The organism is Bradyrhizobium sp. CCGUVB23 (genome assembly GCF_024199885.1).
Lineage (GTDB): Bacteria > Pseudomonadota > Alphaproteobacteria > Rhizobiales > Xanthobacteraceae > Bradyrhizobium.
In genome coordinates, this window is record NZ_JANADQ010000001.1 from 5362374 (window position 1) to 5420044 (window position 57671).

39 protein-coding genes, 1 tRNA gene and 5 pseudogenes (1 of these 45 only partly in view) are annotated in these 57671 nt (G+C 59.2%); 34 read left to right on the forward strand and 11 right to left on the reverse strand.

The window, feature by feature from the left end:
- The first annotated feature begins 920 nt into the window (after nt 1-920).
- Complete coding sequence (locus NLN62_RS24880) at nt 921-2252, forward strand: integrase family protein (RefSeq protein ID WP_254110563.1); 1332 nt, start codon at nt 921-923, stop codon at nt 2250-2252.
- Here the strand turns inward: NLN62_RS24880 and NLN62_RS24885 are convergent.
- Nucleotides 2197-2559, reverse strand: coding sequence for a hypothetical protein (locus tag NLN62_RS24885; RefSeq protein ID WP_254110564.1), 363 nt, complete (start codon nt 2557-2559; stop codon nt 2197-2199). The genes NLN62_RS24880 and NLN62_RS24885 overlap by 56 nt on opposite strands.
- 872 nt (nt 2560-3431) lie before the next feature.
- Nucleotides 3432-3674: a hypothetical protein gene (locus tag NLN62_RS24890; protein ID WP_254110565.1), complete on the reverse strand. Its 243-nt coding sequence runs from the start codon at nt 3672-3674 to the stop codon at nt 3432-3434.
- Nucleotides 3675-4141: 467 nt separating this feature from the next.
- Here NLN62_RS24890 and NLN62_RS24895 point away from each other — a divergent pair, with 467 nt between their 5' ends.
- Nucleotides 4142-4648, forward strand: a complete 507-nt coding sequence (locus NLN62_RS24895; RefSeq protein ID WP_254110566.1) for a hypothetical protein — start codon at nt 4142-4144, stop codon at nt 4646-4648.
- A 50-nt stretch (nt 4649-4698) separates the two neighbouring features.
- On the opposite strand, the gene NLN62_RS24900 is transcribed toward NLN62_RS24895, so the two are convergent.
- The 5 genes and pseudogenes from NLN62_RS24900 to NLN62_RS24920 all read right to left on the reverse strand — a co-directional run.
- Nucleotides 4699-5967 carry a DUF2130 domain-containing protein gene (locus NLN62_RS24900; RefSeq protein WP_254110567.1) on the reverse strand — a complete coding sequence of 423 codons (1269 nt, stop codon included), beginning with the start codon at nt 5965-5967 and terminating at the stop codon, nt 4699-4701.
- On the reverse strand, nt 5964-6173 hold the full coding sequence (locus tag NLN62_RS24905) for a KTSC domain-containing protein (protein WP_254110568.1): 210 nt from the start codon (nt 6171-6173) through the stop codon (nt 5964-5966). Before NLN62_RS24905 ends, NLN62_RS24900 begins: the two co-directional genes overlap by 4 nt.
- 2 nt (nt 6174-6175) lie before the next feature.
- The gene (locus NLN62_RS24910; RefSeq protein ID WP_254110569.1) at nt 6176-7972 is read right to left on the reverse strand and encodes an ATP-binding protein; all 1797 of its coding nucleotides are present in this window, start codon (nt 7970-7972) and stop codon (nt 6176-6178) included.
- Entirely contained in the window at nt 7969-9150 is a 1182-nt protein-coding gene (locus tag NLN62_RS24915) for an SIR2 family protein (RefSeq protein ID WP_254110570.1), read from the reverse strand. The genes NLN62_RS24910 and NLN62_RS24915 overlap by 4 nt, the downstream gene beginning before the upstream one ends.
- 673 nt (nt 9151-9823) lie before the next feature.
- Nucleotides 9824-10000: pseudogene (locus tag NLN62_RS24920) on the reverse strand (IS5/IS1182 family transposase); the annotation flags it as partial.
- 478 nt (nt 10001-10478) lie between these two features.
- Between NLN62_RS24920 and NLN62_RS24925 the strand changes: the two are divergent.
- Nucleotides 10479-10799, forward strand: a pseudogene (locus tag NLN62_RS24925) (DUF4172 domain-containing protein); the annotation flags it as partial.
- Between the two features lie 119 nt (nt 10800-10918).
- Here the strand turns inward: NLN62_RS24925 and NLN62_RS24930 are convergent.
- Nucleotides 10919-11047, reverse strand: a pseudogene (locus NLN62_RS24930) (CopD family protein); the annotation flags it as partial.
- Between the two features lie 88 nt (nt 11048-11135).
- Between NLN62_RS24930 and NLN62_RS24935 the strand changes: the two are divergent.
- The 19 genes and pseudogenes from NLN62_RS24935 to NLN62_RS25025 all read left to right on the forward strand — a co-directional run bounded on the left by NLN62_RS24935 (nt 11136) and on the right by NLN62_RS25025 (nt 36576).
- A complete protein-coding gene (locus NLN62_RS24935; RefSeq protein ID WP_254110571.1) occupies nt 11136-12026 on the forward strand; it encodes a hypothetical protein in 891 nt (296 codons plus the stop codon).
- A 428-nt stretch (nt 12027-12454) separates the two neighbouring features.
- Nucleotides 12455-12856 (forward strand): annotated as a pseudogene (locus NLN62_RS24940) (hypothetical protein); the annotation flags it as partial.
- A 224-nt stretch (nt 12857-13080) separates the two neighbouring features.
- Entirely contained in the window at nt 13081-14283 is a 1203-nt protein-coding gene (locus NLN62_RS24945; protein WP_254110573.1) for a helix-turn-helix domain-containing protein, read from the forward strand.
- Nucleotides 14276-14884, forward strand: a complete 609-nt coding sequence (locus NLN62_RS24950) for a DUF4186 family protein (protein WP_254110574.1) — start codon at nt 14276-14278, stop codon at nt 14882-14884. Before NLN62_RS24945 ends, NLN62_RS24950 begins: the two co-directional genes overlap by 8 nt.
- Nucleotides 14885-15123: 239 nt before the next feature.
- Nucleotides 15124-15891: a radical SAM protein gene (locus NLN62_RS24955; RefSeq protein WP_254110575.1), complete on the forward strand. Its 768-nt coding sequence runs from the start codon at nt 15124-15126 to the stop codon at nt 15889-15891.
- Nucleotides 15892-16219: 328 nt separating this feature from the next.
- Nucleotides 16220-16633: a hypothetical protein gene (locus tag NLN62_RS24960; protein WP_254110576.1), complete on the forward strand. Its 414-nt coding sequence runs from the start codon at nt 16220-16222 to the stop codon at nt 16631-16633.
- Between the two features lie 321 nt (nt 16634-16954).
- Complete coding sequence (locus NLN62_RS24965) at nt 16955-17428, forward strand: hypothetical protein (RefSeq protein WP_254110577.1); 474 nt, start codon at nt 16955-16957, stop codon at nt 17426-17428.
- Nucleotides 17395-17561 (forward strand): annotated as a pseudogene (locus NLN62_RS24970) (ISNCY family transposase); the annotation flags it as partial. The gene NLN62_RS24965 and the pseudogene NLN62_RS24970, both read left to right, overlap by 34 nt.
- Nucleotides 17562-18289: 728 nt before the next feature.
- Entirely contained in the window at nt 18290-19624 is a 1335-nt protein-coding gene (locus NLN62_RS24975; protein WP_254110578.1) for a hypothetical protein, read from the forward strand.
- Nucleotides 19625-19634: 10 nt separating this feature from the next.
- Nucleotides 19635-21095 (forward strand): hypothetical protein, encoded by a 1461-nt coding sequence (locus NLN62_RS24980; RefSeq protein WP_254110579.1) that lies wholly within the window; start codon nt 19635-19637, stop codon nt 21093-21095.
- Nucleotides 21096-21117: 22 nt separating this feature from the next.
- Nucleotides 21118-22476, forward strand: coding sequence for a CHAT domain-containing protein (locus tag NLN62_RS24985; protein ID WP_254110580.1), 1359 nt, complete (start codon nt 21118-21120; stop codon nt 22474-22476).
- The gene (locus NLN62_RS24990) at nt 22473-23879 is read left to right on the forward strand and encodes an Rpn family recombination-promoting nuclease/putative transposase (protein WP_254110581.1); all 1407 of its coding nucleotides are present in this window, start codon (nt 22473-22475) and stop codon (nt 23877-23879) included. The genes NLN62_RS24985 and NLN62_RS24990 overlap by 4 nt, the downstream gene beginning before the upstream one ends.
- 552 nt (nt 23880-24431) lie before the next feature.
- A complete protein-coding gene (locus NLN62_RS24995; protein ID WP_254110582.1) occupies nt 24432-25829 on the forward strand; it encodes an NADH:flavin oxidoreductase in 1398 nt (465 codons plus the stop codon).
- Nucleotides 25830-25854: 25 nt separating this feature from the next.
- On the forward strand, nt 25855-27429 hold the full coding sequence (locus tag NLN62_RS25000; protein ID WP_254110583.1) for a c-type cytochrome: 1575 nt from the start codon (nt 25855-25857) through the stop codon (nt 27427-27429).
- Complete coding sequence (locus NLN62_RS25005; protein WP_254110584.1) at nt 27426-27866, forward strand: hypothetical protein; 441 nt, start codon at nt 27426-27428, stop codon at nt 27864-27866. Before NLN62_RS25000 ends, NLN62_RS25005 begins: the two co-directional genes overlap by 4 nt.
- Nucleotides 27863-29401: a cytochrome c gene (locus NLN62_RS25010; protein WP_254110585.1), complete on the forward strand. Its 1539-nt coding sequence runs from the start codon at nt 27863-27865 to the stop codon at nt 29399-29401. The genes NLN62_RS25005 and NLN62_RS25010 overlap by 4 nt, the downstream gene beginning before the upstream one ends.
- A 25-nt stretch (nt 29402-29426) precedes the next feature.
- Complete coding sequence (locus NLN62_RS25015; RefSeq protein ID WP_254110586.1) at nt 29427-32231, forward strand: cytochrome c; 2805 nt, start codon at nt 29427-29429, stop codon at nt 32229-32231.
- A gap of 11 nt (nt 32232-32242) precedes the next feature.
- A complete protein-coding gene (locus NLN62_RS25020) occupies nt 32243-34120 on the forward strand; it encodes a GMC family oxidoreductase (RefSeq protein WP_254113668.1) in 1878 nt (625 codons plus the stop codon).
- A gap of 41 nt (nt 34121-34161) precedes the next feature.
- The gene (locus tag NLN62_RS25025; protein WP_254110587.1) at nt 34162-36576 is read left to right on the forward strand and encodes a hypothetical protein; all 2415 of its coding nucleotides are present in this window, start codon (nt 34162-34164) and stop codon (nt 36574-36576) included.
- A 522-nt stretch (nt 36577-37098) separates the two neighbouring features.
- On the opposite strand, the gene NLN62_RS25030 is transcribed toward NLN62_RS25025, so the two are convergent.
- A complete protein-coding gene (locus tag NLN62_RS25030; RefSeq protein WP_254110588.1) occupies nt 37099-37404 on the reverse strand; it encodes a hypothetical protein in 306 nt (101 codons plus the stop codon).
- A gap of 875 nt (nt 37405-38279) precedes the next feature.
- Here NLN62_RS25030 and NLN62_RS25035 point away from each other — a divergent pair.
- The 6 genes from NLN62_RS25035 to NLN62_RS25060 all read left to right on the forward strand — a co-directional run bounded on the left by NLN62_RS25035 (nt 38280) and on the right by NLN62_RS25060 (nt 48664).
- On the forward strand, nt 38280-41603 hold the full coding sequence (locus tag NLN62_RS25035; RefSeq protein WP_254110589.1) for a tetratricopeptide repeat protein: 3324 nt from the start codon (nt 38280-38282) through the stop codon (nt 41601-41603).
- A 34-nt stretch (nt 41604-41637) separates the two neighbouring features.
- Complete coding sequence (locus NLN62_RS25040) at nt 41638-43104, forward strand: CHAT domain-containing protein (RefSeq protein WP_254110590.1); 1467 nt, start codon at nt 41638-41640, stop codon at nt 43102-43104.
- Entirely contained in the window at nt 43101-43436 is a 336-nt protein-coding gene (locus NLN62_RS25045; RefSeq protein ID WP_254110591.1) for a hypothetical protein, read from the forward strand. The genes NLN62_RS25040 and NLN62_RS25045 overlap by 4 nt, the downstream gene beginning before the upstream one ends.
- 201 nt (nt 43437-43637) lie before the next feature.
- A complete protein-coding gene (locus NLN62_RS25050) occupies nt 43638-47615 on the forward strand; it encodes a hypothetical protein (RefSeq protein WP_254110592.1) in 3978 nt (1325 codons plus the stop codon).
- Between the two features lie 656 nt (nt 47616-48271).
- A complete protein-coding gene (locus NLN62_RS25055; RefSeq protein WP_254110593.1) occupies nt 48272-48511 on the forward strand; it encodes a hypothetical protein in 240 nt (79 codons plus the stop codon).
- A gap of 48 nt (nt 48512-48559) precedes the next feature.
- A tRNA-Ser gene (locus tag NLN62_RS25060) sits at nt 48560-48664 on the forward strand.
- 376 nt (nt 48665-49040) lie between these two features.
- Here NLN62_RS25060 and NLN62_RS25065 read toward each other — a convergent pair.
- Together NLN62_RS25065 and NLN62_RS25070 are read right to left on the reverse strand one after the other, a co-directional pair.
- A complete protein-coding gene (locus NLN62_RS25065; protein ID WP_254110594.1) occupies nt 49041-50672 on the reverse strand; it encodes a methyl-accepting chemotaxis protein in 1632 nt (543 codons plus the stop codon).
- Between the two features lie 431 nt (nt 50673-51103).
- A complete protein-coding gene (locus NLN62_RS25070) occupies nt 51104-51901 on the reverse strand; it encodes an IclR family transcriptional regulator (RefSeq protein WP_254110595.1) in 798 nt (265 codons plus the stop codon).
- A 188-nt stretch (nt 51902-52089) separates the two neighbouring features.
- Here NLN62_RS25070 and NLN62_RS25075 point away from each other — a divergent pair, with 188 nt between their 5' ends.
- The 6 genes from NLN62_RS25075 to NLN62_RS25100 form a co-directional block, all read left to right on the forward strand.
- Nucleotides 52090-53250 carry an aminotransferase class V-fold PLP-dependent enzyme gene (locus tag NLN62_RS25075; protein ID WP_254110596.1) on the forward strand — a complete coding sequence of 387 codons (1161 nt, stop codon included), beginning with the start codon at nt 52090-52092 and terminating at the stop codon, nt 53248-53250.
- A 204-nt stretch (nt 53251-53454) separates the two neighbouring features.
- Nucleotides 53455-54246 carry an amino acid ABC transporter permease gene (locus NLN62_RS25080; protein ID WP_254110597.1) on the forward strand — a complete coding sequence of 264 codons (792 nt, stop codon included), beginning with the start codon at nt 53455-53457 and terminating at the stop codon, nt 54244-54246.
- Nucleotides 54243-54938 (forward strand): amino acid ABC transporter permease, encoded by a 696-nt coding sequence (locus NLN62_RS25085; RefSeq protein WP_254110598.1) that lies wholly within the window; start codon nt 54243-54245, stop codon nt 54936-54938. The genes NLN62_RS25080 and NLN62_RS25085 overlap by 4 nt, the downstream gene beginning before the upstream one ends.
- Nucleotides 54939-54996: 58 nt before the next feature.
- On the forward strand, nt 54997-55764 hold the full coding sequence (locus NLN62_RS25090) for an amino acid ABC transporter ATP-binding protein (protein WP_305881680.1): 768 nt from the start codon (nt 54997-54999) through the stop codon (nt 55762-55764).
- A gap of 54 nt (nt 55765-55818) precedes the next feature.
- The gene (locus tag NLN62_RS25095) at nt 55819-57243 is read left to right on the forward strand and encodes an aspartate ammonia-lyase (RefSeq protein WP_254110599.1); all 1425 of its coding nucleotides are present in this window, start codon (nt 55819-55821) and stop codon (nt 57241-57243) included.
- 84 nt (nt 57244-57327) lie between these two features.
- Nucleotides 57328-57671: the 5' end (the start) of an S-(hydroxymethyl)glutathione dehydrogenase/class III alcohol dehydrogenase gene (locus NLN62_RS25100; protein WP_254113674.1), read on the forward strand. The gene runs 769 nt beyond the window's last position; the window shows 344 of its 1113 coding nt (coding positions 1-344); its start codon is at nt 57328-57330; the stop codon falls past the right edge of the window.

Sequence of the window (57671 nt, forward strand, 5' to 3'; positions counted from 1 at the left end):
GAACGTCTCCGCCGACTGCCGCTTCAATTCGACACGCTCCAAGGTAGCGCAAGCCATACAGAGCACCCTGTGAACTGGTTCACGGTTCGTGCGACAAGCTGGCGATTGCGCGGAGATCAGCTCAAACAATAACCCAAAGCGCGATGACGATTCATCCTGATCTCATGCGCCTTAAGAGCGCTTTTGACCTGGAGTGGGCACTACCAGAGCGCGCGAGGTGGATCAGCCTCAGTAAGTCCATCTCTCCCGTGAGCGAACGCCTTGCGCAAGGCGCACTCAATTTGAATCCGCATGTAATCCGCTCGGTGTTCCTCGGGGGCGGCAAGTCCCATGCGGATAATTCGGCCAGCTTCAAACGTTATCCACTCTGAGAAATCCTTACCTTCTACCTCGACAGACCGACCTCAAGCTTCATCGGTGTGCTCGCGTTGTGTGCGGTTCGTTCGGTGGCTTTTCGGCCCTCGCAGACTGTGTCGGTCGGCTGCCTGGTTTCCGCTTGCGAGGGCAAATCGGACGTTTGCATCCCTCAGCAGGAGGGAGCCCTCAGCGATCCTCGACATCTAGGATAAATGGTGGGCGCACAAGGGATCGAACCTTGGACCTCTCCCGTGTGAACCACAATCCGTAGATCCAAGCAGGCCCCACGTAGCCATAGTTCTGTCGAAATAATTCGTTTTATTACAGTGTCTTATGGCGGTTTGAGCCTCAGTGAGCCATAAGCGGCCATACTGCATTTTGTGTGCCCCTGTTGTGCCCCCTCAGATTTTTCCCTTGGGGCACAAAAATGCGGGAGGGTCCGAGCTACGGTCTCTCGGTCCTTCCTTTTTGGGGCACACAGTGAAGCTCGGTGGGCCGGTTCTGATAGGGCGCGATTTTCCCCTCGCGGGGCACACCGGGGCACAAAAGGCGGGGAAAGAGTCATGCCAGAGCCGACCAACCAGCTAACACTCACCGATGCGGTGATCCGCAACGCCACGCTGCCGCTCGGCAAGACGCAACATTATCTGCACGACGACAAGCTGCCCGGCCTCGCCCTGCGCATGCGCGCCACCGGCGGCCGGACCTGGGTCTACCTCTTCACCAAGTCGGGGGTGAGGGGGACCCAGCGCAAGACCCTCGGCTCGTGGCCCAAGTATAATGAGAAGGCCGCGCGCAAGGCTGCCACCATCGCCGCCGGCGAGGTGGTCAAGGGCACGGACCCCAACGATGCGAAACGCGAGGCGAGACGGCAACAGGCAGCCGAGAAGCAACGCACCACACTGGCGGACCTCATCGTCGAAGATGGTCCCTACCAGACGTCCTTGACCGGACGTCAGGTCGTCAACTGGAAGCCAGCCATGTCGGCATTGCGGCGTGGGCACAGGCAGCACGCCGAGAGCGGCGTGGGCGACCTGACGCGGCGGCAAATTATGGCTTCAGTCGACCGCGTCGCCAAGACCGGCAAGCGCGGCGCGGCCAAGGACCTGCGCAAGCACACTCACACGTTCCTCGAGTGGTGCGTCGGCGAGGGTTATGTCGACCACAATGTGCTCGCTGGCTATCGCGAGCCCAAGGAAACTCGTGCGCAGAGGGTAGGACGCCGAACGAAGGGCCGCGCACTGAGCGATGAAGAAATCATCAAGGTTTGGCATGCGTCCGGCAAGCTCGGCACCTTTGGGCTCCTGACAAGGATGTGCTTGCTCGGCGGCGCGCGCCGGAGCGAGCCGACCATCATCGAGTGGCAGAAGCACATCATGGACGACCGGATCACCCTCGATGCGGCATGGACAAAAATGGGTCTGCACCACGATGTACCGCGCACGCGCCTCGTTGACGAGGTGCTTGCGGCTGCGAAGCATTTCCAACGCGCAACGTCCGACTATGTCTTCCCATCACCAAAGACCGGCGGCCAGATGTCGGGCTTCACCAAGATGGTCAACCGGTTGGTCAAGGAGTCGGGTGTCGCCAAGTTCACCATGCATGACTTGAGGCGCAGTCTCCGCACTGTCATGTCACGCTGCGGCTACGACAACGAGATCCAGCGGCTATGTGTCGGGCAAAAGCCGCTGGGAATCGATCAGGTCTATAATCACGACGAACAGTGGATCATCCGCAAGATGGCGTTTGAAGCAGCTCATGACTACATCGCGGAAATGGTTGGCGCGATCAGAGTCGGCGGGGCCGTGCGCCTGCAGCGAACGAATCCGCTCGATCCAATCAAGGCCGAACTGCTCGGCCGGCTTCGCGAACACTATGCAGTCGAAGCGGCTTAGTGGTTTGTCCGGCCAAATAGTCACGCACCGCATCGACACGATAGAGGGGGCGGCCGTCGACGTAGCGCCATTTCAGCGGATGGCTCGGATGGCGTCGCCATTGCTCCAGTGCTCCTGGCGTGCGTCGGATGACGGCGGCCGTCTCTAATGCCGTCAAGTTTGAGCTACCCGGCAGCGTATCGATATCGAACGTCGCGGGCGGCGGCACGCCACGGTTCTTGCGGCGGCGCTTCGTGACGCGCGGCATTTTCCGACTACTTGGCGAGCCTAACGCCTCCATCGACGTCTTTTCGTCCTTGCCGCTCATGCCCTGGTCCCGAACCACGATCAGTCTGAGGTGATAAGATCGTTGGCTGCTCTAGCAAGAAAGAAATCAAGTGCGCAGGTATGGCTGCAGGGTTGCTCTGGCGTACAAAAAGGACGAGCCGCTATCGATTGATCTGGGCGCGCCCGGGGGCTTTTCGCATTACGATCGAGCTGAGGAGGAGCATTGGGATCGTCCTGCCACTGGAGTTGGATGGAGTACCGCTAGCAAGTACTGTGATTGGTTAAATGCGAAGTTGGGCTTGCTGCAGGGAACGTATCGCACTCGATCACGCATTTGCCTGCGACATCGCTATCACTAATGCGCGCGGCGGGTGTCTTCTTAACCGGTCTCGTCGTGCAGTCGGTCCCGCATCCCGCTGCGCGACGCTATGCTGATGCCCTTGCGGCTGCACTATTGTCGGCCTCTGCTCTTGCGCCGGCCTTCTTGGAAGGTGTGCGAATCAGACAAACTGTGGTGCCTACCGTGTCCAAAGATGTTCACGCGGATGGACAGAAAGGTTCATCAAAACGGCATTGAAAATAGCTTCTTCGCAATCGAATATGCGAGCTTGCATATTTCAATCTGCACAAAAGTAGATTTCGATCCGTTTTGTGGTCCAGCACATTTTTCCTGACAGCGCCCCCTTGCCAACCATTCCAAAAAAGGTCCACATATCTAATTCGCCCCGCAAGACAGCTCTAAACCCTTCTTCAAGGAGAGCTGTGTCATGGATAAGCTGGAAGTCTACCTGGGGCCCGTCAGCTTAAACGCCCAAGGAACGACAGCGGTCATTGCGGCGTATTTGATTGTTGTATTGTTAGTAGGGTTGCGTTTCCGAAAGTGAGTAGGCGTCTCCGGACGATCAAGTTGCCTCAAGCAAGCGCGGACATATCGGCGCTAGTCAGTCGCAACCCCATATCGGTGGCCCTACCGGCTTTCAGCGCCTTGGCCACATCGTCCAAGATGCTGCCGCGGAACTTCTCGAAGATCTTGAGGTAGTCCGCGTTCGGCCGCTTCTCGCGAAACCGGCCGAGATCGTCGGTGGCTTCCTGCGACAAGTAGACTGTGACCGCATTGCCTTGCCGTTCGACTGCGAAGGGCAGGCCATCCCACATCGTCATCACCGTCGGAGGCCGAATGACCTGCGGCCGCCCGGCAACGAGCCGGATGCCCGGACCGGCCTCGGGTGAACATCAATGAAGAGCATGCCGGCATTTTCGATGGTGCGGTGGATCTCGTCGGCCGCCGATGTGTCGAGCGGCCGCCGCTGGCTTTCGACGTCGCGCACCGTGGTCAGGCTAACGCAACTCAGAGACCAAATTCATCATCTCCGATCACCCTGTCACCGTGTACAACCGTCGCTGCGGGCCGCGTTCGCAATGGTGCCGCGGCTTCGAGGACCCTGACATGCGGTACAACGGGACGCACACCATATTTCCGCTGTCTTTAGACAAGGTTCTCATCCTCACCAACTTGTCGTGGGTGCGCGAACTCACCGAAGTATTTGATGGCTCGGCGAAGGCAGCCATGCCGGCGGCTCGGAGGCTACCGCCAAAATGAGCGCGCGCTCCTTCGCGACAAGGTGCTGTACATCTCCGTTCTTTGGCGGGATCGTGCGACAAAGGCGACGGGCTGCGAGATCCTGAAAATGCAGCTCGGCAAACCTCTCGATGCGCTTCTGAAGCCGGCGCAATACAAAGCATCGCGGGGGCTGGGCACGATGCGCCGCGAAGGTCCTGATCATCTTGCAGACACATACACCGCGTCGTCGCGGGAGGCAGCGTGCGAGGCTGCCAGGACTATTCAGTTTATTGAAGCGGCCCAACTGATCCGGTCAAAGGCGAAACGATCTTTCCCTCGAGGACAGTTCCAGCATCGGATGCCGGGCTCCGATCACGATGCAGCGTGGTTCGATCCCGCAGCGAAGACCTTCATCCGCACCAATGAGCCGTATGCCCACAGCGTTACTCGCGAGCAGAACGAATGGGCCGACCGACATGGTTGGGCGGTCGCGGCTTCGCCTTGGAAGGGAATGTATGCCCCGCCAAAATACGACGCGATGTTGCGAATTTCTGGTTCAGGATACTAGATGCTCGCGGGCGGCGTCTTTGACCGCTGTAGCTCGCACTGTTCAGGAGCCTACTCTCCATTCTCTTCGATTAGGGGCGTCTCCAACGCAGGTATTTCCTGCATGGCGCGCCCAGCAATCCCCTGAAGGTCGCCATACATCCCGACGGCTGAATCAATCACACCTTGGATTTGTGCCTCGCGCTTCGCCCACAAACGCATGGTAGCTTTCCGCTCACGGTTGAGATCGTCCTGCATTTCGGAAAAGCGCTCGACAATGGCTTCGATCCGATGCCGGAATCTCGGGCCAGTGAGATACTCGTAAACGAGCTCTGTTTTGGTTTGCTGTCCTTCCCGAGACAAGCGGGTTGTCGCCAGCTCGATCAAGGATTGTCTGAGGACCGTGGCCATGGGGAGGGCAAAACGCGGATGAGCGACCCAAACGCCATCGATCAATTCAAAGCTCTCCACCCCCTTCGGCAGTGCCTCAGATACGAGTAGCGCCAGTTCCGCTTTCGCCGCGCGCTGATCACCTCGCAGCTTTGGCAGCCACGTGTCGCTCCAATTCTTGGTCCGTTTTGTCTCCCATAGAATGGCACCGCATTGCTGCCCCACGGGCCCCATCACCCGCTGTAGCAGATCTCCGCCAAACTCCCCTTTAGCGACCGGCTCCAGCACGTCGAGCGGAAAGCGACCACCCAAGAGTGTCTCAAGTTGCAATTCTAGAACCTCCCCCTGCAACTGTTGAGATCCTTGCTCGGCCTTGCGCCGCAGCTCCTCGATCTGTCGCTGCATCGACAGGATCTGCTCTTCCTTCTCGGATACCTTCAGTCGCAGACTGTCTTCCACATCCTTCTTGGCCTGTTCTCGAACAATAGCAAGCGCTTCTTGAACGCGCTGTTCGATAGAGAGTTCTAGCTCACGCCTAGCATCGTCAAGTTCACGCTGTTTGCGAAGTAGCTCGGCCTGGGCTGCCTGCGCTTCAGCTAGTTTGGTATCGCGTTGGGTGAGAACGTCCTGGAGGTCAGCGATTTCCTTTGCCTGAGATTCCAAATCGGTGGCCAGCGCACGCTTCGCCTTGCGCGCTTCATCCTGAGCAATGGACTGGCGCTCCGCTTTCAGCTTTTCTGCAACCAACGTGTCGACGCCTTCCTGCGCCTCCTTGACGGCCGCTTGCTGGACGCGAAGCTCGGCCTCGCGCTTGTCCAGCACGGCATCCCTGTCGGCAATCTTTTTCTCATACTCACGCTTCGTAGCCGCAATCAAAGGCGCGGCAAGCGATTCAGTGAGCTTGATTTCGGTGTGACAGTTTGGGCAGGTGATGGTGGCGTCGACGGTCATGCGCGATCGAAAGGATACTTGTCCTTGATGTTAGTGTTGAAGTATACCCCGTGCGAATTGGCGGCCATCAGCCGTTCATGCTCGAACGATGGGACATTGAAATAGCGATATACTGCTCCCCCCTTGAACTCAATCTCTAGCGTCGAGCTATCCTCATCATAACCAACCGAAACTAGGTTGGACGAGTTTACCACTGTCCGTTCCATGCCTATTTTCCCTTCTTACTGCGCTTCCATTTGGGATTTTGCGCACGCCACGGACCGCTGAGATTCACGTAGTCCTCTTGCGCTTTTGGCTTGGCCCATGCTTGCGAGACGCTCGGGTCTTCGCTGCTGGGCCTGGCCCCTTCGGGCGGCAACGTGATGCGGCAGCGGATCGGTAGTTTCGCAGCCTCTCCGGTGATGATGGCTTCGCCAGTCCTCAAAACCGGTAAGCTATCCATAAGTCCGCTCAGGCTGTCCGGCAGCGCAGATTGCACCTTGCCGCGATCCCCCGTATTGGAAAGGCGCAGGGCAATGAAGGTCCCGCATTGCGAAAGAATGGTATCGTCGATCTCGGACGGACGCTGGCTGACGATCATGGCGCCGACACCGAACTTGCGCCCCTCCTTGACGATACGCTGAACCATCGCCTTGGCTGGGCCATCGGCATCCTTACCGAGATAGCGGTGCGCCTCTTCCATAACCACAAGCAAAGGTCGCTGACGGCCGCCTTCCCCGGCTTCGCGGCCCCAAAACAGCGCCTCATATAAGATATTGAGAATGCCGCCGACCAGATGGTGAAGGACACCGCTCGGTATTCCCGAAAGGTCGAGAATGCTGATGGGCTTGTCTGCGCCAAGCCACGACTCCAGCAGCTCCGGCAGGTCCTTCTTCGCCTCATCGTTGAGAGCCGGCTCCCAGTCGCCCGGATGGAGCATGAAGTCGTACTGGCGGTCGAGTAAGCGGGATCTCATTTGGTCTAGCTGGCGCCGGACAGACAACACACCTGTCTTGTTGGCAAAGGGTTTGGCCCCTCCGGGACCTGGCAAGGGATAGACCGGATGAACGAGCTTCTCCGCATTCCCTGGCTTTTCGATTGCCGAGGTAAGTTGAGTGTTTTCGTTCCAGGTCTTGATCTCAGGGTCAATCAGATCAAACCACAGCTGCTTCAAGCTGAATGGAAGCGGGGTGTCGAATGTTAACGAATTGACGTCGATTCCGTCGTACTTTCCGCCCTTCGCCAGTTGCAGCTTCTTCGAAAGGATCTTGTCGGTAATCGCGGCGAATGCAGGGTCGGACAGTTTTCCCATCATGAACGCCAACATTTCCGTGGTGTCCGTGGCCCAGTACGGAATGAACAGCGGCTTTTCGTCCTCGGCGGGGGAAACGCGAAACACGTGAGCAATTTTCTTCAGGGACGTCGCGTACTCTCCATGGATGTCGAGTAGGAGGATGCGCGTGCTGGGGAAGTTGCTGCTGCCATCCGGCGAATGAACGATGGCGCGCAAAAGGCTCGCAATCGTCGTCGACTTTCCTGACCCCGTCGACCCGAGCACCGCGCTGTGTCGGGTTACGAGCCGGTCGAGATCGACATGCACCGGGATGCTTTCGGCGCCCGCGAGGCTTCCGATGACGACCTGGCCTTCTTCTGCGATACCGTAGATCCTCGCTAAATCTTCCTCGGTGACGAGGTGCACTTCGTCGTTGATCGCCGGGTACTGGCTGATCCCGCGCTCGAAGGCCGTCTCAACAATTTCTCCGACGAGCTGTACTGTTATCCAGCGCTCTCCGCGTGAGCTCAAATTCTCTGCGGCTTCGGGCGTCGCCGTGGCACCGACCTCCGCAATAATGCCGTAGAGATCGTGATAGCCTTGTGGTATCCGCACGAAGCTACCGACTTGGCCAACGCGATAGCTGCGCCCACCGATGATCGCGATGCCCGATGCCACGCCTTCGAATTGACGAACGCTGATTGCCGCTCCGGAGACAGCCCCGACATGTCCCAGCAGTGTCGGCGCAATCATGGTGCAGCCCCGGCGCAAGCCGACGGACCAATGGCAGCCGCGGGCGCGGTTATCGCCGGAGCCGCCTGCATCGAGCGAGAGGCGGCAAAGAAGCGGCCGAAGGCCTCAATAGCGCCCAAGGTGAACTGCGCCGGCCCGCCCGAAGTTGCTGTCGACCAATAGGTTGCTCTGATCGGCCCCCAATCTTTGCTGGGAAGCTCGGTTGGAATCCGCCAAGGTCCTTCGATACCATTGACGACCGCTTTATCAGGCGCGTAAACGCTGACATTGGGACGACGCCTTGCCAAGTCACACGCGGCCACCTCGTCGGCGAGAGATTTGTACTGAAAGGCGAAGACACTGGCGGAAGGATTCGCGGCCAACGCCTCGTCAATACGAGCCGAGACATGCGCGTCAGCGTAAGAGAATCCGATAGAAATAAGCAGGGTGTCCGGCAGCGCCAGGAAGCCTCGCAACCGATCGAACAATGCGGCATAGGGTGCTTTTTGGGTTTGGTCGTATTTGAGGTGCTCCGGAAAGACCAGATGAGTCGCGGCATGACTGCCGGTTCGGATCACTTCATCCTTGCCGCTCGCTTGCCATCCCAATGACCCGTGTAATTTCCATAGCCTCGTCCAACGCGCTGGAAGGTCATTTCCGGCCACAGAGACCGGGTCAAAAAATGGCTCGCGTCCGCCGGTAAATCCATCGAAATACGGCGCACGGACGGCTTCAAAGGCCTCCTCAAACAGAAGATCGTAATTCGTCGTGAAGATCTCGACTGGATGATCGCGCGATATTCCCGTGATCCAATTGACGAGGTCATTATAGGCGCTCCCTTTCACGGGGAGACGCACGTTCACGATCTTTCCGATCTCGGCGCAAATGTCCTCGCTGAAGACCTTGAAGCCATGGCCATCAAGGCCATGGATCTTCGACTTCCCAATGACCTTGCTGAGGGACCGGATGCGCGAAAGGATCGACTCGATATCATGTTTATCCAACTCATCCTTGAGCGAAGCGATCTGACTGCTGTACTTGGGCTCCAACGTCGCCAGGACCCGCTTTGTAAGTCCCTCGACAGCAGGGATAAGCGGGTACCTGCCGTCGTCCCTCGCAGTACCAGCTCCCGCTCCGGCGCCAACCAAAAGGCCGATACGCTTCCTGCCCTGCGCGATCATGGTCCGCAACGCGGCCATGTATTGGTCTGGATTATGTATGCTAATGCTCAAAACAATCCCCGTACGACAGTTCACCAAGGGCCCGCGATCAGTTCGGGCGAGAACTGGCTGTTGGCAAACCCGCCCAAAGAGGCGCCCACTGCATCTTATCGCGAATGCCTTCGAAGCTGCCTGCTCAAGTTTGAATCGCTAGCACGTGCATAATGCAGATTTCCGGCAAATTCCTCCCTCTTGCCGCTGTCAATCATTGTCGAATCGCGGTGCACAACATTGATCCGAAGCTCGCGATGTGCAGATCATGTCGAAGTGAGTCGGGGCGCGGCGCCAATGCCGCAATACCGCTAGGCTCCTCGTTCACTTGTGAAGTAGCCGCACCCGTCGAATTCATAGCTCCCTCGGCGTTCCGAAGCTGCGAAGATCAAAATCGCAACCGAGCTCGAGCGATTGACGGTTGGATCCTTTGCGTGACTCGGGGAGAAACGAAACGAGTCATAGAAGCTGGCTTGCGGGATCTGAACAACCATGGCTAAATGATCTGGTAGTTTAGATCCGGCAAGATCAAAGCGCGCCTTCGCTGGGTTCAAGACCTTATCAACCGAATTCTCCGGAAGAACCAGGTCGACCAATCTTGCGGATGAGGTCGATAAGATCCCTTGCTTGCTAGAATAAGGACAGCTCGCGGCTCGTTCCGGTCAGGATCGATCGAAGGCCGACCAATGCTACTGTAGAACGGCGCCAGGTCCCGCCTGATCTCTTGAAGGTCGACAAACCTGTCGATCGACCGCAGCAGATGGTCGGCGGGAATATGCTTCTCGAGCGAGAACTCGTAGAACAACGCAGCCTGTTCGACTTGCCGGTGCCCCATCATGATCTTCAGTCCTGCCAATTAGACAGACTGAATCATTGGTCCCTCTGCGTCGCAACAGCTGCCTTTTTCAACGGAATCGGCCCATCGCGATATTTGCTGCGGTTACACAAAGGCGGTCGGTAAGCTTGAGCCGTTACCTTAACTTCAGCACGACGTTGCAGCTCCCGACACAACCCGCATTCTAGGTGACGCTGGCCGTCCGACGAATTGCCGCCAGAATTTCAAGGCTAGCACGAGCCGCTGGCGATATTGGCTGGAAAAGCCGGCGGCTCACTCTGACGGCAGCACCGCCACAACCCCCCCGGCGATCGCCCGCGGCTGAATCGTGCATAGCGACGGTGCTACCGGAACTGTGCTGAAGCCGGATTTCCGGCGTGCTCCTCAACACGCGCGATGATTCACGGCGTAGGCAACCGAATGTTACCGCCCATGACCACTGCCATTGCGCCGATCAAGGGCATGGAGATATCCGATTGGCTACTTCGGGAGCACCGTCCTCGAAGCGCAGGAAAACACCAATAGCCGCGTCGACTTCTATATTGCGAAGACGAAACTCTATGAGCGTCTGCGCGGGCAATTCAACGCCCGGCAGGAGAAAGCCATTGCCCGTATGTTCAAAGAGGGCATCGATGGATTCAAGGGCGGCCTGAGCGCTGAATACTACATCAGCATCACGAAGGCTCCCCGCGCAACGGCGACACGCGACCTTCAGGACCTTGTCGCGAAAGGCGCTCTCACCAGAACGGGCGAGCTACGGCACACGCGTTACCATCTGAACCTTAGCGACCCAACGTCGTGAGGTAAGAGAAGGTGCGCGCATCCTGCTCCGTTCGGGTGCACGACGAAGGCGGGCGACCTTGAGCTTACCGCCGATCGCGGGATCGTTGTTGACGACCTCGGCGACGTCGTTGATCAGCTTTGCGTCACCTTGAAGGTTTCCGACTGCTTTGAGCCGATCTCGGCCTCGCAGTGATAAACGAACAGCCGCGGCAGATAGAGCATGCCCGCCATCCAGGAGATGACGGCGATCACATGCAGCGCCTTGATCCAGGGCTAACTTTACGGGCGCGGTCGCCCCATACTACGAATTGCAGGAAGAACGTGATTCTCTTCCTGTGATTTTTGGGGGGTGAAATTGGCTGACACTGATTTGCCGAAGAATTGGGAAGGTGCGGCCCGCTGGTTTCTTGGTGGCACCATTGTCTTTGCCTCGGGATTTGAGGCCGTCGTTCTCTTCTGGGAGGGAAAGTTAGGTGCGGCGGCCAGCAGCTTTGTGGTCGCCATCATCCTTATGGCAATCCTGATTTATTGGGATGGTCTGAAGTCAAAAATGCCACGGCTGATGACCGCGCTCTCGGGTGCGGTAGCCGATGCCAGGTTATGGGCGGTATTGCTTTTGACGCTCGCAGCCTTTGCTGGCATTCCCAATTATCAAAGAGAACCGAATACCTGGATCTATGTGCTGCCGCTATTCATCGGCCTCATTCTCTTTCTTGCTGGATGGCGATATCTTGGTCCCATCAAACAACCGCTAGTCGCAGCGGCTCAGAGCACCGCCGCAACTCAACCGTTGGACACTCAGACCCGACTTGATCTGATTCATCTACTCGATTTCAGCGTCAACGAGACAACTTACTGGATGTTGGATCGGCTTTTGGACACCGCGGACTCACCCGAGGTAACCGACGGATTTAGCGGCGGCGTCAATACAGTCGAAGCCCACAACTCTCGACAGTTCTTTCTGGGGCATGCTCGACAGGAAATCGGAGCGGGGACCATTCGAAGGTCTGAGTTTGAAAATATGTTGCGGAGCGCTGAAGTGGATGCCGAGCGTGAGCTGGAAGCGACTCCACAAGACCAGCGGCCGGCGGAAATCGACTCGCTCGTCCTGAGGAGATACATGATTAGTGACCTTCAGTTCCGCCGCGCCATTCTGTTCATTAGGCATCAACGGCGCGAGATGAGGGACAAGCTGGTGGGGCAGAGGCATCGACTCGTCGAGTTTCTGCAACAGCGCAGCCCATAGTGATTGTCGTATTGGTGCGCCATTCAGAGCAAAACTACGAACTTATATGTCATTGAAGTGTCGATGTAATTTCTGCTGTCCGGCCCTACCCGAGTGAGACGAGCACAGATTGTTTCGCTGCGCCGAGCAGATGATTCATCTACTTTGCAACAGCACCGGACCGCCCGTTTAAGTCGGGGGAAGGTTTAACCCCTCGTTGAAATTGCCCCCTGCTCGAAGCGCGCCCGCTTCAAGATCACCTTAGATCGGCAGATCGGCGTGCAAGCAAAGCTCAGTTGAAAATGCAAAGCGGAACTGCGCGGGGTGCTCCAGGCCGAAGTTCTTATTTTGTTCTTGACTTGAGGTTCATCGATCGACAGAATCGACACAACGATTTAGTTGTGTCGTGTAGAACCTGAGTTTGACCCGGATACTGCTATTTACCTGCGGGAGTTCACTCCATGAACTGGGGTTCCTTTGCCGCGCGGTTCGGCTGGAACAACCGAAGACGCTTCCTTCTCCGCGGAATGCATCGCGCTTTAAGCAATCTTCGTGCGGCCGGCTGCGTCGCGGCGATCATCGATGGCAGCTTCGTGACCAACAAGGAGGAGCCCGGTGACTACGATCTCGCTTTCGATCCTATGGGCATGAACGGCGGTCTCGTCGATCCCGTACTGCGGCGCCACGACGACGGGCGAAAGGCCATGAAGGCGAAATATTTCGGGGAAGTATTCCCGTGGGGAGCGGAGGCCTGCGCGGTCACGCGGCTCATCTACCTCGACTTCTTCCAGCGCGACCGTTCCGGCGTAGCCAAGGGCGTCGTGCTTCTCGATGTGAAATTATTGCCATGATCACGAACGCACGCCAACTTCAGATCTCGAAGGCGCAGGCCGAACGATTCCGCAAATCGCTCGACGCCCTCGAAAGCGGAGAAGCAGACGGGAGCGGTCTGGATCCGTTGATGAAGAAGACTCAGATCGATGCCGTCCGAGGTCAGCTCAATAGCCTGCTGAGTGAGATCGGCGAATACGAGAATCTCCGAAGCGGAAGGATTCCGACCATCGAGCTGGACTCGTTGGCCGAGCTTCCGGACGGCCTCATCCGAGCGCGCATCGCTGCCGGCCTCACGCAGAAGGAGCTGGCGACGCGCCTTGGCATCCGCGAACAGCAGATCCAACGCTACGAAGCCTCCAAGTACGAGGGTGCGACCTTCTCGCGGATCGTGGACGTCGCAGATGCGATAGGACTGAAGGTACGCAAGCGTCTCGAGATCATGCAGACTCGCTCGGCAGAGGCCGTCATCGAGCGTCTGCGCTCGATCGGACTCGGAAACGACTTCATCAGACGCAGGATATCGCCGGACGTTACCCTTGACGAGAACGGTGCCCGGGAAATCGTAAAGCGGGTCGGTTCGATCTTCGGCTGGTCTCCCGAAGTCCTGTTCGGGTCCGGAACGGTCGATCCCATGCAGTTGGGCGGGGCAACCGCGCGATTCAAGATGCCGAAGGGGCGCGACGCACGCTCGGCGTTGGTCTACACGGCCTACGCCTATCGCCTCGCGACGGTTTGCGGGACCGCGATGGCGTCTCGTCCGCGCCGCCGCGTGCCGACCAGTTGGCAGACGTTCCGCCACGAGTTGGTCCAGAGTTACGGCGAGGTCGAATTCAAGTCGGCGCTCTCGTTCGCTTGGGACATGGGAGTCGTCGTGCTTCCCCTCAACGACAGCGGCGCTTTCCACGGCGCATGCTGGCGTGTGAAGGGCGTCAACGTAGTAGTTCTAAAACAAGCGGCGCACTATTCCGCGCGTTGGCTGTTCGATCTGCTGCACGAATTGCGACATGCGGGACAGTCGCCGGACGCCGAGGAATTCGAAGTGGTCGAAGCTTCCGAAACATCGGACGAGCGGCGGAATTCGCGTGAAGAGCAGGAGGCCAGTTGGTTCGCCGGACAGGTGTCCCTGGACGGCCGAGCGGAAGAGCTGACCAAGGAATGCCTCGCGGTCGCCGACAATGACTTCCGGCTGTTGAAGCGGTCGGTGGAGGCGGTCGCCGCTCGTCGGCAGGTACCCGTCGGCCAATTGGCGAACTACCTGGCGTTCCGACTGTCCCTGCAGGGGGAGAACTGGTGGGGCGTCGCGACGAATCTGCAGGACAAGAGCTACGACCCACTGGTCCATGCGCGGAACGTCTTTTTCGAACGATTCTCCTTCGACGAACTGTCGCAGCCCGACTTCGAATTGTTGAGCCTAGCCTTGCATGATGAGGTCATCCATGAGTGAAACCGTTTTTCCGGGCGAGATGCCGAAGCTCGAGCCGCTCAAGGTGCACTGCACGGACACGCGGTGCGAGGCGGGATTCCACTGCTTCAGCCCAAACAGGCGAACCAAGGACTGGCAGAAATCCTACGAAGGGCAGTGCCAGTTCTGCGGCCAAAATCCGGTGGACTGGAAGAAGGTGAAGACGCGCGATCTGTCCGACGTCGAAAGCACCTTCCGCGAGCTTTCGCGCGAATGGATCCGACATACATTCTTCGACGCGCCCTTCGATGAAAAGTCCAAGAGAGAGGCGCGGGAGCTGGGTCTAGAGGGTCTTAAGGCAGAGGTGCGCCCCCTGCTGGAGAAGAAGATCAGACCGGAGAAGATTTTCCGAGACGGCACCCAGACCAAGAAGGAAGGTAGTTCAATCTTTTACGCCCAGCATGCCACGGCAACGTGTTGCCGAAAATGTCTGGAGTATTGGTACGGCATCGGCCAGAAGCGCGAGCTCACCAAGGACGAACTGGACTTCTGCGAGGGTTTGGTCGTCGCCTACCTCGATCTAAGGCGCGACGAATTGTTCGAGGAAGCAGATTCCGACGTTGAGGCGGCGGAGGCTGGGTAATGGTTCAGACGATCGACACGGCTTCGTTCGCGCGGAGTATGCGCGAACGAATAATCAGGCCCGCTTCGCGGGAGATCCTGATCGCAATATTGGCTGGCTCCGATCAGGAGCAAGATCTTACCTTGCCGACCAATTGCGAGGGTCTCGGGCGGGTTCATCACTTCAATCGCATCCGTTCCTGTTGGCCCGAAAACCCTCTTCCGATCGATCCTGCGTCGAAGGCCTTGGATCTGTCTCGCGTGGATCGGCTGCAGGCCCAGGTATTCCAGAACGCGGCATGCGCGTGGCGCTGTTGGTACTGCTACGTTCCCTACAATCTTCTTTCGGGCGATGCTTCCAAAGGGCGCTGGATGACGACGGACGCTCTCGTGAAGCTCTATGCTTCGGAACCATCACCACCGGCAGTGATCGACCTCTCGGGCGGATCGCCCGATCTCGCGCCCGAATGGATTCCTTGGATGATGCGCTCGTTGCGCGACGCGGGGCTCTCGGAAAGCACGTATCTCTGGTCGGACGACAATCTCAGCACCGACTATCTCTTCACAGTATTGTCGGAAGAGGATCGTCGGACACTGATCGAGTACCGGAACTACGGGCGTGTTTGCTGCGTAAAGGGTTTCGACGTCGAATCGTTCTCGTTCAATACAACCGCAACGCCCGAAGGATACGAAAAACAGTTCGACATCCTTGGTCGATATCTGGAGCTGGGCATCGACCTATACGGCTACGTCACATTGACGGGCCCAGATCCGGAAGCCGCGAAAACTGGCGTGCCGAACTTGCTCGATCGTCTCCAGACGTTGAGCGAGCGCTTGCCGCTGCGCGTCGTCCCGTTGGAGATCGTGAGCTTCACCCCCACCGACGAGCGAACGAAAGCGGAGGGAAAGAAGTCCGAATTGGCCGATCGGGTGCAAAGAGCGGCGATCGAGGTTTGGTCGCGGGAGCTGGAGCATCGCTTCTCAAAATCCGAGCTCGAGCTCAACATCGCGGACGTCCCGATCCGATGACGACTATCAGCAGCCCGAAAGAACCGCTCACGTATGGAAGCCCGCCGGTCGGGCTTTCGACGGTTTTCGATTGCGCGACGTTCTCCGAACTCGTTCTTGCGACCGGGGGACGGCATCCGACCGAGATCCTGGAGCTATTGAGAGGACTCGACGCGCCGGATCCAGCACTTCGGCGGCATGTACAAGTCCTGATCAGAGACGCGACAACGGTCGTCGAGAGAGAGAACGACTTGCTTCCATGGCAACTGCGAAAGCCGATGCCGAAGCGCTATGTCACAGGTGCGCCCCTGCATCCGCGGGCTGTCCGGAAGAACCGGAAGAAGAAGTCATGAACGACTTTGCCGAGTACATGGAGCTGATCGTCGAGCCGACCTTCGAGGACTTTCGACGAAACGGCGGCTCGGTTCGACATGCCTACCTAGCTTGCTTGGCGATCTACCACGCCGTCGACCGCGCGGCGTACCCGCATGAGCCCAGCATGCTAGCCGAGCAATGGAGAACGGCGTCCATGGCCTTCATGCTCGTTGAAGAGGTGGCGCAGCATTTCAAACATGGTCAACGCCGTTGGGTGAAGAAGGCCAAAGCAAGGAATCCTGATGCGTTGCTTATCACGCACCCGCTGGGGTTGGAGGGCAGTCTGAAAGGACTGGAGACTCACCCTTTGTATTTTCAGGCCCGAGATGCGGTGCTGTTTCTGCGAGAGAAGGTGAAGCTTGCCGCTCAGGCACCATCGCCTCAATAGTCGCCTTAGGCAGCAATCCCCCGCGCTTCCATGCTGCGATAACGATCGCGCGCATTTCGACGGGAAGCGGATTCGTACTGAGACTCTCTCGCCATCATCTCGACCGGATTCTTGAACATACCGGGGTCTCAATCTCGGCTCGGCATGGCGACCGAACGTCAGGCCTCAACAGACAGCGAAACTCGTTGGGATCGCGACCGACTGGAAGCGATCGGTGCGACGGTGCGCTACTTCCACTACTTGATCGTTCTCTGCAGAAGGTAGAGCAAGGCTAATCTGTCTTGGCCGCGACGACTGAAGTGTCCCGGATCGGTGGGCGGAATGCTGCAATGCGAAGCCCAGATAGGCATACGCGCGTCACCCATCGCCGGGGCAGAAAGTCGCTCGCGGCCGGTCCCTTGGTTGCCGTCAATTCGGCGTCTGCTGTGTGACGGCATCGGTGCGGCCCAAGCGTTGCAACGAGTGCACCGGAATTTTGAGGAGCCGGGCTGCCGCGCTCGGGCGACCGCTCCGAGATACACCCACGAATTTGAAATGATCGTCCCAGGTCAATTGGTTGCGATCGAAGCTCTGTATCCAAACGATTTCGACTTCATCAATAAAGAACGAAAGCCGAGGTCCGACAACTCTTGGATCACATCGGTTCGGGACAAGAGACGGGATATTCGCGACCGATTTTGCGAATGGATCGAAAATTACATCGAAAAGAAAAATGAGCCGGCGCTCGATTGGTTGGTGCAAGAATTTAGAGCGCATTACATCAGGAGTTCTCCCATGAGATCTCCGCAGGCGTGAAGCGGGCCAGGGGGATCCTTGAAATGGCTAGCGCTGCAAGGCTTGCGGCAGGAGCTGGACACGATGATACCGCTCGTGCGGCAAGCGATGCGGCAAACCCGGGAACGCACCTTCCGCGGCAAACACGCGGGCATAGGACAAGCTCTTCAGCGTGTTCGGGCCCTCGACCGAGATCATTCGCAAGGGTAATCGCCGCGATGACCTTCAGCGACCAGCCTAATTCGGCGAGTCGGCGAGCAGCCGCGAAGCGTAGAGTATGCGGGCTGCATTGGGCCTTGATGCCCGCAGCCTTGGCCGAACTCATTGTTTGGTGGTGGCTAAGGCGGGGCCGAGGGCTGAGCCGGCCCCGTGTCCTCTATCACCGCAAACGCGGGGGCACGGTTCTGTACCTTGCGTACTGACCTATGCCTTTCGATCGCCGAGTTCAGCTGACCGGCCATGATGGGCAGCTTGTGCGCTAACCTGAATTAGGCGGTGACCCGGTATGAGATTGACAGTGCTCTGCGGAGATGAGATGCGCGAACGCATCGTAAGTTACGGCCGCTTGCGCCGACGACTTTCTGTACCGATGAGATCGGTAGGATGACGCAGCTTGTGCCGATCGTGGCCGCCCGACATCTCGCCGCTTTCCCGCGCCAAGTCCGATTGAACGATGCAATGCTGCGGGTTCGCCCCAAGAAATGCACGATACGATCGCAAGGGCAGCCCTAATATCGCCGAGGCCTATAGAGGTGATGTGTGCCGAATGCGCGCAACGTCGTATCCTCGCCGCGCGGTGTCATGCTCGACAGGCGAGTGTTTTCGTCCTAAGCTTCAATTTTAAGTAAGCGTCATTCGTTCAAATCATTATGGGGCAATCCCATGCCAGAACTTCGTCCGGCAGGTCCCTATCCGATCGAGGACATCAATCTTGAAACCTGGCTGGTGCGTTTCGACAAGAACGGCGTATGCACGTCGCCCGGCACCCGTGCGGCGTTGCTCGCGGCGCTGGCCGCGAAGCCAACTTCTCCAGTCTTGTTCTTCTCCCACGGCTGGAACAACGATTTCGCCGACGCCGTCAACCTGTACCGGACATTTTTGAGCCGCTTGCAGGAAGTGCTGCAGACCAATCCGCTCCCGCCGGGGCCGGCGCCGATCTTCGTCGGCATCACCTGGCCGAGCATATGGTTGCCGTCCGATAGCGGGCCGCAGATGGCTGCGGCGGGACCGACCGGGCAGAATCCGGAGACGGAACGAGTCGCTGTGGAACTGCTCGACATCTTGCCGTCGTCGACCGATTGGGACCGCTTCTATCAGCTCATCCATGCCGCCCGCTTGACGCAGGCCGAGGCGAGGGAGCTGGCCGGCATGTTGAAGCCGGTCGTCAAGGCGGATCCCGTCGGCCCCGACGAGGCACCAGCGTCCGAGGACAAGATCGTCGCGGCGATGAACGCGATGCAGACCGCGCGCGGCGGGACGCCGGTCAGGGACAATCTCGACGATCTCGGCACGGTGGGAGGGACGGCCGGAGCTGGACCGGGAGCGGCCGGCATCCTCAGCTATCTCGACCCGCGCTGGGCTGTCCGCTTGGCATCGCTCTACATCATGAAGGACCGCGCAGGTACGGTCGGATCCAACGGCGTGGCGGCGCTGCTTCGCGACATCAAGCAGTCGACGCAGGGGTCGCTCCACATGGTCGGTCATTCCTTCGGGGCGAAGGTCATGTTGGCGGCGCTCGCCGCGCAGCCGGCTGGGGGCCACCCCGCGCGCTCGCTGCTGCTGCTGCAGCCGGCAGTATCGCATCTGAGTTTTGCGGCCACCGTGCCGGGCCGGGAAGGACCGGGCGGTTATCGCGGCGTGCTGGACCGCGTTGTCAATCCGATCGTCACGACCTACAGCAACCACGACATCCCGCTGCACAAAATCTATCATCTAGCGCTCTTGCGTCGCGAGGACCTCGGCGAGCTGCAGATCGCAGCTGGCGAGACCGCGGCCGGCAATCCGCCGAACGCCTACGCGGCGCTGGGGGGCTACGGGCCTCGCGGCGCGGACCAGCGCCTCGTCAATACCATTCCGGGACCCGGCGAGACGATCGATCTGGCCGGCGCGCGCCTCATCGGGCTCGACGGCTCCGTCGCCAACCGGATCGATTCACATGGCGGCGTCGCAACCTCGTTCACCGCCTGGACGCTGCGTGCCCTGATGGCCTTGCCGTGAGACCGCGACGATGATCTCGCTACAGACCACGCTGTCGGACTTTTTGAAGGCGATCCCAAACCCGTTCGCGAAGAGCAATCCCGACCTGATCGTCCTGCGCACGACGCTGACGCTCGGGGAAGACAGGCCGAAGATCGTGTTCGATCTCACCGGCTACGGCGAGATCAGCGAGCAGGGCAGGCGGACCTGGCGGCTCGCGCTCGACGAGATCGGCGTCTCCGAGCATCTGAGCCCGGACCAGGCGCACGACTCGAGTGTGCTGAGCCTTCCGCTTCAGCTTCAGGACGGATTGAAGGCGGGGCTCGCGCTGATGAATCCCGCCGCCGACCTGCCGCTCTGGCTCGATTTGGTACGACCCTACGGCTTTTTGGGCATCTTGCCGTGGGAGCGCGTGCTCAGCGAGCTGCTTGCGCGTCCCGTTCTCAGGCTCCCGGATTTTCTAGTGCGTCCGAGCGAGAACGCGGACGTGCTGGAATCTGCCATCCTGTTCGACCCGCCCCCGTCGAACACGCCAGACAGCGCCATCGACCAGCTCAAGCTCATCGTCGGCGAACTGCTCGCCGGCTCGCCGCGGGCCCAGACCCGGATCCATATCTTTCCCAATGCCGGCTGCGCCAAGGCGCTGGCAAATCCGAGCGTCAAGCTCGACAAGCGCGCCTACGTTCACGTCGCAAGCGAGAGCACGAGCGCCGCGGTGGTCTCGCTCTGGTTCGACTGGATCTGCGCGGCCCTCGAAGGCCAAAGCCTCGATGCGGTTCACTTCGTGTGCAGGACAAGAGCGACGGAGAGCGCGGCGGTGCTGCTGTTGAGCCGCTCGCCAAATGCCGCGGAGGCCCAAACGCTGACGGCCGCCGAGATCGGCGACGTCGGGGCGGGCCTCGCAAGGCTCGGCGCCTGGGCGGCGATGTTTTCGCCGCCGGCGGGGGATACCGATCGCGCGGCGATGGCCTTCGTCGCCGACACGCTGGCGCAGAGTAGGCCCGGAGCGGTGGTGTTCCATCCCGCGGCGCCGGACTGCGCGCAAGATCTGCGCGAAACCTTCCGGTTTCTGTTCTCGCCGCAGCCGGCACAACCGCCGAAGCTCACCAAGGGGTTCCTGTATTGTCAGCCGGCGAGTGTCGCCGCCCATGCCGGCTTCCACGCCAAGATCGCGTCCACCGTCTTGCCGTCGGAGCTGCCGGAACTTGCCAAGCAGGCATCGTGGGTGGACCGCGCGCGCGCCAAGGCGGGGGTCTACATTCCGGCTCTCGGCCTCGATCTCAAGCAGGCGCCGGATTGGGCGTCCGCGGCGCAGCGCTATGTCGAAAGCGCTTCGCTCGACCAGCTTCGTCGCGTCTCGACCGACGTCCTGTTCAGCAAGTCCACGGCCGCGCTCGACCAGGTCAAGGCGGCCGCGCAAAGCGAGACTGTGCAGAAGACGCTCTCCGACATCCAGAACATCGTCGGAAGCTACCTAAAGCGGTCCGAGTGACGCTCGCAGGCAGGAGATGGTGATGCGCGACGCGCTTGTCGAAATCACGGAATGGGCCGGTGGCGGTCTCGCCGCGCGCCTGTTCCGCTGCCGCGTCGACAACCTGGATTTCGAATATCCGGACGCATTGACGTTTCAGCCGCTCACGCTCGATCCGGCCAAGCTGCCGCCTCTGGATACGGTCGCCAATGTCGAGGCCTACGGCACGAAGATTCGCTCCGAGCTCGCCAGTCATCCCGCCATCAAGGCCGAGCTGACCCAGATTTTCGGGGCGCCGGCGGATGCGCTGCTGAAGTTCTTCATCAGCCTTCCGGCGGGCGAGCAATATCGCTGGGAGACTCTGTGCGAGTCACCGCCCCGCCAGTTTCTCGCCCATCAATGCGCGGTGAGCCGGCTTGCCTCGATGAATGACAATCCGCCGGACGTGCGGACGTTCTCCGGCCTCATCCGGATGGCGGCGTTCCTGTCGCCAGCCGGAATCTTCGCGGCGAACGAGTTCGCCAGCATTTCCACCCAGGTCGCGGCGGCCCGCGCCGCTGGCCTCAACGTCGAGTGCACGATCTATCTCGGCGACCAGGATCTCTTGGGGCCGCCGGCCGCCGGATGGCCCGCCGGGATCAAGGTGGCGCCGATCCCGGGCGACGTCCAGGCGATGGACCGGCTCTTGGTGGAGAAACCAGTCGAGATCCTGCATTTCTTCTGCCACGGTGTCGTCACCGTCGGGATCCAGAACCTGGAGTTCGCGAACATCAACGACACCGACATCGCCGCGAAGTCGGGATCGGTCGTGGTGTCGCTGGAGCGCCTCAACCAGATCCTGATGCTGACCAAGACGACATGGCTGACCGTGCTGAACTGCTGTTCGGGCGGCAAGGTGGTGGAGCGGCTGCATTCGATGGCCCGCATTCTCACCAAGCGTGGTTCCCCGGTCACCATCGGCATGGCCGAGCCCATCTCCGACACGGACGCCTCCACCTTTTCCGCGGCGTTCTATGAGAAACTGTTTGCGGTGATGCGGGCCGCGCTCGTCGGCGCCGCCCCGAATTCGCTCGTTATGCTCGACTGCGCCTCAGCGGTCATTGAGGCGCGGCTTCGCGTGCACAACAAGTACCTGGTCGCGCCACCCGATGCCTTCGGCCGCTGGACGTTGCCGTTACTCTACGAGCGCGGCGCGCCGCTGGTCGTCAAGCTCGTGCCGGCCACGGTCACGATCGATCCGGAGATGAAGAGGCGCATCGACACGGTCGCCGGCATGCTGTGCGTGCTGCCGCCGTCGACACCGGCCCAGATGCGCGAGGATATTTTGGGTCTGCTCGACAAGAACCCCAAGGTGCCTGCGGAATTCCGGCCCAACGCTTTTGGAGTGATAGGCGCGGCATGACCGATCGAATCGAGCGGCAAGGGGCATTGCAGATCAACGCCTGGGACGGGTCAAAGGCGGTGCAGGACGCGCTGCCCTCGCGCACGCCATGGGCGCAGATCGAAAAGGCGGCCGCGCAATTGCAATGGCTCGCGCCTTCCGCTCCGGCCGACCAGCGCGACTGGACGCACCCGGACGTCGGCTGGGGTGTCGTTCTTCCCGACAATGATCAAATCAGCGCCGCCGAGAACGCGAGGGGCGACGACGCGCCGGCTCCGATCCGTGACCTGCTCAAGGTGCGCAAAGGCGCGCCGGTCCTGCGCTATCGCTCCGAGCTGCAGCAGGGGTATTTGCGGCGGTACTATCCGGACATGCCGCCGCAGGACCTTTCGGTGCAGGCACCCAATTCGGGGATCGGCAAGGGCAGGATCCCGCAATATCTGCTGATCGTCGAATCTCCGCGGCAAATTCCCTGGGCGGTGCAATACGCTCTCAACATGTCGACCTTCGTCGGCCGGCTCGACCTTCCTGACGAAGGCCTGCGCCGCTACGTCAATGCGCTAATCAGCGATTGGGCCGGTCAGACCTCCGAGCCGCGGGCGCCAGTGGTGTGGAGCGTCGACTACGGTCTGTCCGACATCACCTGGCTGATGGCCGAGGCGATCGCCGGCAAGCTCTGGCAGGAATTCCTGGCCGATAAGGACCTGAAGGGGCGGGTTCGCTTAAACGCACGCGAGGCCACCGGGGCGGCGCTCAGCGCGGCGCTGCAGGAACGAACACCTTCGCTTGTGGTGACGACCAGCCATGGAATGACCGCTCCGCTCGACAACGAAGCCGCGCTGCGGTCGCAGCTCGGCTTTCTCGTCGACGTCGAGCAGACACCGCTCGGCCCGGCGAAATTCGTCGACTGGCATCCGTCGGGCGCGATCTGGTATGCGCACGCCTGCTGTTCCGCCGGGACGGACAGCGAGTCCCGCTACAAGGACCTGCTGCCTGCGGATGGGGAGATCGGGCGGATGCTCAACGGCGTCGCGCGCGCCGCCGGGGCGACGGTGGCGCCGCTGCCGAAGGCGCTGCTAGGTGCGCCGCGCCCGCTAGGGGCTTTCGTCGGCCATGTCGAGCCGACCTTCGACTGGACGTTGCGCGACCCCAACAACAAGCAGGTCGTCACGCATGTGCTCAGGGCCGCGCTCTACAAGAATCTCTATCAGCAGGACAGGCGCACACCGATCGGCTACGCGCTCAAGGACGTCTTCAAGGAAGCCGGCGCCTTCTACGGCGGATGGCAGATGGCCGTGAAGCAGATCAACGACAATGTTGCCGGGATGCGGGACTGGGCCCTCTATCGCAAGCTTGCAGCGATGGATCGCCAGACCACCGTGATACTCGGCGATCCGACCGTGGCCATGCCGCTGCTGCACTGAGAGCGGCGCCGCGCGCCGGCCGGCCGGCGCGCGTTCGAGACTAATCAAGAATCCCAATCGGATCGCTTATTGCAAATGTCCTCCGCGTTCATCGTTTCTACGAAACTCCGCCAACGCCTGGCCAGCCTCTCCGGGCCGGCCCTATCGAAAGTTTTCGACTGTCCTAATTCCTATTCCGAAATCTTCACGCTCGCATATGTGGCTACGAAAAGCGAAAACGAGAACGCAGAATGTGGCTTTGCTACCTATCGACGAGAGCGCTCATCATCCTACAATTGAGGAGATGGACACGCTTAAGTAGAAATGGTATTTCAGGCAGGCAGTGCAAACTGCGGTTTTGCGTCGTCTAATTTCAGTAAATGAGACCGTCTTTGGTTTTCGGGGGACTCCATTGAGTGCTCAATTTCTCCGCCAGCCTGTCTTCATGATTTTCATCGGTTTGTGGTCTGTATCACAAGCCTCGGCAGAATTTTTCATTAAGGACAAACTGCGCGAATGCCGTAAGGCAATCATTTTTTTCGACCAGCGCATATCGCCCGAGGGGATCAGGATATGACGCAGGTGAAGGACGGCGCATTCCTGCACGAAGACAACGTCAAGGAAATTTTTGCGTCGCTGAAATTTCGTCATCTGGAAGTCAAGAACCGCCTTTTCCGCTCCAATCTCTCGGGGATGTTCGACGAGTACAATGGCTATGGCGGCCATACCCGTTTGAATTGGGAAGAAAAATTCGCCAAAGGCGGCATCGGCTGCATCATTTCGTCCTACACACCGGTCGCGGTGCGCGGGCGAATCCTGATCCGCTACGCGATGATCGATCACGACGACAAGATCCCGTTCTGGAGCGAGGTCGGCAAGCGCGTCCATGCGTACGGCTGCCATTTCATCATGCAGCTCAGCCATTCCGGCCGCCAGCAGGACATGGGCGGCGTCGAGAATCTGTACAGGAAAGCGCTGAGCTCGACGAGCCAGAAGGATTACTTCCACGGAATATTGGCGCAGGCCATGACGGCCGGCGAAATCCGTCAGACGGTCGAGCAATTCGCGCAAGGAGCGCGACGCGCCAAGGAAGCGGGACTGGACGGCGTCGAGCTGCATGGCGCCAACGGATATTTGATCACGCAATTCCTGAGTTCGGGGATCAACGATCGGACCGATGATTATGGTGGCTCGGTCGAAAACAGAGCGCGCTTCGTCCTGGAGATCGTACGCGCCATCCGCAAGGAAGTCGGGCCCGATTTTCATCTTCAGATGAAAATCAACGGCGTCGATCACAATGGCTGGCTGTATCCCTGGAAGAAGAAGGGCAACACGCTCGAAGACACGCTGACCATCTGCAAGCTGTTGCTCGACGACGGCAAGGGCGTGGATGCATTCCACATCTCGAGCGGCTCGACCTTTCCCCATCCGCGCAATCCGCCGGGCGACATTTCCGTGCAGAATCTCAGGCGCTGGTATGGCGGCATGCTCAATTCGGGCGTTCGCGCGCGCTTCAATTTTGCCATTTTCAACAATCCGGTCGGCGGTCCGCTGTTCAACTGGTTGTGGCGTCTGCGGCGGGGCAGCGTCATCGAAGGCATCAACGCCAGCTACAGCAAATACCTTCGCGACGCGATCACGCAGATCGACCCGAGTATCAGATTCATCTGCACCGGCGGCTTCCAGCACGCTAACGAGATCGCGAAGGTCATCAGAAGCCACGCCTGCGACGGCGTCAGCATGGCCCGGCCGCTGATCGCCAACAATGATCTGCCGAAGATCCTGCGTGAGGCCAACGGTCCGATCAAAGGAAAAGAGTGCACGTACTGCAACAAATGCCTGCTTAACGATCTCGCCAATCCTCTCGGCTGTTACGAGGTCTCACGCTACCCCGGCGATACGTTCGACGAGAAGTGGGACAACATGATCGAGGAGGTCATGTCCGTGTTTCAGCCGCCGCTTTTCCGTTGATGATCGCAGACAGGGGGTGATTTCGATGGACTATGAGCCGCCTACACCGGTCGAACGCGTTCTGTCGCGAAGCCGCTGGATTCGCTTCCTGGCCATTCTCCTGCTGCTGGTGGCTGCGGTCTATTATTTCGTCTTCGTCAAGCAGTACGTCGCCCATTATGCGCAGCCGGAGGAGCATTTTAAGTACGGCTCGATCGGCAGCGAGGCCGACAACGGGATTCCTGTGCTGGTTTTCAAGGCGCTCGCGGTCATGTACCGCGACGAGCTCGGCCCGTCCGGCTATCGGCGCTTCGGGCTGCTCTACGAGAACGAGCGATCCGACTTGCCGATTGGCATGTCGACGCGGACCGTCATGGGCGTCGAACGGGTCTGGCTCAACTGCGCCGTTTGCCATGTCGGGACCCTGCGCAAGGACGTCGCGGACAAGCCCGATCTCATTTACGGCGCGCCGTCGAACAATCTGCGTCTTTACGGCCTGATCAAGTTCTTCCTCAAGGCCGGCGCAGACCCGAAGTTCAACGCGGATAATCTGATTACCGCGATCAACAGCCCCGAGGTCGGCGGGCACCAGAATGTCTTCGAGCGGCTGATTTACCGTTACATCGTATTCCCGCGCGTGCAGGCCGGGCTCGCCCACCTCGCCCAGGAATTCACGTTCCTCGGCCGGCAGGGCGACGACGGCGGCGGCGGCCGGGCAAAGTTTCAATCCTATTACGATTGGGGTCCAGGCCGGGTCGATACCTTCAATCCCTACAAGGCGATCCAGTTCAATTTCCCGATGGATGCGGCCCATATCTCGCTCACGGAGCTGAACGGCGCGTCGGACTTTCCGTCCATCTGGGCCCAGCATCCGCGCGACGGCATGCATCTGCACTGGGACGGCAACAACACATCGGTCGATGAGCGCAATCTCAGCGCGGCATTGGGGGCGGGCGTAACGCCGGTCACGGTCGACACCGCCGCGATCAAGCGCGTGCGCGACTACATCTGGGACAAGCGGCCGCCGCCCTATCCAACGGCGAAATTTCCGCTCGATCCGGCAAGCAACGCCGTCAAGCAGGGCCGGGATCTCTTCGCCAATTATTGCGCCGGCTGTCATGGCATGAAGGAGATCGGCGCTTCGGACTACAATTACGACACCAATCGTTATCCGCGGCTGGGTCAGATCGAGAAGCTAGAGAAGATCGGGACCGATCCGGACCGCTGGCAATCCTACACGCAGAATTTCTCGGCCGCGCAGAACACGCTATATGCCGGCTACCCGTGGCGCTTCAGCCATTTCAGCAAGACGGCCGGCTACGCCAATCAGCCGCTCGATGGCATCTGGGCACGCTCGCCCTATCTCCACAACGGTTCGGTGCCGACATTGCGGGACTTGCTCGAGCCGGCCTCCAAGCGCCCGGCAACGTGGCAGCGGGGAAGCGACATCTTCGACCCGGTCAAAGTCGGCTACCGCTCCGACGGCTATGGGGCGGCCCGGGAAGATGTCTTCGTCTACGACACGAGTGTTCCCGGAAATTCGAACAGCGGGCACGACTACGGCACCGAACTGTCCGGCGCCGAAAAGGAAGCCCTGGTCGAGTACATGAAAACGCTATGAAAACCTCCGTCGAGAATACGGTGAGCGCCTGGATCCTGCGTCACACGATTCTCGTGTGGTTCGGCATTTTCCTGAATGTGTTGTTCATCATCCCGATGTTCTTTGTGCCGCGATGGTTCCTGAGCCTGTTCGGCATTCCGCTCGACCAGTTGATCTGGTCCCGCGCTTCCGCCGGACTTCTGATGATCATCTCGGTGTTCTATGTGCCGGCCGCGATCGACTTCGCGCGGTATCGCGCCAATGCCTACATCGCGGTCTTTCCTTCACGCACGTTCGGAGCCACGTTCTTCTTCCTCGCCGTGGTGCTGTTCGGCCAGCCCCCGGGCTTCCTGTCGATTTCATTTGTTGATGCGCTGATCGGCTCGACCACGCTGTATTGCCTGATACGGATCGGCAAGCTCGAGCGTCAGGGCCGCGAGTCGGAGCTGGTCCAATGATCAGGATTGCTTCCAGATCGCTGGCGATCGTCCTCGCGCTGATCGCGGTAGGCATTCCGCTCGCCTGGTTCGTGCTGCTGCGCCCGGTCCCGCAACCCGCTACCAACGATCCGCTGCAGGTCTTCAACCACGGCTCGATCGGCAATGAAAGCTCGCAAGGGCTTCCCTATTGGATCTGGAGAGTGCTGCCGACGCTGTTCCCGGAATATCTGCCGAGCAACCAGGATGGCTACGGCTCGATCGGTGTGTTCTGGCAGCCGGGCGAGGAGCTGCCAGTGGGCTTCTCCAAGAAGACGCTCGGCGTCATTCCGCGGGTCGCTCCCAACTGCGCGTTTTGTCATCAGGGCAGCTATCGCCTGCATGAAAGCGATCCGGCCGTCTTCGTTGCGGCCGGCGCCGGCACGCGGGTGAACATCCAGGGCTTCATCCGCTTCCTGAGCGCGATCGGCCGCAACAAGGAACGCTTCAGTGCCGACAGGGTCATGGCGGCGATCACGGCGATCTACGACATGCCGTTCGCCGAACGCATATTGTACCGCTATGTGCTGATCCCGGCGGTCCGCAAAGGGTTCGAGCAGCAGGCCACCCGTTTTGCCTGGATGGATGCGCGGCTTGATTGCGCGCTCAACGGCTCCGGAAAGGATGATCATCCTAGGGATACGCTGCGGCCGGATTGGGGGCCGGGCCGGATCGACCCGTTCAATCCCGTGAAGTTCTTCAATCTTAAGCTGCCCGACGATTGCACCATCGGCAATTCCGACATCATGCCGCTCTGGCACTTCGACACCGTGACCGATCCGAGCCGCGCCTATTCGCTGCATTGGGACGGCCTCAGCACGAATTTGCGGGAAACCGCGGTCGCAGGCGCAATCGGCGACGGCATGGACTATCAGGGATTTACCGTCGCCAAGGCGGATCTGGACGCCGTCATCAATTTTGTCCGTCTGCAGCCACCGCCACCTTCTCCGTTCTCGGCACGACTGAACGATCAGGATAAAGATCCCTATCATCTCGATCCGAAACAAATAGAGGACGGCAAGAAACTCTACAGCGAGCATTGCGCGATCTGCCATGAGCCGGGACAAGCGCGCTATCGCACCGTCATTCCCGCCACCGAGCTCGGCACCGACCGTCACCGCATCGACATGTGGACCGAGGCTGCGAAGGATCGCTACGCGAACTACCGAGAGGGCGGCTACGACTGGGGCTTCAAGGCCTTCCACAAGACCAACGGATATGTCGCCAACGAGCTGAGCGGATTGTGGTTGCGCGGTCCCTACCTGCACAACGGTTCGGTGCCGACGCTGCGCGATCTGCTTGCGCCGCCAGGCAATCGGCCTCCAACTTTCTATCGCGGCTACGATCTGGTCGACAAGGACAATGGCGGGTTCGTCAGCAAGGGCGGTGCGGCCGAGCGTTTGGGCTTGCTGTATGACACCTCGCTGCCCGGCAACGCGAATGTCGGCCACCTCTACGGCACCGAACTGACCGTCGACCAGAAAGACGCGCTGGTGGCCTTCCTGAAGACGCTGTGATCACGTCAATCAACGAGAACTTGCCATGAAGCGTACGGCGGTACGGATTTTCAAATGGACGGCCATCTCGCTGGCGGTGCTTTCGGTGCTGCTTGTCATCGGCGGCGTGGTCCTGTTCCGCGAGATCGTCGAACCGCGGAGTTCGGAATTCGGCACCAATCCCGACGAAGCGAAGAAAGCCGGGCTGAGCCGGCAATCCCTGCGGGCCGAGGATTGCGATCGCGATCCCGGCGATTGCGCTTATTTCTCCCAGATGGATAAAGGGCTCCTGGTCAAACCAGCCGCCGGCGCGCCGTTTCGCGACGAAGTGAAGGAAATCGCTGCATTGACGAAGCTGTCCGAACAACAAATCCGCGACAGCGCAAGCCGCGGCCAGAATGCCTGGCTGATCTGGACGGGTGGAAACGACCGGTTCTGGGACTATGCCGCGAGCCATACCGCCGGCGCGTTCGATCTGTTGAAAACGATCTCGTCCCACCAGGGAAAAGACGGCAAAGGCGGCATGGCCTATGGCCGGCATAACCGCTGGTCCTGGCTTGGACTCGTCAATGAACCCTGTTTCACCGAAGCCAAGGAGGGCGACAAGGCCCATTTCGGCTTGTGGCTCGACCAGCGCGATCCCAGTTGCGCACCTGATCCGTTCGCCGATCCCAACAAATATCCCGGCGTGCCTTTCGGCGCCCGCGGCAAGACCGAGGGCTTGCCCGTCGGCTCCTATTATGGCGAGCCGACCGGCGTCGTCGGTTTGCGGCTGTTTCCAAATCCGAAGTTCGACGAAGAGGCACGCAAGAAGTGGGATGTCGAGCGCTATTACAACGATCCGTCCTATTACAACGATGCCACGCTGGTCCGTCCCTACCGGGTCGGCATGTCCTGCGCGTTCTGTCACGTCGGCCCCAGCGCCGTGAAACCTCCGGCCGATCCGGAAAATCCAAAATGGGAAAACCTCGCCTCCAATCCGGGCGCCCAATATTACTGGGTCAATCGAATCTTCTTCTGGAACACGATGCCCCGCAAGGGAAACGTGCCCGCGCCGAATGAAGGCAACTTCCTCTATCAGCTCTTTCACACCAACCCGCCCGGAAGCCTCGATACCTCCCTGGTCTCCACGGACTATCTCAACAATCCGAGGACCATGAACACAATCTACAACGTCCTGCCGCGCCTGAAATTGAGCCTGGAGCATGGCGCGGAGCAGCTGAAGGGCGGTGAGCTAGACAACAAACAGTTCCAGGATTATCCGCAGACCAACGCGCTTCCCCAATTCTGGAGTCCCGCCAGCGGCTCCTCCTATTCCATGCGGGTGCTGAAGGACGGGGCCGACTCCGTCGGCACGCTCGGCGCACTCAATCGGGTCTATCTCAATATCGGCCTGTTCAGCGAAGAGTGGCTGCTGCATTTCCGGCCCTTCATCGGAGGCCGCAAGATCACGCCGATCAAGATTAGCGACGCGCAGAAGCAATCGGTCTATTGGCAGGCGACGGAAGACCGCACCGCGGACATGGCGGTGTTCTTTCTCGTCACGGCCCGCCCGGATCTCCTGAAGGACATTCCGGAGGGCGCGAAGCTTCTCGCCCCCTTCGATTCCGACACGGTCAAAAGCGGCCAAAAGGTCTTCGCCGAGAACTGCGCGGCCTGTCATTCAAGCAAGGCGCCGAACCCGCCTGCCAATTCCGGCATCGACGACGGCATCTGCGCGGCCGGCGGCAGCGGTCCGAACTATCGCCTGTGCTGGGACCGCTATTGGGAGTGGGCGCAATCGGAGCCGTTCAAGAAAGAGATGTACAAGCTGGTCACCGAGCGGGACGCGTCGGGCAAGGATGCGTTTCTGCCCGGCAATTATCTGTCGTCCGAGCGGCGCGTGCCTGTAGACTTGTTGCAGACCAACGCCTGCACCCCGCTTGCGACCAACGGTCTCGCCGGCGACATCTGGGACAATTTCACCTCGTCATCCTACAAGACCCTGCCGCCGGTGAAGGAGCTCACGGTCCAGCATCCGGTGTCCGGCGCATCGATGCCGCTGCAACCGCTCGGCAATGGCCGTGGCTATTCGCGTCCGGCGTCGCTAATCGGTCTTTGGTCGACCGCGCCCTTCCTGTCGAACAACTCCGTCGGACATGAGGACGAAGCGAGCTATTCCAAGAGCGGATATTCGAGCAGCGCATCCTACGGCGCCGCCAGCGATGGTTACGCCAAGGCGAATAGCTATAGCTGTCCGGCCGGGAACGAAGACGATCCCTACCTTCCCTGCGTCGCCAACCGGATGAAGGTTTTCGACAAATCCATCCGGCAGATGCTGAACCCGTCGACGCGGCGCATGGATGCGCATACGCAGATTCCAGTGCCGGGCTACATCTACCGGACCACCGCGCCGGCCTGTCTGATGGTTGCATCCGGCTACATGCCGTCATGGGAACGGCGATTGTCCACTCCGCTGCATTGGCTCGCGCCCTGGGCCGTCGATAAGCAAGGCGGACTTGCGCTCGGGCCTTTGCCGAAGGATTTTCCGATCAACACGCTGACCAACACCAAGCTGCTTCCCGATAACGACGAGCCGCCAGGAGTGGCCCACTATTGGAAGCTGGCGAAAGCCCTGCCGACGCTGGCCGGCGCCTTCAAGCAAATGGGCGGCAAGTGCTCGCCCGAGGAGCTCAGCGACCCGCAGACGCAGGCGAACTCGGAAGCTGCCGTGCGCGATACCGGGCTCATCGACACGCTGGTCGGGCTGAGCAAGTGCCCGGACTATGTCGTGAACCGTGGCCATTATTTCGGAGCCGACCTGTCGAAGGAGGAGAAGGAAAATCTCATAGCCTACCTCAAATACTTCTGAGGTCGGCCGTGATGGCACAGGAAAGCTTTGAATATGTCGTGGTCGGTGCAGGCGCCGGCGGGGGTGTCCTTGCCGCGCGGCTCGCAGAGGCAGGGCGACGTGTTCTTTTGCTCGATGCCGGCGACGATCCCGTCAAGGTCGCGACGCCGCCGGGGGAACGGTCGGTGGACGCGGACTACCTCGTTCCTGCCTTTCATCCCTTTGCTTCCGAAAACCCGGAGCTGCGGTGGAATTTCTGGGTACGCCACTATGCCGATACGGCGCAGCAGCTGAAAGATTGCCGCTATCGCGACAAGTGGGACGATGCAACCGTCGACGGCATCCTCTATCCGCGCGCCAGCGGACTCGGCGGATGCACCGGCCACAACGCCATGATCATCGTGCGCCCGAACAATGCCGACTGGAATCACATCTGGCAGGTGACGGGCGACGCCTCGTGGCGGGCATCGCGGATGCAGCGTTATTTTCGCCGGATCGAGCGTTGCCGCTACGAATGGTTCTTCCTCAAATGGTTCGACCGGTTGTTCGACTGGAATCCGACCGGCCATGGCTGGCGCGGCTGGCTTTCGACAGAGCGCTCGCTGCCGCTGCGCGCGGTGCTGGACTGGCGCCTTCGGCGCACGATGTGGAAAGGGCTGCTCGCCGCCGCCAGCCTGATGCCGGACGCGGTCGAAGGCTGGGGATGGCTGACGCGCAGTTCAGGAGATCCCAATGACGAGCGGCTCCTGGATGCCGAGGTCTCGACTGTTTGCATGACACCGATGTCCACGGCGCGGCACACCCGCAGCGGTCCGCGCGAATATCTGCTGGATGTTGAGCGGCGCCATCGCGACAACCTGACCATCCGGCCGAATGCCCTGGTCACGCGCGTCGAGATCGATCCCGTCACCCGGCGGGCATCCGGGGTTTCCTATCGCGAGGGCCGCCGGCTCTATCGTGCGGCGGCCCAGCCTCACGGCGATGCCGGCGCGGAAAGGTTCGTCGGCGCGACATGCGAGGTCGTTCTCTCGGGCGGGACCTTCAACACCCCGCAACTGCTGATGCTGTCGGGCGTCGGCGATCCCGACGAACTGGCTGAACATCGAATCCCCCTGGTGAAGAGCCTGCCCGGCGTCGGCCGCAACTTGCAGGATCGCTATGAGGTCAGTGTCGTCAATCGGGTCAAGCACCCCTGGAAGGCCCTGAAGGGAGCAACCTACACGACGACCGACCGATTGTTCCGTCAGTGGAAGCGGTGGGGGAAGGGGGCCTACACCAGCAATGGCCTGCTGTTCTCGGCGATGTTTCGCTCGAGGACCGACCAGCCGCGTCCCGACCTGTTCTGCTTCTGCCTGCTCGCCGATTTTCGCGGCTACTACCCCGGCTATTCGGACCGCATCAAGAAACGTGATTATCTGACCTGGACGGTGCTGAAGGCCTACACACACAACAGCGGCGGCACCGTGCAGCTGAGATCCGCCGATCCACTGGATCGGCCGCTGATCAATTTCCATTATTTCGCGGAAGGCAACGCGCCGTCAGGCACGGACCTCGATGCGGTTGTCACGGGAATCAAGGTCGGACGCAAGGTGTTCGATGCCCTCGGCCATCTGGTGGCGGAAGAAGAAGTGCCCGGCCGCCATCTCTATACCGACGAGCAATTGAGGCAACACGTCGCTGATAACGCCTGGGGTCATCACGCTTGCGGGACCTGCGCGATGAAGCCGGAAGATCAAGGGGGCGTGGTCGACAGCAAATTCCGCGTTCACGGCATCGAGAATCTGAGGATCGTCGACGCATCGATCTTCCCGCGCATTCCCGGCTATTTCATCGTCACCGCCGTCTACATGATCGCCGAAAAGGCAGCCGATGTGCTACTCGCCGATCAGCGAGGTGCAGACGACAGATGAGTTAGTGAAAGAGGGGCGAGGCCTTAAAAGAGGATCGTGCGATGACCGACAGCGGGGGGACGGCGAAGGTAGCTCGAAGCGCCACGGTGGAATCATGTGGTCCGCGGTCGGTGCCGCGCTGGTGGCAATGCATCCTTGGCGTTGCCCTCCTGCTCTGGATTCTGCGCGTGCCGACGGCAACGACGGCGCTGGGCTGGCTACTTCTCGGCGCCGCCCCGCAAGCCCAGGACCTGTTCACGGAATTTCTCGACCCGTGGTCAGGCTGGACATGGCTGCACATGATTTGGCTCGTGTTTGTCCTGACACTGCTTTGGGCGCTGCCGACGCATTATGCGGCCCGCATGCTGATCAACGGCGATCCTGCCACGCGCTCGGCCGAACATCCTCCGTGCTTTTCCTGCGTGTCGATCTGGCTGCCCCGCATTCTGGGATTGCTGACATTCGCGGCCTTTGAGCTGGCGATCTGGCGCTCCGGCCGCAACCTGCCGACCCTGGACGAACGGGATGTCGTGCGGCGGGTCGAGCATGCGTTGATCGCGCTCGCGATCCTGGTCGCGGTCGGCGCTGGCTGTTATCTGTACTGGGTGATCTGCAGGCCGCGCAATTTCAGGCTGACTGGCTGGCTTGGCCACCTCAACGCCAAACTCGGGACTTTCTGGCAGTGGGTCTCGCCGGGGCGCGTGCGCAATTCGCCCGATGAAGAAAGTCGTGACGTCGGCCGGCTGATCCTGGCAGTCGTGTTCGTCATGTTTGCTGCGGTGTTCCTGGCGGGCGCGGATTGCGTCGCCGACTTGTTTCCGCGGTCGATGTCGATTCCGTTCATCCTGGGCGGATGGTTGCCGTTTCTGTCCTACCTGTCCGGCGTGGGGCGGCAGGTTCGCGCCCCCTTGATCGCAGGGCTGGTTCTCGTCGCCACCGTGCTCGCCGTCGCGTTCGGCGACAACCATGCGGTACGCCGTGTGACCGCTGAAAATGCCTCTCTAATGAAGATCGAGGATGCGGTTCAGCTCTGGATGACGGAGAATGGATGCAATCCCAGCACGCCCGGCAAGTCCGCCGCGAACTGTCCGCGCCCCATCATCGTCGCAGCCGCCAGCGGCGCGAGCCGCGCGGGTTTCATGATGGCCAGCATGATGGGCTATTTCCTCGATACCGACGAGGCCAAGCACTACGGCGTTGAGGGCTTGAGCTCCGGCGACGTCCGCAGGCTCCTGTTTGCGATTTCAGGCGTATCGGGCGGAGCGATGGGGGCCGTGATGGTCACGGCAGCAGTTGATGCCGCCTCGTTGACGCACAACAGGCCTCCTTGCGTAAACACCGCGGTCGATCAATGGTGGGGCGTCAAGGTCAACAATTGGCGCGATTGCTTCGAGGCGCTGACGAGCGGCGATTTTCTGACCGCGGGTTTCCTGGGTCTTGCCTTCAACGACATGTTCCCCTTCGCCTTCCGCGACCGGGCCGCCGTTCTGGAAGACAGCTGGCGAAACCGCTTTCACGACGTCGTCAAGCCCGCGGTGGATGCGACTGCCAAGATGTCGGATTGTCAGAGCAGGGGTCTGGATTGTCCGTTCTTGTCGTTGCGGCCGCGATCGGGACACTGGATTCCGCTGTTGGTGCTCAACGGCACCTCCGAAGTCGTCGGGCATCGCATCCTGACGACGCCGCTCGCGATGACCTATGCGCCGCCGGGAAACTGTCCGACGGCCGCCGAAGCCAAGGACTGTCCGCTGTTTGTCGAAGCCGATAATTTCTTCGAGCTTCTGCGCATGGAAACAAAGCCTGGTCGCACGGGGAGCGGAGCTACGGATAACGATGTTCGATTGAGCACGGCTGCGCTCAACTCGGCGCGCTTCCCGATGATATCTCCGCCGGGAGGGATTCGCGATCAGAACAACAAGCTGGTCGATCGCATCCTGGACGGCGGTTATTTCGAGAATTACGGGACGCTCACCGCGAGGGAATTGGTCCTGGCCGTTCACGCCATCGCTCCGGACCTCAAGCCCCTCGTGATCGTGATCTCCAATGATCCGTCGGACCAGCTTGACCCGGCCGATGATGTCTCCAGCGACCTAGAAGTGCCGCCGCGCCCGCCTGCCGCGGCGGCGGAAGTGCTCACGGAAGTCACTGCGCCGATCACGACCGTCGTCAACGCACGAACCGCCCATGGCGTCCAGGCCGTCGACGAGTTGCGCACCGCGCTGCATGCCGCCATTCCCGGCTGCAAGCGGCTCGTGGTCCAGTTGCGCATCTCGCCAGACGGCGACAAGCCGCTGTCTATGAGCTGGTGGGAATCGCCCCTCGTGCAGCGCCGGATCCATCGCCAGACCGAGCAAGGCAAGGGTTCGGGCCCGGCCCGCGGCGCCGAGCAGAACCAGAATCTGCCCCGCCTGAATGCCATTTGGCACGAACTGCGGTCGTCGAGCTGCGTGATGTCGGATGCATCGTTCGGAAAGTAAAGCATGCAGTCTTGCCGAGCACGAGATCAGAGCCCTTGCCGGTATACCGGATCTGCATAAGCGGATGGGATTGGAGCGCACTGAGGGGGCTCTAGGTTTCAGTGCCAAAGCGGGAGCGCGCTTCGCATACGTCTTGAACGCCTGTTGGGCCGATAAGTTTGGTGCTGAGTGGAGTTGAATGGGGCCGCCGATAAGGAAATGGCAGAATTGGAGACAGTCGGTCGACTGATAAGGCTTCATACGAAACGGAGTCAGTCGGCGGACTGACAAGAAAATTCGGCAAAGCTTATCAGTTGCCATCTGAGAAGGATGTCGTGCGCTCGATTTAAGGCGAAGGCGTGGGACAGGGTGATAACTTTGCAGTGGGGGTTATCGCTAGCCATGCAATACTCCCGCTCGGCAAGGTTTCCTGGCGATCAAAGGCCTTGCTGAGCGTTAGCGCCGCGATTATTGCGCGGAGGCGCAATGTTTGGTTATTTCGGGCCTCTACGTCGCCCATTCGATTTGTATCATGCGAACCTGTCAAACCAGTGGGTCCAGAGCGCCAACCTGAGCGGCGCTAGCCGGAGTAAAAATACGCACCGCCGCCGGCGATGTAGCGGACACTGAGGCGCCGGCATTGCCCGGATCGTCCGTGACGTAGCTGAGCCAGTTCAACGTCCATTTCGGGCTGACATTGAAGAAGCTGAAAACGGCTGGCTGGCTGTCTTCGCGTTGATTATAGACAATCTGCACCTTGGCCGACGGTCCGATCGGTGGTGAATAGCCGACGGGTTTGTCGGAAAGGCTGCGACTGACCGTCGACTCGCCGATGTTGTAGAGACACATCGGCCAATCTGAGGGTGGTCCATTATCATCCGGCGGGGGGCTGCGCGGCGGAGACGGATTGGCCTTCGGGTCCTGCGGCCGGGTATGCCCGGTGGCGTCCCCGTTGTCGGTCCCTTGCTCCATACATTGACCGCTTCAATGGTCGAGGCATCCCGTATAGTCCAAAGGCATTTCGTCTCTCGTGCGGGTCGGTGCGTCGATGAGGAGGCGCGGCTCTCGCCGTCGCGAGGTGTACGTGGCCGGGCCAGCGGGACACTATACGCGAGTTCATGGCTTCTGATTTTGCGGAGAATGATCATAGGCCTGCGGCCGAATCCAACACTCCTGGCCGCTCGTCTCGGTGCTAGGCGGCAGAGGCGGACATGAACCAACGGACCTGCCGACCTCAATCATCGGACGGCCTCCACGGTCTCAGCCAGCTCCTCTGGCTCAATTCGAATTTCAGATGCTCGTGTTGCTGATGGCATGCTGTATTTCACCCCTACATTATCGCATACCGTAGTTGAAGCGCCGAAATGGTTCGTGGAACGCGACCCGAACGCATAATTTGAGCGCGAATGCCCGCGCGAGCGCATCGAACGACATCCGGTTATTGCTAGAACAAGGTCCGGAGGCTTATCGTGCCCGGTTGATAGAATCGGTTGCGGGAGCTAATCTTATGCATCTCAGCGTGTGTGTCATTTCACTTGTCGTCGTTCTTCATTAGCTACTAACCGGACAGAGCATGCCAGCTACAAGCACGTGTCTTTCAGATCTTGTCGCACAGGCTATCCCCTCTGGCAGCCCAGGCGTTGTTTCAATCCGCCGATCTCGAATTGACGCGAACAAATGGGTTGGATCGCCTTTCGGGCCTTCGATGAATGGGTTGAGCGAAAATGCGCAAGACGGGCGTGTTAGCCTTCGGACTGGCGTTAGCCATCAACTTTTTCCTGTGTGCCGGCCCCGCGGCTGCGGCAGATTGCAAGCCTTGGCCGACCCGACCTTCCGATAGCGTTCGGCTCGTTTCCGAGTCAGTGGCCCCAACGGCTATTGAAGGTCTGATGGAGGCCTGCGGGCTGATTGAAACGCCTGATGCACTGTTCGCCGAGGCTACGTTTCTCGTGAGCCGCGGTGATCTCGATGGTGCCATTCACCATCTGAGGCCATTAGCGCCTTCGTCGGCGGATGCTGCAATTCTCCTTGCTGACATTCTCACCCAGCAGGCCGGAGCGGTCGAGGGCGACACACGCGAGGCCCAGGCTCTATATCGTCCTTTCGTCGACCGCCAAGATCCTCGGGCGGAGGAGGGACTCGCAGTCGCTGTCTTGAAAAGCGCGCGCACCAAGGAAAATCGCACGGAAGCTCTTGAGCTTCTCCAGCGAGCGACGTCGCATGGCTCACCGACCGTTCTTGGAAGGGTCGGCGCCGCTCTTTATTATTCGGCGGCTGATGGCGATGAAAAATCGTCTGGTCTATCTAAACTTGAGAGCGCTGCGTCCGGAGGAGATCGAGGCGCGACCGTTGAGCTTGCGAGAGTTCATTTGTTCGGCTGGGGTCTCGAGCAGAATCAAGCGCGCGCCGTAGAGCTTTTAGACCCTCTGGCCAAGGCGGGAGCTCGAGAAGCTCAATATCTGCTCGCTTTTGCCTGGCTAAGGGGCTGGCGGATACCACTTTCCAGATCGTTGCCGCTCACGGAAGAAGCAAAGCGGTTGACGAGGGAATATACTGATCTCTCGCTAGGTCCTGAGAGGGAGCAAAGGAGTGCTGCAGAGAAGCAGAACGCTCTTCAGGCTCGTATCGACGAGATCAACAAGCAAATTCAAACGCACCTCGACAATGAAGTTGGGATTTCCTTGCTTCGCTCGTCTGCCCTTCAAGGGTACTTGCCTGCAGTCGTTCAGCTCGGGACGGTCCTAGCGTTCGGACGAGCCGGGCAGTTCGACCCGAACGAGGGCATCGGCCTTCTCAAAGCCGCGATGGACCGGGCAGACGGGGCAGCAGCGGAACGACTCGGCATCTTGTGTGAGATGGGCGTCGCGAACCTAAAATCGAGCGAAGCTGGAGGATACTACGATTTCGCGTCCAAGCGCAATTTTCTTCGCTCTATCTTAGCGAAGGATCGCATTGGCACGGAGACTACGGAGACTAACAAGATTGTCGGCTCGCTTCCGTACACCGGCAAGATCTGGGCAGATGAACTAAAGAGCATCGAAAAGCTACGGGACAGGCTCAAGCTAGGTGAGCCTGATGCCGAAAACCCCTACCGTCGAGTGTTCAGGAGAGGACTTCCTGCGGAGGCTCCCTATTTTGAGGCCTCTCGGATCGTTAGGCTCTCAGTACGTAGTCTAGATGGTACCCAAAAATTCGGCGCGCTCCTGGTCGCCGGAGATCGCGTATATATCGATCGCCCCCACGAGCTAATGCAAGTCACTCGTACGGGAGCAGTCGATGGCACGCAACCATTGGGAGTGATCTTCGAAAATGGGAATGTCTCTCGAACTCTTAACGTCCCGGTAGGCAGGTTCGATGACGTCTACGAAAGTGCAGACGGTGCCGCCGGGCGTCCCGTCGTTGGAGGAACCGGGATCAAATTCCGAGCAACAGAAGGGCCAGAGAACGCGATCACGGTGAGGGACGTTGGCGTTCTTCACGAGCTCAGAACGTCTGGCTACAAGGGGATGGCGCCCTACGTAGACAGCACCTCACGGCTCTCGGAGCCCGTGGAGATCGAGATTCCCGCGTTTTCGAGGCTGAATGCCGTCGTTCGAGGAGGCACTTCGTTCGAGATCATCGTGGAGGGCGTTGTGGTCGCGAACGCTTCCGTGCCTGAGGCAAGTAACCTCTATTTCGAATTCTCGCCCGAAGACCTCAGAGCGCATGTGACAATAGGCTGGCCTGAGACCTCGCAGAATCAGCCGACTGAAGTCCTTCGGGAGCGGTTACCCAGGCCGGTACCGTCGGTAACCTCCGATGGCAAGCCGATCGGGTGGTTGTATTCGCGCTATGATTCCGTCGCCGACGGGCTTTACGCTTCCTCCCTTGAAACGAACGCTTCGATTCTCGCGTTTGGTGCTGAAATCAAGGGGGAATGGGAGAAGTCGCTCCGACTCCGGAGCGCTGAGTACGAACTGGCTCTTACTCGCGCGGGCGGGTCTGCCACCGAAACAATGCGCATGCGAGCCATGCTGGCCATCCCACTCGAAGCGCTCGGTCGCACAGAGGAGGCGACAGCGCTGCGAGAGACCGCGTTGCATTTTTTTCAATCAGTCGACGTCGTCCCGGAAGCCGACACGGTTGAACAACTATTAGCTCTCGGCAATCTATATTGGTTCCGGGGCGACTTAACGCGCGCCATCGCAGCAGCAAAGGAAGGACTTGCCAGAGCGATTCACCTCCCAAAAGGAGCGCAGGGCGCGTCCTCGACTCCCTTTGATTTGCGCGCATTTACTGATTCCAAGCGCTCGACCATTCTCGCTGCTATGAAGGGCTTCCCGCACGATCTTGTGGAAAAGGCTACGGTACAGCTGGCAACATTTTATCTCTCAGCTGAAGACTTCGCTCGTTCTTACGCCTATTTCCAGCGGCTCGCGGCTTTCGACTTGCTGAATGAGCCTGACGAGGAGTCCAATGGCAATATCGACGTCTATGTTGCCATCAGCGATCTGGCGCATAGATCAGGTAAACAGTGGATTGGAGCCGTTGCTGGAGCTTACGTGCTGAACAAGGCGAAAGCCGATGCCGGCCAGAGAGACAAACCAGATCCGATACCGACGCCCGTGACGATGCCGCAGGGTATCGCGGACGTATTCGGCCCAATGACGAGGTCCGCTATTGCCGGCCGTGCGCTTATGCGGCTCGGAGACGCTTATTGGGCCGCACAAAAGCCGTGGAGCTTTACCGAGCCGGTGTACGACGCAGCTCTGAAGGCCGGGCTCGGATCGACCGGACCGGCAACATCTCTAACCGTTCGCGCCGCAGCCCGGTTAGCGTTCACCCGATGGGTGACACAGCATGATGATGGGAATCTCTCCATGCTGGAAGAAGCTGCTTCGTTTGACGCAGCCAAGGGTCGGTTCCCGAGGTTGAGCGCCTTGGACCGGGACGATCGAGCTATGTTTGCGACGGCCTATTTGGGCACGCTGTTGCGTCCAAAATTCACCGCAATTGTCGGAATCGGAGCGGGCGCGAGCTGCAATTTCCATTTTAACTGTCGACGATGACGAACCATTCGCCCGAGATTTTGAGGTCGCGCGATTGAAGCGTCGAGCCGAGACCGGGCGTCAACAGAACGCGATCAAGGTATGGGTCAGCGCAAAATCAGATTTTGACAAAAGCGTGCGCCGCCTGAACAGCGCTCTCGCGTCTGGGGCTGCGGAAAACCTGCAAACTGTGTGGGAGGCGAGCCGATCTGCCCAAGCGAGACTGACAGTTGCAGAGCAAGGCTTGACCTCGTCGTTTCAAAACGATCTGAATTCGTTAGGCGGATCCGAGTTGGTCAAGAAAGTACAAAGCGTCCTAGAGCAGGACGAGGTCGCTGTTTCGCTGATGCCGACGCGCTACGCCGTCTACGCAGTCGTCATCACGAAGGAGGCTGCGGTCCTGAGATACGCTCCGATTACGGATGTCGAGCTTGTCGAACGGATTCGGGCCTTGCGGCTAGCGCTTGAGCCTGCGACCTCCTCTCAAGCGCCGCAATCGATACCCGTTGCCGCATTGCTTGCTATGCGTCCTTACACGACAGGCCTCTTTGAGCCCGAAGCTCGATCGAAAAGAAGGTGGATCGTATTTTCTCATGACATTTTGCGTAACGTACCGATCGAGGCGATCCCTATCGATCCTGACATTTCGGATCGGCCTGAGGACGTCGCGACGAACGCGAAAAGTTGGCCGGGACTGGGCAAGGAGATCGGCTATCTTCCCAATTTGGCCGCGCTCGTTGATCTGCGGTCGAATTTCCCTCCGTCAAAAGCCGTAAGACCGGTCTGGGCGATGGCCGATCCGATCCTCCCCGGCGATCCCCGGTACGACAATCGCCTTGCTGCAGTGGCGGGAGATCTGAGTGATTGGTTTCGCAGGACGCGCTTGTCGCTGGGTCTAAATCACTGGCTTGGAGACGCTCAGCTGGTTCCGGTTCCCGAGACCTCACGTCTGGCCGCGGACGCCGTCTCCGTGCTGGGCGGGGCGGCGGTCGACCTCCATGCGGGACGAAATGCTACGACGGAAGCAATAACATCCAGGCAAGACATTGAAAATTCAAAGGTGCTGATTTTTGCAACGCATGGGGAAACAGCCGAATCCTACCCGCTCGTGGGAGAGCCGTTTTTGGTTTTTACGTCCAGAGAGAAATCCCCCCTAGGTTTCGACCCCCTCGTCGCATCAGAAATAGCGAAGCTTAGCCTTGATGCGGAAATCGTATTTCTATCAGCCTGCAGCACTGCTGCAGCTGACGGTACGCCGGCTCGAGCGGGTTTTTCCGGATTGGCGGATGCGTTTCTATCGGCGGGAGCGCGATCCTTGGTGGTGACCGAGTGGAAGGTGCAAACTGGGCCGGCGCATCAAGTTGTTCTTAAATCGCTGGACAGCGCTATTCATGGCCAAGCAGCCTCGGGCGAGGCTGTGAGATCGGCGCGGCTAGAAGTTGCGAAGCGCTATGGACATCCAGCCGTTTGGTCGGCCTTTGTCTATATCGGAGATCCAGGACATCATTGGATGGTCAAATGAAGAAGCTTCAATTGGGAATTTTCGGAATCGTCGGAAGTTTTGCGCCCTCGATCATAAAGATGTTCAACGATCTTCCGAATCTTGCGTTTCTGTTCAGATGGGAATGGATCGTCGTTATAACGTTATACGGGCTCCTGGGCGGACTCATCGCAGCCATCTACCCCTACAAGCCTGCGGCAAGCGCCTGGAAAGCCCTGTTGGTCGGATGCAGTTTTCCTTCGATTATCGGAGCGGCAGCCTCGCTGGCGCGAGTAGTCGGCCCAGGAGCTTCTTTGGGTCCGCCGTCCGAACAGACTGCTTGGTCTCCAATAGATTTCATCGCACTGTTCTAGCGCCGCCGGCACTATGCCTTGCGCAAGGACTCGATGAAAGGAGAATGCAGGATTCGAGGGAGATTCGCCGCGGGGCCGATTGAGGAGGCGGCCAGCCGTCAGCAGCCGAGCTTCCGTCGGTCCGTTCAAGGCACGAGCAACTTGGTCACCGACGGTGCTCGCTGGTCGGCGTTTCGCTTAACGCAATTGCGTGGTCGCTGAATGACGCCGGACTACATACCCCGCAATCTTTATCTCGAAGACACGGTCATTTCCGAGGTTGATCTACTCGCCCAGCATCGGGTCGTTGTCGTTCTCGCCGAACCTGGGGCGGGAAAGACAGAGCTCCTCCAGAGCCTTGCAGAGAGGTTAGGTGTTCAATCGTGCCGGGCGAGCCTTTTTCGCCACCGGCAGGTTCAGACGCCGGTAGCCGCGGTGGTCGTGGACGCGGTTGACGAGGTCGCCCGAGTTGACATTGCCGCCTTTGATCTCATCATCGAGAAGGCAAGACAGACGCAAGCAACCACTGTCGTATTCTCCTCGCGCTCGAGCGAATGGGACAGGGCAAGAACGAAGCTCGTCCAAGACTGCTTCGGACAGAGCCCCGCCATCGTGCGCCTGAAGCCATTTTCGAGCGAGGAGCAGCGGTTGCTGTTCCAAACCTATCGTCCTGGTGAAGAATTTTCTCAGTTTGAAAGTGAGGCGGCGCGGTTTGAACTGGGCCCCCTGCTAGGAAATCCGCAGTTCCTGAGGCTCTTTGCAGACGCCTATGTGCAAGGAGGCCGACGCTTTACCTCCAAAAGCCAGATCTTCGTCGATGCGATCGAGAGGCTGGCCTCTGAGCTCAATACCTCGCCTTGGCAACGGGATCGTCCCTCGACGAAGGCGATCGTCTCGGCGGCCAGCGATATTTTCTCGAAGCTGTTGCTGAGCGGTGGGAGCGGGATCGCGATCGCCGATGAAGGCGACATCGATTTCCCGTACCTTCATTCCTTGAGCGAACCTACTCCAGCATTGAGCTTCGTTCCCAACACTCGCCTGTTCAAGCCCGCAACCGAGCCCGATCGTCATGAACCAGTGCATCGCATCGTCGCCGAGTATTGCGCGGCCAGGCATCTTGCAACGCGAGCAGGCGATCCGGCAGCGCAGCTCTCGGTAAGGCGTCTACTGTCAATCATTGCTCCAAATTCTGTGGTTCGCGACGAGCTTCGGGGGCTCCTAGGCTGGACGGCCGCGCTTGGCAACCTCGCCATTCAGGAAACTTGCATCCGGACCGACCCGTATGCGGTTCTGTCAAACGGAGATCCGTCGCAGCTTGCCGCGTCCTCCAAGCGCTTGTTGCTGACTGAGTTGAAGAAGCTCTCTGAGTTCGACCCGTATTTCCGACGCAGCGATGGCTGGCGGCGCTTCAGTGCAGCCGGATTCTTCGACCGTGCCATGGTTTCTGAAGTGCAGGAGGTCCTCACCGACAGAAACGTCAATCCAGAACTGCGCAATCTGATTCTCGAGCTCCTGCAGGACTCGGAGGTTGCTTCCTCTGTGACTGAGCAGCTGGAAGCCCTCGTACTTGACAGCGACGTTGACGTTTACACCCGGCTCCGCGCTCAGCAGGTACTTTCCGGCCTGAACAAGGCGACGCGTCCTGCAACCATCAACGCGCTGCTGGCCAAAGGCGATTCCGGCTCGCTGCGAATTGTTCTGGAGATCGCTGTCAAGCTCGGATCAGATGCAATCGGCGTCGATGCGGTCCGAGACCTTCTGGAGCACGTCGGGAAGAGAGAGAACCGCGGTCGAGTTCCGCGTAGCAGAGACCGAGACGACAATCTCAATCTGCCATATCTGACCAAGCAGGTCGTCGCTTCCCTGGATTCCAGGTCGGTCGTTTCGCTGCTGAACGAACTGACCCGGAATTTGCGCTGCACTTGCGGGAAGTCGCAACCATACGAATGCGAGTGCCGGCCCGGACCGAGTAAGACGATCGGTTGGCTTCTAGATCGTTATTTCGAGATCGAGGCCGGTCCGCACGATCCAGCACGGATATGGGCATGGACGCGGCATTTGATCTTTTCTGGCAACCGTCGGCCGCCGGAAAGCACCGCCATCCAGGCGCTGATGAAAGACGACGAGCTACGTCAGAGCATTCATCGCTTGGCGTTTTCCGAGTGCGCTGACCTTGACCAGGTTTGGGAAACCCGCATCGGGCTGACGAGCGGGTTCAGCCACGCGGGACTTGGCATAAAGCTCATGGACTTCCTCGCGCTGAGCGAGCACGCCGTTTCAACCGGCAATGCCGTGCTTTGGCAAGGGTTTTATCTTGCACATAATTTTTTCGCGCAGCAGAAAGGTCCGGACGCGCACCGTGCCATTCTGAAGCGGCAAGCGCGAAGTGGTCCGCCGCTGCTGGCAGTGTGGTCGAAGCTCGAGCGAGGGAACCGCGAGAACCTGCGAAAGGAGCGCCGACTGAGACTACGTCGTCGGAGCCGTTGGCAGCGTCGGCAAGAAGCGCAGAAGAACGCTCGGCGGCAGTTCTATCGCGACAACAAAGCGCAGATCGAAGCTGGTCTGTACTTTAACGCGCTTTGCGAGCTGGCGGAGTATTATCTGCTCAAACCGGACGATCGTGAGGAGGTGCCGGACGATCCGCAGATGGCCGAGCGGGCGTTGACCAATTGCTTTCCGCTGCTTGACGCCTACGTGCCGACCCTCTCGGCAAGGGCTGGAAACGACCGGCCGGACATCGTTCGGGTTCTTCATGCTGCCTGCATGGTGATCTACCGTAGGCAGGGAAATCTGGACGGAATGGACCGGAAGATTTTACGGGCGGTGAAGACCGACATTGGCGGCTATTCCGGGGTTTCCAACGAGGAGGCAGCGGCCTTTGAAGCCGAAATCGACAGGCAAACCCTGCAATCGCTCGCTGATGCCGAGGCATTTGCTCGCGAATTCATAGAGCCGAGCCTGACTGCGCAGACGGATCTCGGAACGAACGTTGGTTGGCTTCGGTACAAGACAGCGTTCAAGCCACTTCAAAGGACTTTGGCGCTTGAATGGCTCGAGCGCTATCCGAACATGCCGCGGCCGGCCCGGGACAGCCTTTTTGATATGTGCGCCGAGCAGGCCGACCGCGACGAGCTCATCAAGCTGATCCTAGCTCGCTGCGATGAAATTGCCGGCGGCCGGCCCGAAGACCGTGAGTTCTGGCTGCTGAGAGCGCTCTTTTTCTTGAGCGATCCACCCTTGGCGGTCTGGGAATATCTTAAGGGCAGTGGCGATACGATTTTTGCCATCGAGCATCGCGCAGGTCGTCTCAACAGTGGGGAAAGTGCCGCTTGGCCGACGCTATCAGCGGAGAAAGTATACAGGATCCTGGACATCTATGTGGAGGTGTGGCCGAAGGTCTTCCTGCCCAGCTCGTGGGGCACCGGTTCTCCGCGTCCGGAAACGGCTTATCGCTTTCTTCGAGACGTCATTTTCTCGATCAACCGTGACGAGCCTGGTCGGGCGGTCGCAGTCCTCGACAGAATCTTGTCAAACGCGCGTCTCGCCGATTTCCACACAGACGCGAGAAGCTTGAAAGCGGCGGCGCTCCGTAAGCTGGCGTTCCGGGATTTTAGTCCGCCTTCACCGGAGGTGGTCGTGAACATGCTCGACAAAAACCGGATTGCAACAGTCGAGGATTTGCGCGCGTTCCTCCTGGAGGAGTTGGAAGCTTATCAGATCTGGTTACAAAACGCGGAGACCAACCCGCTCGACGTGTTTTATCAAAATGGGGTACGGCTCAATGAGAACGACTCGCGGAACCGCATCGTCGAGCATCTTCACAGTAGACTGGCCAGCCGCAATTTGTCGGTGATCATCGAGCACCATATGGCGAATGCCAATCGGTGCGACATCACAGCCGCGGCCATGATCGAGGGCCAACGGCGGCTCCTGGTGATCGAGGTGAAGGGGCAGTGGCACACCGAGCTATTCAGCGCGGCGTCAGCGCAGCTCCACGAGCGCTACAGCGTTCATCCCGACGCGGCCATGCAAGGCATCTACCTTGTGCTTTGGTTTGGCGCGGGTGAGACGATCGCCGGCCGACGGGAGGCGGCAATATCAACACCAGACATGTTGCGCCAGGCAATACGCGAAAGCATGCCAGTCGAGTTGCGCGATTTCGTCGACGTCGTCGTCCTTGATCTCTCTCGGTCACAGTGACAGAGAGGGCTCTTCACGTGTCTCCGGGCAGGCTCAACTCATGCAGCAGGGATCGGCTGCTAACCTTTGGGTGGCGTCTTGAGGTAGAAGAGACTGACCGGCCGCTTGTAGAGGTCGGCAATATCCAACAGCTTAGCGAAAGTCGGCGTCTCGTCGCCCTCTTCGAGTGCGCTCAGGCGATCTTCGTCGAGTGGAGACGGCGCGCCGCCTCGTCCGGGCTGAACCCGGCCTGCTCCCGCGCCCATGCAAGCATGGCCGGGTTGATCAGGGCCCTTACACTCTTCGCCATCTTCCGTTTCCTCGGCGAGATTCTAGCCTGACCGTCAAGGGCCTCGCACAACTTTCAGCAGCGCCGGTCTAAAAAAGCCGTTTAGGGCGCGGGCATGCCGCCGCATCGGCTGCGGCTGCAAAGCACAGGGCCCCGATGTTCACCGAGGCCCTGCGCCGATCAAGCATTCCCGATCCCATGTCCAAGATAGGCCTTCTGCTCGCCGGGTCAATGGAATGATGCCTCAGAAGGCGGAAATCGCGCAGTATTTTCAATGTCTTGCCTGCCGAGCGCCGTCGCCGGCTTGCCCAATGTCGGCACGCCGTCGGCATTCTCACGTGTTCGGCTCGCAGGGGCGGGCCTATGCTTCAGGTCATAGGAGGACGACATGAGCACCACATTGCTTGACCCCAAGGTTCTAGGTTTCGCCAAGGAGCTGGATGGAATCTTGCAACACCTGCGTGAAAATGGCGCAAACGTCTATTCAGCGACGTGCGACCGCAAGTTCCGGAATGATAGCTGGGGAGATGCGCCGGCGATGGAGATGACGGTGGGCTATCTCGTCGTCGTTCCTGCCGACCGTCAGCTCACCCAGCTCTACATCCCGCGCCGGACGAGGCTCACCTAACGGGCAGTGCAACGAAGCAATATGATCCTGCGACGAATGCCCATTTTCGGTCGGATAAGCCCAGTGGTGCGACCAGTAAGTCATTGATTGTTCTCTACCCGGGGCTGACTCTTAATCAGCGGGTCCCAGGTTCGAGCCCTGGTGCGCCCACCAAAGGAAAATCTTTGGTTTCCAATAGCTTCGCCAGATATCTGTTGAGAACAAAACGGGTCTCGTGCGACGGTTTTAGGATCGGACGTCACACGGCTGGATTACCGGGCGACGTTTCCTTTGTTTCTGCATCTTCTCCTTACTTATGTGTCTTCACCCCATTCGATACAGCGCGCAGATCCGATGGTAAAGTTCGATGACGTCCTCGTCGTAGAATAGGATACTAGGGCGAAAAATCGGACAATCTGTTCTGCCGGTCGCCACAGGGGACCGCTCGCTGCAGAACCCGAACCTGATTGTTCGGCTGGGCAGAATCCTCATGACACGACGCGAGCGCGACGCCGAGTGCTAACAAGTCCGACAGCAGACATCAAGCTCGCTAAGGCGCGCCTTGGCGCATCTCGCTGACGAATGCCGTAATCGCTTGGCCAAGGGCGCGATTGCGATCCATCAAATCTTGAACTGTGCGGAAGACGTCATCGGCCGCTCCGCGGCTGGTCGCGGCGTCGCCGGATACTTCGAGCACATGGCCAGCCACCGTGCGTGCTCCGGCAGCAGCCGATTCGGCGCTTCGACTGATGTCCCCGATGGCGGTATTTTGTTCGTCGAGAATGCTGACGATAGATGTAGTCGTTTCGCCAACTCGATTGATGACGTCGAATATCCGCCGGATAGCGCCCACAGCGGCGTCTGTTTCGGTCTGAACCGCAACGATCTGTGTGGCGATCTCTTGTGTGGCGTTCTTGGTCTGACTTGCCAGTACCTTGACCTCTCCGGCGACGACGGCAAAGCCCTTGCCTGTTTCTCCCGCCTTGGCAGCTTCGATCGTCGCATTCAAGGCTAGAAGATTAGTTTGGGATGTAATCGCCTCGATCAACTGAACCACCTCGCCGATGCGTGCGACGGCTTCCGCAAGTCCGTTCATGATGGCTTTTGCTTGCTCAGCCTCCTTTGCCGCCTGATGAGATATCTCCGATGAGAGGGCCACCTGCCGTCCGATCTCAGAACCCGAGGCGAACAACTCCGTGGTTGCTGCAGCCACGGACTCTACGTGTGCCGTGGTTTGCTCGGCCGCACGCGTTGCGGTGCTCGAACTCTCTGCTGTACGATCGGCAACCGCGCTCATTGTCGAGACGGAGCTGTTCAGAGCCGAACTGAGGTCGGTCAGGGTCGCCATAAGTCCCGCGATTCGTCCGTCGAGCGCATCCGCGGTACCACGCAATACGCCGGCGCGCTCGAAAGAGGCGCGCTGTTTCAATGTCTCCTGCTCCTCCTGGAGACGGCGGTTCTCAATCGCGCCTTCCCGGAAGATCTCCATGCTGCGTGCCAGTCTACCGATTTCATCTTTGCGCTCTGTGCAACTCACGATCGTAGTCAAATCGCCAGCCGCCAACGCATCGACCGTAGCAATCAAAGCGATGATGGGACGTTGCACGGTGGCAGTCAGCCAGCCTGCCGCCGCAAGGGCGATAATCAGAGCCGCCGTGGTGGCCCCCCATGCGATGGCGCTTATTCGGCTCGCCATTTGCGCCTTGCGCAATTGAGCTGCGGCGATCTCGTCCTGGCTATCTTTGATCGTTGCGGCTAGATCCTGGTGTACGGCTTCTTTAGCCTCCTGAGTCGTAGTTTGACGGGCAAGGGCCAATACATCAATCTCTGACTTCCCGCGCCAGGCTTGGATGCGGTTTAACAGTGTCTCTATCTTGCCTTCGGCTTTAAAGGTGACAGCGGCGGCGGACGCAAAGGTCTTATCAGTTGCAAGCCTCGTCGGCCCCTCGAATTCCGCTTTGAGCGCCGCATCAGAGCTGGCGAGATACCCATCGAGCGCTGCTTCCTCGTGCAGCAAGGAGACTTCGGCATCGCGCAGAGCATTGAGTGCGCTCACGTCGGCAGCCAACATTCTGTCTTCTGACTGAAATGAGGCGAGTGCGATCATGGTAGCGGCCACCATGACAACAAAAACAGCAAGGATGATGGTGAAGCCGAAGACCATCCGCAATCGGAGCGTCATTCATGATTCTCTTCAGAGGCGAGTATCGATTCTAACCAACGGTTAGCGTGAACGCGCGTGGGAGAGTTGGTTCGCTAAGTGTTCACCAAATCCATCTTGTCTGCGAGCAAAGAGCAACTATGCCGGTAACGAGGCGATGTGCTACAGAACGCTCGTTACGCGGCTGCGTTAATGCAGACATCGATGCCCATATCCGGCAGTTTTCCCAGCGAGCGATTTAGTTACTTTCGAGTAGGGCGGTATGAGTTGCGATTCGCCAATAAACTTTCGACGAAGCGGTGTATTTTGCTTTCAATTTCTGAGAATAGGCGGGGTAGGGGGCCTCGAAGGCCATACCCGCAACAACTTGCTGAAGAAGATGATGGTGCGTGTCGAACGAAATCCATTCTCTTTGTTCCTCGCCAAAGAACTGGCGCCGATGATCTTCATTCTCAAGTATCCTCGAGTGTTTCGTCCTCGCTGTCCGTCTGAAGGATTGTCTGCGACAGGAGCACGGCGGCTTTTAGAAGCGGAGGAATGAAGCGATCGAGCTCTTCAAAGCTGACTCGTGCCACGGGCACCGATACGCCAAGGCAGGCTATCAGCTCTCGGTCCGGGGAAACGATGGGAACCGCGCAGCCGACGACACCCTTCACGAATTCCTCATTGGTCTTGGCCCAGCCTTGGTGTCGTGTCTCTTGGAGAACCCTCAATAGGGTGTCGCAATCGATGATAGTATTATCGGTATACTGCGTCAGGGCGAGTGAGCGGCACAACTTCTCTCGCGCTCTCTCGGATAACCGGCTCATGTAGATTTTTCCAGTCGAGGTGCAGTGAAGTGGAGCAACCTCGCCGGGATTGAATTGAAGTCCCTGTGGTTGGGACACGAGTATGCTGTCAACGTAAGCGACGACGCTGTCGCGCACGACGCCGATCTCGCACTGTTCGCCAATCTCATCGGCAACCGCACGAAGTACCGCATGTCGGCGTGCTGTGCGAAAGGCCGCGCCGATGACTTTGGCAGACAGCGTGATCAACTGGTTGCCGACCACGTAGCGCTTCGATCCAAGCGCCTTCTGAAGGAAGCCGCGATCTTCTAAATTTCCGACAAGTCGATGGGCCGTCGGAATCGGCAATGAAAGCGCGTTGGCGGTCTCTGCGATCGAGACGGCCTTCGTCTGGTTGGCAACATAACGAACGATGGCAAATGCGCGGTCCAGTGGCCCAACCGCCTTTTTTTGCTCTGGCATGCGAACCTCCTTGGAAATAATTATCATTTTTTGGAGTAAATACAATTGAAATATGAAAAATGCCTTGGACGTGTCTTTCGTTTGTTCATATCGTCGGCGCTGCCGCCGTTGGGATCTAAGTTTGTGCGCTGCACAGTTTGGGTTTGAATTTGACCGGTGCCGCGACGTGCTTGAAGAAGGAGATGGGAATGTCTCGTCATTACGACGTGGAAGCTGTGCGCAAGGAGTTCCCGGCGGCCGAAAGGATGGTCTACTTGGACTCCGGTTTTCAAGCGCCGCTCGCTCGTCCCGTAATGGCGGCGATCGAAACCTTCCTTCGCGAAGGTTTGGAGACGGCCGGACCGAAAAGCTTGTGGCTCGATCGGGTCGAGCAAACACGTGCCAAGGTTGCCCGTTTCCTTGGGGTGTCGGCCGACGAAATTGCCTTCACGAAGAACACATCGGAGAGCATGAACATCGCGGCGAACGCGCTGCCTTTGCGAGCCGGCGATAACGTCTTGATGATTCACGGGGATCATCCCAACAACGCTTATGCCTTCCTCAATTTGAAGAAGAAGGGCGTCCAGATCGACTTCCTTCCGATGACGGAGGTCGTAAACGCCGACACTTTCCTTCCTCACATCGACGAGAAGACCCGCGCGATCTCGTTGTCGCACGTCACCTTCCACGCCGGGCATCGCTTCGATATCGAGAGCATCGGCGCTCTTTGCGCGGATAAGAAGCTCTACTTCATCGTCGATGTCATGCAAGCAATCGGGGTCGTTCCGATCGACGCGAAGGCCATCCAGGCAACCTTCGTTGGCTCCGGCAGTCACAAGGGATTGCTCGTCCCTCAAGGCCTGGGATTACTCTATTGGAACAAGACCCTGAAGGAGCTGGGGCCTGCCTATCTTGCGGCTGCTAGTTTGGCTGAGATTCCTGACGATCTCATTGCTCGTGCCGACCGCTTGGCGCCTTCTCCCACCGCGCGACGCTTCGAGCTTGGAAACTTCAATCTTCCTGCAATTCACGCGTTGGGGGCCTCGCTCGACATGATCGAGCAGATCGGCGTGACGAACATTCAGAACCATTGCTTCGATCTGGGCGATCATCTCATCGCTCAACTGGACGAGCTCGACATCGGTCTCGTCGGTCCGCGTCAGCGGCAACATCGCTCGCCCCACATCTACGTCGTCGGTCTGCCCGCGACAGATTGGCTCAGCTACTTCGAAGAGAGTGGCGTACGTGTTTCCCCCGAGCGCGACGGCATCCGTGTATCGTTCGGCATGTTCAACACGGTCGACGATGTGGATCGTCTGGTGCATCTCATCCGCGAACGCCAATCAAAAAAGTCATTCAGGGCCGCTTAGGACTTAGCATGGAGTAACTCGGCAAGCCGCACGCGAAGTGGACAGCAGCCTGATCCCGCCCAAAGGTGAGCACATGCCTTTCCACTTACTGAATGCTGGGTCGCGCATTTTGGTGACGCGATCGATTAGTACCGGCGCAGCGCGCACGACGACCGACCATGCGGAGCATGGCCGTTGTGCATGCCCGCAATCGTGAGGCTCGCGATGTTCGGAGTTCTTTTTGAGCAGACCACGGATGGCCAGCGGTACATCGACTGGCTTCTTTCGGGTCTGGGTTGGACCTTGGCACTTGCCATCTTCGGTTGGTGGATTGCGTTCGCAATCGGACTTGTCGTCGGCATAGGTCGAACCGTACAGAATCCCTTCTTCGGGGCCTTAGCTCGATTATACGTGGAGATCTTCCGAAACATCCCCGTACTCGTGCAGATGTTTCTCTGGTATTTCGTCCTGCCCGAGCTTCTTCCGAGTGCTATGGGCGACTGGATAAAGCAGGTCCCTCCGCCTTGGGGATCTTTCTTTCCGGCGCTGTGGTGCCTGGGCCTGTACACCGCTGCGCGCATAGCGGAGCAGGTACGCGCCGGTATCGAAGCCTTGCCTAAGGGGCAGGCTGAAGCAGCTGCCGCACTCGGCTTAAGCAGCTATCTGACCTATCGCCATATCGTCTTGCCGCAGGCACTGCGTCTCATCGTGCCAAGCCTGACGAGCGAGGTGATGGGCATCTACAAGAATACGTCCGTTGCTCTGACCATCGGCTTGATGGAGCTGACCGCTCAGGCGCGCCAAATCAGCGACGCTACGTTCCAAACCTTCGCGGCATTCGGTGCTGCCACGCTCATTTATCTCGCTTTGGCTCTGATCGCCTACCAGACGATGGTGTTCATCGACAAAGCGGTGCGTATTCCCGGTGCCGCACCGGCTGAGGAAAACAAGGGGTCAGATGTTGACGACGTGAAGTTGGAAAGTTCCTTGCCTGGCAGCATGGAGGTCGCGAAATGAACGGCCTCGATTTCTCGATTATCGCGCAGGCATGGCCCTATCTGTGGTCAGGATTGCTGTTCTCGCTTTCCTTAACGGTAGCCGCCTTCCTGATTGGAATGATACTGGGAACGCTCTTCGCTCTCGTGCAGCACTTTGAGCTCCGCATTCTAAGCCAGCTCGTCCGTAGCTACGTTGCACTGATGCGATCGATTCCGCTGATCCTCGTTTTGTTTTGGTTCTTCTTTTTGGTGCCCATCGTTCTTGGTCACCTGTCAGGTAATGGTCGTCCAATCCCAGTCGGTGCCACCTACACGGCGTTCATCACGTTTGGCTTGTTCGAGGCAGCCTACTATTCGGAAATCATCCGTGTCGGACTGCGCTCAGTGAACAAAGGACAATTTGAGGCGTGTCAGGCTCTCGCTTTGTCGACATTTGATTCATATCGGCACGTCGTCCTGCCACAGGTATTCCGGGTCGCCAGTCCGATCATACTCAGCCAGACCATAATTCTGTTTCAGGATACGTCCCTCGTCTACGTCCTATCGCTCACTGATCTCCTTGGCGCGGCTTCGAAGCTCGCGCAGCTCAACGGTCGCCTCGTCGAGATGTACCTCGCAGTGGCCGTCGTTTATCTCATCATTAGTTCCGCAGCGTCCCAATTCGTCGCCTCGCTACGCAAGAGGTACGCGATCACAGGCGCAAACCGGTAGTCAATCGGTCATCTGACGGCCCCTCGTCCCTTAGGCTCTGCAACCCTGTGAGACCAGCATGCAGCAAGAGCGCGCAGTTAGCCCAGCCGACCGGTTCCCGATGGTTGTCGTAGAGCATCTCGTCAAGCGGTTCGGCAGCTTCAATGCCCTGAGCGACGTCAACCTCAAGGTCGCGAAAGGAGAAAAGATTGTGCTCTGCGGGCCGTCGGGTTCCGGAAAGTCAACGCTGATCCGCTGCATCAATCATATCGAAAAGCACGATTCCGGCCGGATAGTCGTCGATGGTATCGAACTGACGGACCGGATTCGAGATATCAATAGCGTGCGCTGTGAGGTCGGAATGGTCTTTCAGAGCTTCAACCTGTTTCCTCATCTTTCGGTGGTCGAAAATTGCATGTTGGCGCCGATGAAAGTCAGGGGTCTTGCTCAATCTGAAGCGCATGACCGGGCGATGGTGCTGCTAAAGAAGGTCCGGATCCACGATCAAGCCCAAAAGTACCCCGCGCAATTGTCGGGCGGTCAGCAGCAGCGTGTCGCGATAGCCCGCGCCTTGTGTATGCAGCCCAAGATTATGCTGTTCGACGAACCGACTTCTGCCCTCGACCCGGAAATGGTCAAAGAGGTACTCGAGACCATGGTTGAGCTCGCGCAGGACGGGATGACGATGGTCTGCGTCACGCACGAAATGGGCTTCGCCCGAGAAGTTGCGGGTCGCGTGGTCTTTATGGATCGCGGCTCAATCGTGGAAGAGAGCGATCCGAGCACCTTCTTTCGCGCGCCAAACACGGAACGTGCGAAGGCTTTCCTCAACCAGATTATTCACTGAGGCCGCGGTCCGCGCGGTCTTCCCTGAAAAGCACGACAACAACGAGAGTTTGATATGACGAGCGCATCGCCCACAGAGCGCATCGAAAGCGATTCCCTTGGCCCGGTGACGATCCCGGTCAAAGCCTACTACGGACCGCAGACCGCGCGTGGGATCGCAAATTTCCCGATCTCAGGTATTCCGATCAATCACTTTCCCACGTTCATCAAGGCGCTGGCATTCGTGAAGATGGCCGCAGCAAGGGCAAATGCGCGTCTAGGGGACCTGGAGCAAAACAAGGCCGATGTAATCTGCGAGGTTTGCAGCGAAATAGCGAGAGGAGCGCTGTTGAGAGAATTTCCGCTCGACGTCTTCCAGGGAGGAGCGGGAACGTCGACCAACATGAACATGAACGAGGTGATCGCAAATCGCGCGCTCGAAATCATGGGATTGCCGCGGGGGCGATACGACGTCGTGCACCCCAACAACGATGTTAACCTGTCGCAGTCCACGAATGATGTCTACCCGACGGCAATCCGGCTCGCGATTCTCCTGTCCCATGGTCAGCTCCAGGCTGCGCTTGAACGCCTCGCGATTGCCTTCGAGGAAAAGGCGGCTTCCTTCAACGAAGTGATCAAGCTCGGCCGAACGCAATTGCAGGATGCCGTCCCCATGACTTTGGGGCAGGAATTCCAAGCCTTCGCGACGACTCTTCGCGAGGATGTCTCGCGGCTTGGAGAGATCGCCGCCTTCTTCCAGGAGATCAATCTTGGAGGAACGGCGATCGGTACCGGCATCAATACTAACCCCGACTATCAAGCGCTTGCCGTTTCAGAGCTTTGCAAGATATCGGGTCTGCCGCTCGTGGCCGCCGGCAATCTGATCGAAGCCTGTTGGGATACCGGAGCCTTTGTTTTGTTCTCCGGGATGCTCAAGCGAACCGCGACTAAGTTATCCAAGATCTGCAACGACCTAAGACTGCTTTCTAGCGGACCGCGGGGAGGATTAAACGAAATCAATCTGCCGCCGCTTCAGCCTGGCTCGTCAATCATGCCCGGAAAAGTCAATCCAGTGGTGCCAGAGGTCGTCAATCAGGTCGCATTCCAGGTTATCGGCTACGATCTAACAATCACGCTTGCTGCTGAGGCGGGGCAGCTCCAATTGAACGTCATGGAGCCCGTGATTGCATACAATATTCTTCACTCTCTCGAGCTTTTGACGAATGCGATCGAGGTGCTGCGCACGAGGTGCGTCAACGGGATCTCGGCCAATGTGCAAGTATGTCGGAGACACCTTGAGGCCAGCACTGCCGTTGCGACGGCTCTCACGCCAGCGATCGGCTATGAGCGTGCGGCCGAGCTCGCAAAGGAAGTGCTTATCTCGGGCAAGACAATTCGCGAGGTGCTCGACGACCAGCCGGATCTTTCCCCGGATTTGATTGCCCAGACGACTGATCCGCATCGTCTTACCAGGCCGACGCGCGCGCGAGTGGCATCATAGATCGCGATCACTGATCGAAGAAGGATCACTGGACGACCCATTGTGATGGTTGTCTTGCAGAATTTGTTAGTGGAAGGAGCATGTATGAAATCCAGAGCTGCCGTCGCTTGGGAAGCCAAGAAGCCTCTATCGATAGAATCGATCGAAATCGGCGGTCCCCGACCGGGAGAGGTGCTGGTCGAGATCAAAGCGACAGGTGTTTGCCACACGGACGCCTACACGCTGTCGGGGCTGGACTCGGAAGGTAAATTTCCGGCGATTCTCGGCCATGAGGGCGCGGGAATTGTGCGCGAGGTTGGCGAAGGTGTGGCCTCGTTGAGGCCCGGCGATCACGTCATTCCGCTCTACACGCCAGAATGTCGCCAGTGCAAGACCTGCCTGTCGCAGCGCTCCAACCTGTGCACTTCGATACGCGCCACCCAAGGCCA

Excerpts from the sequence above, each read along its gene's own strand:
- NLN62_RS24880 (WP_254110563.1), top strand. The coding sequence starts at position 921 with ATGCCAGAGCCGACCAACCAGCTAACACTCACCGATGCGGTGATCCGC.
- NLN62_RS24885 (WP_254110564.1), bottom strand. The coding sequence starts at position 2,559 with ATGAGCGGCAAGGACGAAAAGACGTCGATGGAGGCGTTAGGCTCGCCA.
- NLN62_RS24890 (WP_254110565.1), bottom strand. The coding sequence starts at position 3,674 with ATGTGGGATGGCCTGCCCTTCGCAGTCGAACGGCAAGGCAATGCGGTC.
- NLN62_RS24900 (WP_254110567.1), bottom strand. The coding sequence starts at position 5,967 with ATGACCGTCGACGCCACCATCACCTGCCCAAACTGTCACACCGAAATC.
- NLN62_RS24905 (WP_254110568.1), bottom strand. The coding sequence starts at position 6,173 with ATGGAACGGACAGTGGTAAACTCGTCCAACCTAGTTTCGGTTGGTTAT.
- NLN62_RS24910 (WP_254110569.1), bottom strand. The coding sequence starts at position 7,972 with ATGATTGCGCCGACACTGCTGGGACATGTCGGGGCTGTCTCCGGAGCG.
- NLN62_RS24915 (WP_254110570.1), bottom strand. The coding sequence starts at position 9,150 with ATGGCCGCGTTGCGGACCATGATCGCGCAGGGCAGGAAGCGTATCGGC.
- NLN62_RS24950 (WP_254110574.1), top strand. The coding sequence starts at position 14,276 with ATGAGTGAAACCGTTTTTCCGGGCGAGATGCCGAAGCTCGAGCCGCTC.
- NLN62_RS24960 (WP_254110576.1), top strand. The coding sequence starts at position 16,220 with ATGAACGACTTTGCCGAGTACATGGAGCTGATCGTCGAGCCGACCTTC.
- NLN62_RS24965 (WP_254110577.1), top strand. The coding sequence starts at position 16,955 with ATGCTGCAATGCGAAGCCCAGATAGGCATACGCGCGTCACCCATCGCC.
- NLN62_RS24975 (WP_254110578.1), top strand. The coding sequence starts at position 18,290 with ATGCCAGAACTTCGTCCGGCAGGTCCCTATCCGATCGAGGACATCAAT.
- NLN62_RS24980 (WP_254110579.1), top strand. The coding sequence starts at position 19,635 with ATGATCTCGCTACAGACCACGCTGTCGGACTTTTTGAAGGCGATCCCA.
- NLN62_RS24985 (WP_254110580.1), top strand. The coding sequence starts at position 21,118 with ATGCGCGACGCGCTTGTCGAAATCACGGAATGGGCCGGTGGCGGTCTC.
- NLN62_RS24990 (WP_254110581.1), top strand. The coding sequence starts at position 22,473 with ATGACCGATCGAATCGAGCGGCAAGGGGCATTGCAGATCAACGCCTGG.
- NLN62_RS24995 (WP_254110582.1), top strand. The coding sequence starts at position 24,432 with ATGACGCAGGTGAAGGACGGCGCATTCCTGCACGAAGACAACGTCAAG.
- NLN62_RS25000 (WP_254110583.1), top strand. The coding sequence starts at position 25,855 with ATGGACTATGAGCCGCCTACACCGGTCGAACGCGTTCTGTCGCGAAGC.
- NLN62_RS25005 (WP_254110584.1), top strand. The coding sequence starts at position 27,426 with ATGAAAACCTCCGTCGAGAATACGGTGAGCGCCTGGATCCTGCGTCAC.
- NLN62_RS25010 (WP_254110585.1), top strand. The coding sequence starts at position 27,863 with ATGATCAGGATTGCTTCCAGATCGCTGGCGATCGTCCTCGCGCTGATC.
- NLN62_RS25015 (WP_254110586.1), top strand. The coding sequence starts at position 29,427 with ATGAAGCGTACGGCGGTACGGATTTTCAAATGGACGGCCATCTCGCTG.
- NLN62_RS25020 (WP_254113668.1), top strand. The coding sequence starts at position 32,243 with ATGGCACAGGAAAGCTTTGAATATGTCGTGGTCGGTGCAGGCGCCGGC.
- NLN62_RS25025 (WP_254110587.1), top strand. The coding sequence starts at position 34,162 with ATGACCGACAGCGGGGGGACGGCGAAGGTAGCTCGAAGCGCCACGGTG.
- NLN62_RS25030 (WP_254110588.1), bottom strand. The coding sequence starts at position 37,404 with ATGTGTCTCTACAACATCGGCGAGTCGACGGTCAGTCGCAGCCTTTCC.
- NLN62_RS25035 (WP_254110589.1), top strand. The coding sequence starts at position 38,280 with ATGCGCAAGACGGGCGTGTTAGCCTTCGGACTGGCGTTAGCCATCAAC.
- NLN62_RS25045 (WP_254110591.1), top strand. The coding sequence starts at position 43,101 with ATGAAGAAGCTTCAATTGGGAATTTTCGGAATCGTCGGAAGTTTTGCG.
- NLN62_RS25050 (WP_254110592.1), top strand. The coding sequence starts at position 43,638 with ATGACGCCGGACTACATACCCCGCAATCTTTATCTCGAAGACACGGTC.
- NLN62_RS25055 (WP_254110593.1), top strand. The coding sequence starts at position 48,272 with ATGAGCACCACATTGCTTGACCCCAAGGTTCTAGGTTTCGCCAAGGAG.
- NLN62_RS25065 (WP_254110594.1), bottom strand. The coding sequence starts at position 50,672 with ATGACGCTCCGATTGCGGATGGTCTTCGGCTTCACCATCATCCTTGCT.
- NLN62_RS25070 (WP_254110595.1), bottom strand. The coding sequence starts at position 51,901 with ATGCCAGAGCAAAAAAAGGCGGTTGGGCCACTGGACCGCGCATTTGCC.
- NLN62_RS25075 (WP_254110596.1), top strand. The coding sequence starts at position 52,090 with ATGTCTCGTCATTACGACGTGGAAGCTGTGCGCAAGGAGTTCCCGGCG.
- NLN62_RS25080 (WP_254110597.1), top strand. The coding sequence starts at position 53,455 with ATGTTCGGAGTTCTTTTTGAGCAGACCACGGATGGCCAGCGGTACATC.
- NLN62_RS25085 (WP_254110598.1), top strand. The coding sequence starts at position 54,243 with ATGAACGGCCTCGATTTCTCGATTATCGCGCAGGCATGGCCCTATCTG.
- NLN62_RS25090 (WP_305881680.1), top strand. The coding sequence starts at position 54,997 with ATGCAGCAAGAGCGCGCAGTTAGCCCAGCCGACCGGTTCCCGATGGTT.
- NLN62_RS25095 (WP_254110599.1), top strand. The coding sequence starts at position 55,819 with ATGACGAGCGCATCGCCCACAGAGCGCATCGAAAGCGATTCCCTTGGC.